The organism is Nocardioides aquiterrae (assembly GCF_039526625.1).
GTDB lineage: Bacteria > Actinomycetota > Actinomycetes > Propionibacteriales > Nocardioidaceae > Nocardioides > Nocardioides aquiterrae.
The window spans coordinates 1-46,179 of sequence record NZ_BAAAJE010000029.1 but is presented as its reverse complement, the minus strand read 5'-3'; the positions used below and the strand labels follow the sequence as shown (position 1 = coordinate 46,179).

Annotated in this window: 48 protein-coding genes; 27 read left to right on the top strand and 21 right to left on the bottom strand. The window is 73.4% G+C overall.

Annotated features, from left to right (window positions below):
* Positions 1 to 82: 82 nt before the first annotated feature.
* Positions 83 to 472, top strand: coding sequence for a DUF3054 domain-containing protein (locus ABD086_RS22365; protein WP_343910350.1), 390 nt, complete (start codon positions 83 to 85; stop codon positions 470 to 472).
* A 15-nt stretch (positions 473 to 487) separates the two neighbouring features.
* Here the strand turns inward: ABD086_RS22365 and ABD086_RS22360 are convergent, their stop codons facing one another.
* Both ABD086_RS22360 and ABD086_RS22355 read right to left on the bottom strand, forming a co-directional pair.
* Positions 488 to 1,318, bottom strand: coding sequence for an EamA family transporter (locus tag ABD086_RS22360; RefSeq protein WP_343910348.1), 831 nt, complete (start codon positions 1,316 to 1,318; stop codon positions 488 to 490).
* Positions 1,319 to 1,321: 3 nt separating this feature from the next.
* On the bottom strand, positions 1,322 to 1,702 hold the full coding sequence (locus tag ABD086_RS22355; protein ID WP_343910346.1) for a RidA family protein: 381 nt from the start codon (positions 1,700 to 1,702) through the stop codon (positions 1,322 to 1,324).
* Between the two features lie 54 nt (positions 1,703 to 1,756).
* Between ABD086_RS22355 and ABD086_RS22350 the strand changes: the two genes are divergently transcribed.
* From ABD086_RS22350 to ABD086_RS22285, 14 genes are all read left to right on the top strand, one after another.
* Positions 1,757 to 2,701 carry an ABC transporter ATP-binding protein gene (locus tag ABD086_RS22350; RefSeq protein WP_343910344.1) on the top strand — a complete coding sequence of 315 codons (945 nt, stop codon included), beginning with the start codon at positions 1,757 to 1,759 and terminating at the stop codon, positions 2,699 to 2,701.
* A complete protein-coding gene (locus tag ABD086_RS22345; RefSeq protein WP_343910342.1) occupies positions 2,701 to 3,504 on the top strand; it encodes an ABC transporter permease in 804 nt (267 codons plus the stop codon). The genes ABD086_RS22350 and ABD086_RS22345 overlap by 1 nt, the downstream gene beginning before the upstream one ends.
* A complete protein-coding gene (locus ABD086_RS22340) occupies positions 3,504 to 4,316 on the top strand; it encodes an ABC transporter permease (RefSeq protein ID WP_343910340.1) in 813 nt (270 codons plus the stop codon). The genes ABD086_RS22345 and ABD086_RS22340 overlap by 1 nt, the downstream gene beginning before the upstream one ends.
* A 52-nt stretch (positions 4,317 to 4,368) precedes the next feature.
* Complete coding sequence (locus ABD086_RS22335; protein ID WP_343910338.1) at positions 4,369 to 5,412, top strand: hypothetical protein; 1,044 nt, start codon at positions 4,369 to 4,371, stop codon at positions 5,410 to 5,412.
* A gap of 84 nt (positions 5,413 to 5,496) precedes the next feature.
* Entirely contained in the window at positions 5,497 to 6,645 is a 1,149-nt protein-coding gene (locus ABD086_RS22330; RefSeq protein WP_343910336.1) for a class I SAM-dependent methyltransferase, read from the top strand.
* Between the two features lie 7 nt (positions 6,646 to 6,652).
* Positions 6,653 to 6,847 carry a DUF3046 domain-containing protein gene (locus ABD086_RS22325; RefSeq protein WP_343910335.1) on the top strand — a complete coding sequence of 65 codons (195 nt, stop codon included), beginning with the start codon at positions 6,653 to 6,655 and terminating at the stop codon, positions 6,845 to 6,847.
* A 100-nt stretch (positions 6,848 to 6,947) separates the two neighbouring features.
* On the top strand, positions 6,948 to 8,516 hold the full coding sequence (locus tag ABD086_RS22320) for a sensor histidine kinase (RefSeq protein WP_343910334.1): 1,569 nt from the start codon (positions 6,948 to 6,950) through the stop codon (positions 8,514 to 8,516).
* Between the two features lie 16 nt (positions 8,517 to 8,532).
* Positions 8,533 to 9,324, top strand: a complete 792-nt coding sequence (locus ABD086_RS22315) for an S-methyl-5'-thioadenosine phosphorylase (RefSeq protein WP_343910332.1) — start codon at positions 8,533 to 8,535, stop codon at positions 9,322 to 9,324.
* Positions 9,325 to 9,523: 199 nt separating this feature from the next.
* A complete protein-coding gene (locus tag ABD086_RS22310; RefSeq protein ID WP_343910330.1) occupies positions 9,524 to 10,783 on the top strand; it encodes a hypothetical protein in 1,260 nt (419 codons plus the stop codon).
* Positions 10,784 to 10,986: 203 nt separating this feature from the next.
* Positions 10,987 to 12,042: a recombinase RecA gene (gene recA / locus ABD086_RS22305; protein ID WP_343910328.1), complete on the top strand. Its 1,056-nt coding sequence runs from the start codon at positions 10,987 to 10,989 to the stop codon at positions 12,040 to 12,042.
* 43 nt (positions 12,043 to 12,085) lie between these two features.
* Entirely contained in the window at positions 12,086 to 12,694 is a 609-nt protein-coding gene (locus ABD086_RS22300; RefSeq protein ID WP_343910326.1) for a regulatory protein RecX, read from the top strand.
* A gap of 223 nt (positions 12,695 to 12,917) precedes the next feature.
* Positions 12,918 to 13,403, top strand: a complete 486-nt coding sequence (locus ABD086_RS22295) for a phosphoribosyltransferase (protein ID WP_343910324.1) — start codon at positions 12,918 to 12,920, stop codon at positions 13,401 to 13,403.
* Positions 13,400 to 14,101, top strand: coding sequence for a GNAT family N-acetyltransferase (locus ABD086_RS22290; protein WP_343910322.1), 702 nt, complete (start codon positions 13,400 to 13,402; stop codon positions 14,099 to 14,101). Before ABD086_RS22295 ends, ABD086_RS22290 begins: the two co-directional genes overlap by 4 nt.
* Positions 14,102 to 14,131: 30 nt before the next feature.
* Positions 14,132 to 14,971: a polyphosphate kinase 2 family protein gene (locus ABD086_RS22285; protein ID WP_343910320.1), complete on the top strand. Its 840-nt coding sequence runs from the start codon at positions 14,132 to 14,134 to the stop codon at positions 14,969 to 14,971.
* A 53-nt stretch (positions 14,972 to 15,024) separates the two neighbouring features.
* On the opposite strand, the gene ABD086_RS22280 is transcribed toward ABD086_RS22285, so the two are convergent.
* Positions 15,025 to 15,711, bottom strand: coding sequence for a hypothetical protein (locus ABD086_RS22280; RefSeq protein ID WP_343910318.1), 687 nt, complete (start codon positions 15,709 to 15,711; stop codon positions 15,025 to 15,027).
* Positions 15,712 to 15,827: 116 nt separating this feature from the next.
* On the opposite strand from ABD086_RS22280, the gene ABD086_RS22275 reads away from it, so the two are divergent.
* Together ABD086_RS22275 and ABD086_RS22270 are read left to right on the top strand one after the other, a co-directional pair.
* On the top strand, positions 15,828 to 16,613 hold the full coding sequence (locus ABD086_RS22275; protein WP_343910316.1) for a HipA family kinase: 786 nt from the start codon (positions 15,828 to 15,830) through the stop codon (positions 16,611 to 16,613).
* On the top strand, positions 16,610 to 16,990 hold the full coding sequence (locus tag ABD086_RS22270) for a DUF3037 domain-containing protein (RefSeq protein ID WP_343910314.1): 381 nt from the start codon (positions 16,610 to 16,612) through the stop codon (positions 16,988 to 16,990). The genes ABD086_RS22275 and ABD086_RS22270 overlap by 4 nt, the downstream gene beginning before the upstream one ends.
* On the opposite strand, the gene ABD086_RS22265 is transcribed toward ABD086_RS22270, so the two are convergent.
* From ABD086_RS22265 to ABD086_RS22230, 8 genes are all read right to left on the bottom strand, one after another.
* Entirely contained in the window at positions 16,987 to 17,640 is a 654-nt protein-coding gene (locus ABD086_RS22265; RefSeq protein WP_343910312.1) for a response regulator, read from the bottom strand. The two genes, ABD086_RS22270 and ABD086_RS22265, sit on opposite strands and share 4 nt — an antisense overlap.
* Complete coding sequence (locus ABD086_RS22260) at positions 17,637 to 18,851, bottom strand: sensor histidine kinase (protein WP_343910310.1); 1,215 nt, start codon at positions 18,849 to 18,851, stop codon at positions 17,637 to 17,639. The genes ABD086_RS22265 and ABD086_RS22260 overlap by 4 nt, the downstream gene beginning before the upstream one ends.
* 29 nt (positions 18,852 to 18,880) lie before the next feature.
* Positions 18,881 to 19,819 (bottom strand): D-alanine--D-alanine ligase family protein, encoded by a 939-nt coding sequence (locus tag ABD086_RS22255; protein WP_343910308.1) that lies wholly within the window; start codon positions 19,817 to 19,819, stop codon positions 18,881 to 18,883.
* On the bottom strand, positions 19,816 to 20,964 hold the full coding sequence (gene alr, locus ABD086_RS22250; protein WP_343910306.1) for an alanine racemase: 1,149 nt from the start codon (positions 20,962 to 20,964) through the stop codon (positions 19,816 to 19,818). The genes ABD086_RS22255 and alr overlap by 4 nt, the downstream gene beginning before the upstream one ends.
* A gap of 113 nt (positions 20,965 to 21,077) precedes the next feature.
* Positions 21,078 to 21,821, bottom strand: a complete 744-nt coding sequence (locus tag ABD086_RS22245) for a sirohydrochlorin chelatase (RefSeq protein WP_343910304.1) — start codon at positions 21,819 to 21,821, stop codon at positions 21,078 to 21,080.
* Between the two features lie 82 nt (positions 21,822 to 21,903).
* On the bottom strand, positions 21,904 to 22,650 hold the full coding sequence (locus tag ABD086_RS22240) for a phosphoadenylyl-sulfate reductase (RefSeq protein WP_343910302.1): 747 nt from the start codon (positions 22,648 to 22,650) through the stop codon (positions 21,904 to 21,906).
* Positions 22,647 to 22,802, bottom strand: a complete 156-nt coding sequence (locus ABD086_RS22235; RefSeq protein WP_343910300.1) for a hypothetical protein — start codon at positions 22,800 to 22,802, stop codon at positions 22,647 to 22,649. The genes ABD086_RS22240 and ABD086_RS22235 overlap by 4 nt, the downstream gene beginning before the upstream one ends.
* Positions 22,799 to 24,520 (bottom strand): nitrite/sulfite reductase, encoded by a 1,722-nt coding sequence (locus tag ABD086_RS22230; RefSeq protein WP_343910298.1) that lies wholly within the window; start codon positions 24,518 to 24,520, stop codon positions 22,799 to 22,801. Before ABD086_RS22230 ends, ABD086_RS22235 begins: the two co-directional genes overlap by 4 nt.
* Positions 24,521 to 24,865: 345 nt before the next feature.
* Here ABD086_RS22230 and ABD086_RS22225 point away from each other — a divergent pair, with 345 nt between their 5' ends.
* Positions 24,866 to 26,314: a glycine hydroxymethyltransferase gene (locus tag ABD086_RS22225; protein WP_343910296.1), complete on the top strand. Its 1,449-nt coding sequence runs from the start codon at positions 24,866 to 24,868 to the stop codon at positions 26,312 to 26,314.
* Between the two features lies 1 nt (position 26,315).
* On the opposite strand, the gene ABD086_RS22220 is transcribed toward ABD086_RS22225, so the two are convergent.
* On the bottom strand, positions 26,316 to 26,990 hold the full coding sequence (locus ABD086_RS22220; RefSeq protein WP_343910294.1) for a response regulator: 675 nt from the start codon (positions 26,988 to 26,990) through the stop codon (positions 26,316 to 26,318).
* On the bottom strand, positions 26,987 to 28,591 hold the full coding sequence (locus ABD086_RS22215) for a sensor histidine kinase (protein WP_343910293.1): 1,605 nt from the start codon (positions 28,589 to 28,591) through the stop codon (positions 26,987 to 26,989). Before ABD086_RS22215 ends, ABD086_RS22220 begins: the two co-directional genes overlap by 4 nt.
* 110 nt (positions 28,592 to 28,701) lie before the next feature.
* Here ABD086_RS22215 and ABD086_RS22210 point away from each other — a divergent pair, with 110 nt between their 5' ends.
* Positions 28,702 to 30,054, top strand: a complete 1,353-nt coding sequence (locus ABD086_RS22210; RefSeq protein WP_343910291.1) for a cation:dicarboxylate symporter family transporter — start codon at positions 28,702 to 28,704, stop codon at positions 30,052 to 30,054.
* 89 nt (positions 30,055 to 30,143) lie between these two features.
* Here ABD086_RS22210 and ABD086_RS22205 read toward each other — a convergent pair whose 3' ends face one another.
* The gene (locus ABD086_RS22205; RefSeq protein ID WP_343910290.1) at positions 30,144 to 31,796 is read right to left on the bottom strand and encodes an acyl-CoA dehydrogenase family protein; all 1,653 of its coding nucleotides are present in this window, start codon (positions 31,794 to 31,796) and stop codon (positions 30,144 to 30,146) included.
* A 17-nt stretch (positions 31,797 to 31,813) separates the two neighbouring features.
* Here ABD086_RS22205 and ABD086_RS22200 point away from each other — a divergent pair, with 17 nt between their 5' ends.
* The 3 genes from ABD086_RS22200 to ABD086_RS22190 all read left to right on the top strand — a co-directional run bounded on the left by ABD086_RS22200 (position 31,814) and on the right by ABD086_RS22190 (position 35,968).
* A complete protein-coding gene (locus tag ABD086_RS22200) occupies positions 31,814 to 32,773 on the top strand; it encodes a YihY/virulence factor BrkB family protein (protein ID WP_343910288.1) in 960 nt (319 codons plus the stop codon).
* 10 nt (positions 32,774 to 32,783) lie between these two features.
* Entirely contained in the window at positions 32,784 to 33,887 is a 1,104-nt protein-coding gene (locus tag ABD086_RS22195) for a potassium channel family protein (RefSeq protein WP_343910286.1), read from the top strand.
* Positions 33,888 to 33,964: 77 nt separating this feature from the next.
* Complete coding sequence (locus tag ABD086_RS22190) at positions 33,965 to 35,968, top strand: ATP-binding protein (RefSeq protein ID WP_343910352.1); 2,004 nt, start codon at positions 33,965 to 33,967, stop codon at positions 35,966 to 35,968.
* Between the two features lie 162 nt (positions 35,969 to 36,130).
* Here the strand turns inward: ABD086_RS22190 and ABD086_RS22185 are convergent, their stop codons facing one another.
* From ABD086_RS22185 to ppdK, 5 genes are all read right to left on the bottom strand, one after another.
* Complete coding sequence (locus ABD086_RS22185; RefSeq protein WP_343910284.1) at positions 36,131 to 36,439, bottom strand: STAS domain-containing protein; 309 nt, start codon at positions 36,437 to 36,439, stop codon at positions 36,131 to 36,133.
* Between the two features lie 315 nt (positions 36,440 to 36,754).
* Entirely contained in the window at positions 36,755 to 37,390 is a 636-nt protein-coding gene (locus tag ABD086_RS22180) for a hypothetical protein (protein ID WP_343910282.1), read from the bottom strand.
* Positions 37,391 to 37,398: 8 nt separating this feature from the next.
* Positions 37,399 to 38,415: an alcohol dehydrogenase AdhP gene (gene adhP, locus ABD086_RS22175; protein ID WP_343910280.1), complete on the bottom strand. Its 1,017-nt coding sequence runs from the start codon at positions 38,413 to 38,415 to the stop codon at positions 37,399 to 37,401.
* Positions 38,412 to 38,834 (bottom strand): CBS domain-containing protein, encoded by a 423-nt coding sequence (locus tag ABD086_RS22170; protein WP_343910278.1) that lies wholly within the window; start codon positions 38,832 to 38,834, stop codon positions 38,412 to 38,414. Before ABD086_RS22170 ends, adhP begins: the two co-directional genes overlap by 4 nt.
* A gap of 89 nt (positions 38,835 to 38,923) precedes the next feature.
* Entirely contained in the window at positions 38,924 to 41,563 is a 2,640-nt protein-coding gene (gene ppdK / locus ABD086_RS22165) for a pyruvate, phosphate dikinase (RefSeq protein ID WP_343910276.1), read from the bottom strand.
* A gap of 140 nt (positions 41,564 to 41,703) precedes the next feature.
* Here ppdK and ABD086_RS22160 point away from each other — a divergent pair, with 140 nt between their 5' ends.
* The gene (locus ABD086_RS22160) at positions 41,704 to 42,567 is read left to right on the top strand and encodes a universal stress protein (RefSeq protein ID WP_343910274.1); all 864 of its coding nucleotides are present in this window, start codon (positions 41,704 to 41,706) and stop codon (positions 42,565 to 42,567) included.
* Positions 42,568 to 42,579: 12 nt separating this feature from the next.
* The gene (gene mmuM / locus ABD086_RS22155) at positions 42,580 to 43,446 is read left to right on the top strand and encodes a homocysteine S-methyltransferase (protein WP_343910272.1); all 867 of its coding nucleotides are present in this window, start codon (positions 42,580 to 42,582) and stop codon (positions 43,444 to 43,446) included.
* Here mmuM and ABD086_RS22150 read toward each other — a convergent pair.
* On the bottom strand, positions 43,418 to 43,816 hold the full coding sequence (locus ABD086_RS22150) for a pyridoxamine 5'-phosphate oxidase family protein (protein ID WP_343910271.1): 399 nt from the start codon (positions 43,814 to 43,816) through the stop codon (positions 43,418 to 43,420). The two genes, mmuM and ABD086_RS22150, sit on opposite strands and share 29 nt — an antisense overlap.
* Positions 43,817 to 43,924: 108 nt before the next feature.
* Between ABD086_RS22150 and ABD086_RS22145 the strand changes: the two genes are divergently transcribed.
* Both ABD086_RS22145 and ABD086_RS22140 read left to right on the top strand, forming a co-directional pair.
* Positions 43,925 to 44,803, top strand: coding sequence for a universal stress protein (locus tag ABD086_RS22145; RefSeq protein ID WP_343910269.1), 879 nt, complete (start codon positions 43,925 to 43,927; stop codon positions 44,801 to 44,803).
* Between the two features lie 13 nt (positions 44,804 to 44,816).
* Positions 44,817 to 45,206, top strand: a complete 390-nt coding sequence (locus ABD086_RS22140; RefSeq protein ID WP_343910267.1) for a pyridoxamine 5'-phosphate oxidase family protein — start codon at positions 44,817 to 44,819, stop codon at positions 45,204 to 45,206.
* Here ABD086_RS22140 and ABD086_RS22135 read toward each other — a convergent pair.
* On the bottom strand, positions 45,145 to 45,624 hold the full coding sequence (locus tag ABD086_RS22135; protein ID WP_343910265.1) for a hypothetical protein: 480 nt from the start codon (positions 45,622 to 45,624) through the stop codon (positions 45,145 to 45,147). The two genes, ABD086_RS22140 and ABD086_RS22135, sit on opposite strands and share 62 nt — an antisense overlap.
* 324 nt (positions 45,625 to 45,948) lie before the next feature.
* Between ABD086_RS22135 and ABD086_RS22130 the strand changes: the two genes are divergently transcribed.
* On the top strand, positions 45,949 to 46,179 hold a 231-nt coding region (locus tag ABD086_RS22130), incomplete at its 3' end, for a hypothetical protein (RefSeq protein ID WP_343910263.1).

The window sequence follows — 46,179 nt, the reverse complement described above, 5'->3', positions numbered from 1 at the left end:
ACCACTAGTGTCACCGATGTCCTGAGACATATGTGTTACCGATGTCCCCGGACTCGACAGTGCAAGGGGACACACTGTCCGTATGACGTCCCGGGCCGACGGATCGGCATCGACCACGCGCCGGCTCTGGCCGCTCCTCGCCGACCTGGTCTGCGTGGTCGCGCTCGCCCTCGGCGGCAAGAGCTCGCACGAGGCGAGTGCCTCCGAGTGGATCGTGCTGACCATCGCCTGGCCGTTCGCGGCCGCCGCCCTCCTCGCCCACGTGGGCCTCGCGGTGGCGCGGCGGCCGGCCCGCCCGGTCTGGCCCGAGGGCGCGGTGGTGGTCGCGGTGACCTACGCGCTCGGCATGGTGCTGCGCGCCGCCTCGGGCCGCGGCCTGGCCCCCGGCTTCCTCGTCGTCGCGGCCCTCTTCCTGGTGCTGACCATGCTGGGCTGGCGGGTCGTCGCCCGGCTCGTCAGCGCCCGGCGGTGAGGTGCGCGCGGCTCCTCACACGACCACCAGCGCGACCCCGGCGGCCACGACGGCGGCGCCGAGCACGGTACGGCGGCGCACCGGCTCCTGGCCGGTCAGGCCGAGCATCAGCACGGCGATGACCACGCTCGTCTCGCGGACCGCGGCGACGAGCCCGGCGGGCGCCGTACGCAGCGCGACGAGCACCAGCCCGTACGAGAGGAAGAACCCCAGCCCGGCGAGGACCGTGCGCCACCACTCGTCCCGGCCGAGGGCGGCGCCCACGAGCGAGGCGACGCCCCGGCCCCGGGCGGCGAGGGACACCTGGGCGACCGCGGTCAGGCCCATGACGACCAGCAGGTACGCCGCCACCGACGCGTGGTCGATGCCGTGGGCGTCGACGAGCGTGTAGCCGGCGATGCAGGCGCCGATCGCCAGCGCCATCAGCACGCCCGACGACGACGCGTGCTCCGGGCCGCGCACGAGGAGGATGCCGGCGACCACGAGCACGACCCCGATCGCCGGCACCCAGCCGACCGCCACGCCGAGCAGCGCGCCCACGACCAGCACGAGCACCGGCGCGCTGCCGCGCGCGACCGGGTAGACGGTCGACATCGGGGCGACGCGGTACGCCGCCGCTAGCAGCACGACGTAAGCGAGCTCGAACGCCACGGAGAGCCCCACGTACGGCCAGGCCGAGGCGTCCCAGCGGAAGCCGACGAGCGCGACCGGCGCGGTGGCGACCGCCCCCACCAGCATCGCGACCCCGATCCGCGCCGGTGGGTCGGCGGAGCCGGCGAGCAGCTGGTTCCAGCCGGCGTGGACGACCGCGGCCAGCAGCGTGAGGGAGAGGGCGGCGGCGTCCACCGGTCAGTCGAGGACGGCGTCCAGCTCGACCTCGACCTTCCAGCGCGGGTCCAGGAGCCCGGCGACCACCACCATCGTGCTCGCCGGCTGCACGCCGCGGAAGAACTCGCCGTGCACCTGGCCGATCGCGTGGCCGTCGGCCGCGTCCACCACGAACTGCCGGGTGCGGATCACGTCCTCGACGCTGCCGCCGAGCTCCTCGAGCGCGGTGACGGCGATCTCCCAGCAGCGGCGGGCCTGGACGGCGGGGTCGGGGTCGACGCTGCCGTCCGGCCAGACCGGCGCCGTACCGCTGACGGCGACGGTGCTGCCGATGCGGACCGCGCGGCTGAAGCCGATGGCGGCCTCGAAGGGAGAGCCCGATCGGGCGGAGGTGCGAGACATGGGAGGAGCAAACCAGATGAGATCTGTCGGTGGGGCGATCTAGGGTTCCGTCACGTGACGGATGCCGACTCCATGATCTTCGCCTCGGGACTGCGCAAGTCGTTCGGGAGCTTCGAGGCCGTGCGCGGCATCGACGTCGACGTACGCCGCGGGGAGGCGTTCGGATTCCTGGGCCCGAACGGCGCCGGGAAGTCGAGCACGATGCGGATGGTCGCCGCGGTGTCGCCGGTCAGCGGCGGGACGCTGCGCATCCTCGGCCTCGACCCGGCGACCGACGGACCGGAGATCCGCGCGCGGATCGGTGTGTGCCCGCAGGAGGACACGCTCGACACCGAGCTGACCGTCCGCGACAACCTCTTCGTCTACGGCCGCTACTTCGGCCTGCCGCGCAAGGAGGTGCGCGAGCGGGTCGACGAGCTGCTCGAGTTCGTGCAGCTCACCGAGAAGGCCAACGCCATGGTCGAGGACCTCTCGGGCGGCATGAAGCGCCGGCTCACGATCGCGCGCAGCCTGATCAACCGGCCCGAGGTGCTGCTGCTCGACGAGCCCACCACCGGCCTCGACCCGCAGGCGCGGCACGTGGTCTGGGACCGGCTGTTCCGGCTCAAGCAGCGGGGCGTGACGATCGTGCTGACCACCCACTACATGGACGAGGCCGAGCAGCTCTCCGACCGGCTGGTCGTCATGGACAAGGGCGTGATCGTGGCCGAGGGCTCGCCGCTCGCGCTGATCGCCGAGCACTCCACGCGCGAGGTGGCGGAGCTGCGGTTCGGGGTGGCCCCCGAGGAGCAGAGCCACGAGGCGCTGGCCAGCAAGGTCGAGGACCTCGCCGACCGGGTCGAGGTGCTGCCCGACCGGCTGCTGCTCTACACCGCCGACGGCGAGCAGACGATCGCCAAGGTCCACGAGCGCGGGCTCCAGCCGGTGGCGACGCTGGTCCGCCGGTCCACGCTCGAGGACGTCTTCCTCCGCCTCACCGGCCGGACGCTGGTGGACTGATGACGGAATCGACCGCTCCGGCCAACCCCGTCTCGGGCGCCGCCCGCCTCCTCGACTACTGGACGATCGTCTACCGCCGCACCTGGAAGGGCTCGGCGATCTCGTCGTTCGTCAATCCGCTCCTCTACGTGCTCGCGATGGGCGTCCTGCTCGGCGACTACATCTCCGGCGACCCGGCCCAGCTCGAGGGCGCCTCGTCGTACCTCGCCTTCATCGCGCCCGGGCTGCTCGCCGCGCAGGCGATGCAGACCGTGTTCGGCGAGGTGACCTACCCGGTCATGGGCGCGATCAAGTGGCAGCGCACCTACTTCGGCATGACGGCGTCGCCGCTGTCGGTGCGCGAGGTGATCCTCGGCCACCTGGGCTTCGTGATGTTCCGCGTCGCCCTGACCTGCGCGGTGTTCATCGCGGTGATGGCGCCGTTCGGCGTCTTCGCGACGGTCTGGGGCGCGCTGCTCGCGCTGCCGGTGCAGCTGCTCGTGGGACTGGCCTTCGCCACGCCGATCTACGCGTTCACCGCGGGGCTGAAGGACGAGAGCGCGTTCGCGCTCGTGTTCCGGCTCGGGATGATCCCGCTGTTCCTGTTCTCCGGCGCGTTCTTCCCGGTCTCCAACCTGGACCGCTGGATGGAGGTCCTCGCGAAGGCCACGCCGCTGTGGCACGGCGTCGACCTGACCCGGATGCTGACGCTCGACACCGTGGACGCCGGTACGGCGCTCGTCCACGTGGCGTACCTGGCCGTGCTCGCCGCGCTCGGCTGGTTCTGGGCCGTGCGGCGCCTGACGAGGAGGATGACCAGCTGATGTCCTTCGCCACGACGTCCCTCGCCCGCGCCCAGGCGCGGCCGCTCGCCGCCGGCGAGGCCACCCGGCTGCTCGTCTACCGCAACTACCTGGCCTACCGCCGGGCCTGGTACATCTTCGTCAGCGGCTTCCTGGAGCCCGTCTTCTACCTGTTCTCGATCGGTGTCGGCGTCGGCCAGCTGGTGACCGGGTTCGAGTTCAACGGCCAGACGATCCCGTACGCCGAGTTCGTCGCGCCCGGCATGCTGGCGGCCTCGGCGATGAACGGCTCGCTGCTGGACGCGACGTTCAACTTCTTCTTCAAGCTCAAGTACAACAAGCTCTTCGACCAGATGCTCGCCACGCCACTGACCACGATGGACATCGCCCGGGGCGAGCTCAGCTGGTCGCTGCTGCGCGGCGGCATCTACTCCGCGGCGTTCCTGCTCGTGATGGTCGCGATGGACCTGGTGTCCTCGTGGTGGGCGGTGCTCGTCGTCCCCGCCGCGCTGCTGATCGGCCTGGCCTTCGGCGGCATCTGCATGGCGCTGACCACGTGGATGCGCTCGTGGCAGGACTTCGAGTGGGTCAACCTCGCCGTGATCCCGATGTTCCTGTTCTCGGCGACGTTCTTCCCGGTCGAGGCGTATCCGGCCGCGGTCCGCTGGGTCGTCGAGATCACCCCGCTCTACCGCGGGGTGGTGCTCTGCCGCGAGCTCACCACGGGCGCGGTGACCTGGGCGTCGGCGGTGAGCGTGGCCTACCTCGTAGCGATGGGTGTGGTGGGGCTGCTGGTCGTGCGCCGCCGGCTGGACAAGCTGCTGCTCACGTAAAGGTTCGGGCGTTCCGAGGACGGGCCCGGCACGACGCGGTCATCCTCGTCGCATGCCGTGGCGCAGGCTCGCCGTACTCGGGGTGTCCCTCTGCTGCCTGCTGGCCGTCCTGGCACCGCCCGCCGCGGTGGCCGAGCCGCAGCGGGCGGAGCCGGACTGGGCCAACCTGCCGTACTACGGGTACGACAGCACCGGCTACTACTTCGCGGTCCCGACCAACGCCGAGCTGTGGGGCGCCCGGAGGATCATCAACGTGCCGACCGGGTTCGCGCCGGCGTACGCCACGCCCGAGACCTACGCCGGGAAGCAGGTCGAGGCGATCTGGTCCCCGACCTGCTCGCCGACCAAGCCGCAGACGGTGAAGCTGACCCGCGACGTCTACCTGCCGGGCACGCCCGGCGAGCTGTTGCTCAACGTGCAGCGCACCCTGCTCAACGGCACCCAGCACCAGGGCAAGAACCCGATCTCGTCGGTCGAGGTGCAGCTCAACGGCGCCCGGATCGCGCGGCTGACCGGGAAGAAGGACGGCGTCAACGCGTGGAAGTCGGTCGACGTGTCCGACGCGGTGGGCAAGGTCGCCTACGGCTCGAACCGGCTCACGATCGTCGCCCAGAAGGCGCGGACCAAGAAGGCCAGCGGCTTCTGCGCCGGCGGCCAGCCGGACTTCGGCGTCGCGATCGAGCTGGTCGGCCGGCCCGCCGCCGACGTCGCCTCGTCGGTCCCGCCGACGTCCGGCGCCGCCGGGGCCATCCAGTTCACGGCCACGATCACGAACTACGGCCCGAGCTACGTCGTGCCGAACGACGGGTCGTTCAGCGTCCGGACCGGACAGGAGCTCGGCGGCGCCAACGTCACCTACCTGGGCATGTCCTGGACCTATGCCGACTGCCCGACCCAGAGCACGGGCGAGGGCTGGCAGGGCACCTGCATGCTGCCGGCGCTCGCGCCGGGCGCCACGATGACCGTGACGGTCCTGGTCGGCTACACGGGCCCCTGCCCGGGGTCGAGCATCGCCATCTACTTCTGGACGTTCAGCCGCTGGTGGGACACCAACCCGGCCAACAACGGCGAGAGCACCCGCACCATCCACTGCTGAGCCGCGGCTCATCGGCCGCATCTTCCCGGACGCTGACGGGATCTCGCGCGCGGGCCGTCGGGCCCGGCTGGGAGGATGGGTGCCATGAGCGAGTCGGTCGTGCCGGACACCAAGGATTGGACGTGGGTGCTCCACCGGCCGTGCCCCGAGTGCGGGTACGACGCCACGGTCGTCACGGTCGACCGGATCCCCGGCATCATCCGCGACGACGCGACCATGTGGGAGGCGGTGCTCACCCTCGCCGACGCGGCGGCCCGCCCGGACCCTGCCACCTGGTCGCCGCTGGAGTACGCCTGCCACGTCCGGGACGTGAACCGGATCTTCGACGAGCGGGTCCGGCTGATGGTCGAGGAGGACGAGCCGACCTTCCCGAACTGGGACCAGGACGAGACCGCGCTCGAGGAGCGGTATGCCGAGCAGGACCCGGCCACCGTGGCGGCCGAGCTGCTGGACGCCGCGGCGGCGGTCGCCGAGCGCTACGAGTCGGTGCCGCCCGGCGCGTGGAGCCGGCGCGGGTTCCGCAGCAACGGCAGCGAGTTCTCCGTCGAGAGCCTGGGCCTCTACCACCTGCACGACCTGGTCCACCACGCCTGGGACGTCCGCGCCGCGGCGGCCCGCGCGACCGTCGAGTCGTACGACGCTTCGGCGGCTGCGTTCCGCGACGGCACCGCCCGGGAGACCGTCGACGAGCGGATCGTGGAGTTCGCCGCGGCGGTCGGTCCCGGCGCTCGGATCCTGGAGGTCGGCAGCGGCGGCGGCCGCGACGCCCGGGCCCTCGAGGTCGCCGGGCTGAGCGTGCGGCGCACCGACGTCTCGCCGGGGTTCGTCGAGCTGATGCGCGCCGACGGCGACGACGCCGACGTGCTCGACCCGCTGACCGACGACCTGACGGACCCGCACCGCCCGGGCACGCCGTACGACGGGGTCTGGGCCAACGCCAGCCTGCTGCACGTCGACCGCCGCGACCTGCCGGTCGTGCTGCGCCGGCTGGCCGACGCGACCAGGCCCGGCGGCGTGCTGCGCGCCAGCCTCAAGGAGGGTGACGGCGAGCGGTGGTCGACCCACGGCCACGTCGCCGGCCCGCGGCGGTTCACGTTCTGGCGCGCTGGGCCGCTGGCCACCATCGTCCAGGAGGCCGGCTGGGAGGTGGAGTCCGTCGAGCAGTATCTGGGCACCGGGGGTGAGCAGACCTGGCTGGACGTCACCGCGAGGAAGGGCACGAGGCACCCGTGAGGCACCCATGAGGCACACCGAGTTCTGGTCCCGGATGGACGACGCGCTCGGGCCGTCGTACGCGCGCTCGTGGGCCGACATGTACGTGATCGGCGACCTCGGGGGTCGCACCGCGTCGGAGGCGCTGGCCGCCGGCGTGCCCCCGAAGGAGGTCTGGGAGTCGGTGTGGCGGGTCCTCGAGCTTCCGGCCACCAAGCGCTGAGCGACGCGGGCCGGCGCGCGGGCGACCCTCACGTCTGACCTGCGCCTTCGTGGGTAGAGTCCGCGCCGGGAGGCCCCCTACTCGGAAGGAGGACCCGACCGTGGGCACCGCTCCGGCGTACGACCCCGCACTCGCCCGAGCGCGGGCAGCGGTCCAGCACGTGTTCCTCGCCGCCACGCTCATCGTCGCCCCGGTCGTGCTGCTCGGGATGCCGGAGGCGCGGAGCAGCACGCCGTTCTGGGCGGGTTGCGTGGTGGTCGTCGCCGCCACCGGCGCCGCCGTGGCCCTGCGCCGCTCCCGGCCGCCGCACCCGTGGTGGCTCGCGGTCCCGGCCCTCGACCTGGTCGGCGTCGCGCTGATGCGCGCGGACCTCATGCCGACGATGGCGGCGGTCGCCGTGCTGGCGGCGCTCCCCGCCATGTGGTTGGGCGCCGACTTCGGCCGCACCGGCGTGGTCGTCGCGGCCGCCGGCGGCCTGCTGGTCTTCCTCGTGCCCGCCCTGGGACCGGACGACGCCGTGAGCGCGGAGACCGGCCTGAGCCGGCTGCTGCTCTGGCAGGGCCAGACGGCCGGCCTCGCGCTGCTCGCCCACACGGTGGTGGTGGAGCTGCGGCGGCGCGACGTGCTGGGCCGGACGATCCTCAACGCGGTCGGCTCCGGGGTCGTCGTGTACGACGAGCGCCACCGGCTGCTGCTCGCCAACGGCCCGGCTCGTGCGGTCGCCGAGCTGGGCGGCTACGACCTGGCGCACCCGGAGCGTGCGGGCGACCGGGTGTGGCGCGACGGCGCCGCGACCGCGGTGCCCGCCGAGGAGCAGGCGCTGGCGCGGGCCTGCCGGTCCGAGCACCTGCCCGACGCGCTGGAGTGGCTCGGGCCCCCGCGCGACCCGAGTGCCGTGGCGTGGAACGCGCGCCGGATGCGTGACGACCACGGCCGCGTGCTCGGGACCGTCGTGGTCTGCCACGACGTCACGGGGCTCCTCTCGGCCCGGCGCAGCCAGGAGCGGTTCCTCGGCACCGTGTCCCACGAGCTGCGCACCCCGCTGACCTCGATCCTCGGGTACGTCGACGTCGCGGAGTCGCTGGTGTCCGAGGACGACCGACTGCTGCGCCGGTCGCTCACCGCGATCCGCGCGAACTCCGACCGGCTCGCCGCGCTGGTCGGTCAGCTGCTGGACGGGACCCGGGAGCACGTGGAGCCGGAGCCCGAGCGGGTCGACCTGAGCGCGCTGCTCACGGCGGTGCTGGACCGCTGGCGGGGGCAGTGCGCGGACCTCGGACTCCGGCTACAGGCCGACGTCGGGCAGCACGTGGTCGCGGACGTGGACCCGCACCAGATCTCGCGCGTCGCCGACGCGCTGATGTCCAACGCGGCGAAGTTCACGCCGTCCGGCGGGGACGTGCGGGTCCGGCTGAGCAACGGCGGCCGGCACGTGCTCCTCCAGGTGGCCGACACCGGTGTCGGCATGAGCACCACCGACCGCGAGCGCGCGTTCGACCGGTTCCACCGCGGGGACGCCGCCCGCGTCGAGGCCGTCCAGGGCGTCGGGCTCGGCCTGCTGACGGTCAAGAAGATCGTCGAGGCGCACCACGGGACCGTCGACGTCGACAGCGCTCCGGGTGCCGGCACCACCGTGACGGTCCGGGTCCCCGCCGCCCGGAGGAGCTGACTGGCAGGCTGTGCCCATGAGCACTGCGGAGGTCGCGGTCATCGGCGGGACCGGGTTCTACACCTTCCTCGACGACGCGGAGGAGCACCCCGTCGAGACGCCGTACGGCGCTCCCTCGGCCCCGGTCTCCGTCGGCACCGTCGCCGGCCGGCGGGTCGCGTTCCTGCCCCGGCACGGGCCCCACCACGAGCACCCGCCGCACGCGATCCCGTACCGCGCCAACCTCTGGGCGCTGCGCTCGCTCGGCGTCCGCCAGGTGATCGCGCCGTGCGCGGTCGGCGGCCTGAGCCGGGAGGTGGCGCCGGGCGACGTCGTCGTCCCGGACCAGCTGGTCGACCGCACCTGGCGCCGGGCGTCGACGTACGTCGAGAGCGGCGCGGTGCACCTGCCGTTCGCCGACCCGTACTGCCCCCGGGTCTCCCGAGCCCTGGTCGCCGCCGCGCCGGACGTGAAGGCCGGGGGAGCGATGGTCGTGATCGAGGGGCCGCGGTTCTCGACCCGGGCGGAGTCGCAGCAGCACACCGCCGCCGGCGGCACGCTGATCAACATGACCGGGGCGCCCGAGGCGGCGCTCGCCCGGGAGCTGCGCATGTGCTACGCCGCGCTGGCGTTGGTGACCGACATGGACGCCGGCGTCGAGCAGGGCTCCGGCGTGGGCCAAGAGGAGGTGTTCTCCCTCTTCCGCGCGAACCTCGACCGGCTCAAGGACCTGCTCACCACCGCGGTGGCCGGGCTGCCCGACCCCGACGGCTGCACCTGCTCGACCTGGGCCGACGGCATCGACGTCACCTACGACATCCCCGGCTGATCGGGCGCGCGCACGCCCGCCGCCCTCCCGCCGCCCTCCCGTGCGCAATTGAACGGCCAGCCTGCCGCTACCGCTGAGTAACGGAGGCTGAGCGTTCAATTGCGAGCGCTCCCGCCGCTCCGAATCCTCACCTTCCCGCGCCGCGTGCCGATAGCACTGGCGTGCGCCCCACGGACGGGGCGCTTCGGGAAGGATCGCCGTGAAGTCGCCAAGGATGGCGCGGCTGGGATCCGGTGCCACGGACGGCGCCGCCCGCCGCACGAAGGAACGTGCCCGCCTCGTGGCCGTGGCCGTGACCTGCTCGCTGCTGCTGGGCCCGCTGCTCGCGCTGCTGCAGCCGCCGCCGGCGTCGGCCCGGTACCCCGAGCCCGCGGGGCCGCGGGGGCAGGCCGCCGCCGACCCGTACGCGAGGTTCCGCCTGCCGGCCAGTGCCCGGCGCGGCAGCGTCGCGCCCCCGCTCTGGTACGAGCGGTCGAACGGTGCCCCGGGATGGACCGAGCGCTGGGTCTACCCGGACCTCCCGGTCGCCTGCTACCAGCCGGCGGCGGCGGGCGGCACGTCCGCCTCGGCGTGGCAGGTGCTGTGGGTGCGGCCGTCCGGCGAGCGGTCGACCCTGGCGCCCAAGCTGGCCAACGCCCGGATGGCGCTGCGGGCCGCGGGGTCGGTGTTCCCGGCGTCGGCCGGCCGGTTCTTCGGCTCCGACGCCGACCTGTACCGCGACTCGCTCTCGCCGCGGTGGGTGACCACGGACGACTGCCGGATCAGCGTCCGGGAGGTCCCCGCGCCGGCGGACGTCTACGACCGGGGCCCGTGGGCGACCAGCGACGGCGGACTGCGCGACTGGCTGGTGGCGCAGGGCTTCTCCGAGCCCAACCGCAAGTACGTCGTGCTGCTCCAGCGCACGCCGCGCTACGCGACCGGCGACAACCCCGAGAGCGGCTGGCAGCCGCACGCGGAGGACTACGCCGCCTCGCTCGGCGACAGCGACCCGAGCCTGGACAACGCCGCCAACTACAACTCCTTCCTCTTCGTCGCCGTCGGCGGGCTCCCGAAGCGGCCCGACCCGGCGATGGCCGACTGGTACGGCCCGACCATCGCCCACGAGATGGCGCACGCGCTGGGCGCGCTGGCGCCCGGCGCCCCCCACGCCAACCCCTCGAACCCCGGCCACCCCTCGGACTGCAACGACATCCTGTGCTACGGCGACGGCTACCCGGGGGAGCGGTACGACGTGGGCTGCGGGGGAGTGCGGGCCGGGAGCGGGCTGGCCGCCTCGCGGCTGGACTGCAACCAGGACGACTACTTCTCCGCCGCGGGCGGCCCGCCGTGGGCGCCGGTCGCCGAGGGCGCCTGGACGGCTCAGCGGTGGTCGATCTCGCACAGCTCGTTCCTGTACGGCAACCCGCAGCCCACGGCGGCGCAGCTCGCGGCCCACCCGACGCCGGTGCACAGCCCCTGACCCCGGAAGCCGGCTGCCGCCGGCCTGACGACACGCCGCCCGGCCTCCCGAACATCTGTTCGATCTCGGCTAGTTTCGGTCCACAGGCATGACGCGGGGCGAGGTTGTCCACAGCAGTCGAGGGCGCTGACCAGGCGCTGTCGGTGGCTCGCTCTAGCGTCGTCGACGTGCCTGGACCACGACGAGAGACAAGGAAGCAGACCATGGCTGGTGGAGGAGACCGCGACAAGGCGTTGGACGCCGCGCTCGCGAACATCGAGCGACAGTTCGGCAAGGGGTCCGTGATGCGGCTCGGCGACGAGACCCGCGCCCCCCTCGAGATCATCCCGACCGGATCGATCGCCCTCGACGTCGCGCTCGGCCTCGGTGGCCTGCCCCGCGGCCGCGTCGTGGAGATCTACGGGCCGGAGTCCTCCGGCAAGACGACGGTCGCCCTGCACGCGGTGGCCAACGCCCAGGCGGCCGGCGGCATCGTCGCGTTCATCGACGCCGAGCACGCGCTCGACCCGGAGTACGCGAAGGCCCTCGGCGTCGACACCGACGCGCTGCTGGTCTCCCAGCCCGACTCCGGCGAGCAGGCGCTGGAGATCGCGGACATGCTGGTCCGCTCCGGCGCGCTCTCGCTGATCGTCATCGACTCGGTGGCCGCGCTCGTGCCGCGCGCCGAGATCGAGGGCGAGATGGGCGACAGCCACGTCGGCCTCCAGGCCCGCCTGATGAGCCAGGCGCTGCGGAAGATGACCGGTGCCCTCAACAACTCCGGCACCACCGCGATCTTCATCAACCAGCTGCGCGAGAAGATCGGCGTGATGTTCGGCTCGCCCGAGACCACGACCGGTGGCCGGGCGCTGAAGTTCTACTCGTCGGTCCGTCTCGACGTGCGCCGCATCGAGACGCTCAAGGACGGCCAGGACATGGTCGGCAACCGGACCCGCGTGAAGGTCGTGAAGAACAAGGTCGCCCCGCCGTTCAAGCAGGCGGAGTTCGACATCATGTACGGCAAGGGCATCAGCCGTGAGGGCGGCCTGATCGACGTCGGCGTCGAGGCGGGCCTGGTCCGCAAGGCCGGTGCCTGGTACACCTACGAGGGCGACCAGCTCGGCCAGGGCAAGGAGAACGCCCGCACGTTCCTCCGCGACAACCCCGACCTCGCCAACGAGCTCGAGAAGAAGATCCTCGAGAAGCTCGGCGTCGGCCCGACCGTCGACAACGACGTCGCCGCGCTGCCTGCCGAGCCGATCGGCGTCGACAGCTTCTGAGGTGACTCTCGTGTCTCGACAGGCTCGACAACCGGCGAGCCCTGTGCCACCGCCGGACTGGCTCGGGGACGTCTCGGCCGGGGTCGACGCGTGGACCCGCCGCGCGTCGGCCCCGCCGGCACCCCCGCCCGAGGACGCCGCCGTCCGGGTGCCCGAGGCCGACCCGGAGTCGGTGGCCCGCAAGATCCTGCTCGACCAGCTGACCGGTCAGGCGCGCAGCCGCAAGGAGCTCGGCGACAAGCTCGCGGCCAAGAACGTCCCGGACGACGTCGCCGCCCGCCTCCTCGACCGGTTCGAGGAGGTCGGGCTGGTCGACGACGAGGCGTTCGCCCGCTCCTGGATCGCGTCCCGCCAGCCGGGCAAGGGCCTGGCGAAGCGCGCGCTGGCCCAGGAGCTGCGCCGCAAGGGCGTCGACGACGAGGTGGCCCGGGAGGCGCTCGACGAGATCGACCCCGCCGCCGAGGAGGCCGCCGCCCGGGCGCTGGTGCGCAAGAAGCTGCGCTCGCTCAGCCGGGTCGACGACGCCACCGCCACCCGGCGGCTGGTCGGCATGCTGGCCCGCAAGGGCTACGGCTCCGGGATCTCGTTCGCGGTCGTGCGGGACGAGCTGGCGGCCGCCGGCCGCGACGAGCCGGAGGGCCCGGGGCTCTAGGAGGGTCCGGCCAGGTGCGGGCGACGGCCTGGCCTAGGGTGTGACGGTGTTCGGCATCGGTCTCCCGGAGCTCGTGGTCTTCCTCGCGCTGCTCGCCGTCGTGGCGTGGCTGCTCACGCGACGCAATTCGCGCTGACCGGACCGGTCGCGCAGCCGGCGCGGTGCGCCCCGGTCCGGGCCCGGGTCTGGACGAGCAGCGGCGCCGACACGACAGAATGCCCAGGTGACGACTGAGCACGAGGTCCTGACCTACGAGATGTTCGGCACCGCGGTGCGGGAGATCGCCCAGCAGGTGGTCGACAGCGGCTACGAGCCGGACCTGATCCTCTCCATCGCCCGCGGCGGGCTGGGGCTCGGCATGGGGCTCGGGTACGCGCTGGACGTCAAGAACCTCTCGGCGGTCAACGTCGAGTTCTACACCGGCGTCGACGAGCGCCTCGACGTGCCGATGATGCTGCCGCCGACCCCGGACGTCGTGGACCTGGCGGGGCTGCGGATCCTGATCGCCGACGACGTCGCGGACACCGGCAAGACGCTGGAGATCGTCCGGGCGTTCTGCGCCGACCACGTCGCGGAGGCGCGCAGCGCGGTCATCTACGAGAAGCCCGCCACCGTGGTGCTGCCCGACTACGTGTGGCGCCGTACCGACCGCTGGATCGACTTCCCGTGGTCGGCGGACCCGCCGCTGGTGGACCGGAGCGGCGGGTGAGCGTGCGGCTGGTCGTCCACGACCGGGGGCGCGACCTCGCCGGGGTCGTCCACGAGGGCGAGTCGTGGGCCGCGGCGGCGCGGCGCACCGTCGCCAGCCTGCACGCCGAGCCGGTGCCGGTCGACCTCTCGGGCGAGGTCAAGCAGTTCCTCGTCGACCACGACAACCGGTTCACGCTCCGCGCGATGACCCGCGGCGACCTGCCGGTGGTGACGCGCTGGCGCCAGTCCGAGCACCTGCACCGCTGGTGGGCCTCCGACGGCGACCCGACCGAGGAGCGGGTCGCCGAGCAGTACGGCGCGAGCATCGACGGCATGACCCCGACCCGGATGTGGATCGCCGAGGTGAACGGCCGCTCGGTGGGGTTCCTGCAGGACTACCGGATCGGCGACTACCCCGAGTACGCCGTGCTCGGGCCCGACCCGGACGCGATCGGGGTCGACTACGCGCTGAGCGAGGAGTGGAGCGGCCGCGGGCTCGGCGCCCGGGTCCTGTGGGCGTGGATGTGCCGGGCCCGGAACCGGTTCCCGCACGCGACGGCGTTCTTCGCGGCGCCCGACCACCGCAACGCCGCCTCGCTGCGGATGCTGGCCAAGGCGGGCTTCACCGAGGGCCTGTGGTTCGACGAGCCGCAGGAGGACGGCACGGTCGACACGGTGGTGGGCTGCGCCCTCGACGTGCGCCGGGTGCTGGGTTGATCCCCGCTCGAAGCCTGCGATGATCCGGAGATGAGCGACCCGCGCGTCTTCCGCGTCCCGTCCGGGCCCGTCGACCTCGCCGCGATCCCGACCGACGCCACGCCCGGCTTCAAGGGCGGCAAGCGCGACGGCAAGGCGGCGCTGTTCGCGATGGGCGACGAGCTGGCCGACCTCCAGGAGCGGCTCTTCGCGGAGGGACGGGCCACGGGGTCGCGGCGCCGGGTGCTGCTGGTGCTGCAGGGCATGGACACGTCGGGGAAGGGCGGGACGCTCAAGCACACGGTGGGTCTGGTCGACCCTCAGGGCGTGCGCATCACGTCGTTCAAGGCGCCGACCGACGAGGAGCGCGCCCACCACTTCCTGTGGCGGATCCGCCGCGCGGTGCCGGAGCCCGGATACCTCGGCGTCTTCGACCGGTCCCACTACGAGGACGTGCTGGTCGCCCGCGTGGACCGGCTGGCCGAGCCGGACGAGATCGAGCGCCGGTACGACGAGATCAACGCGTTCGAGCGCGAGCTGGTCGACGACGGCACGGTCGTGGTCAAGTGCATGCTGCACATCTCGAAGTCGACGCAGAAGGAGCGCCTGCTGCGCCGGCTCGACCGCCCGGACAAGCACTGGAAGTACAACCCGGGCGACCTCAGCGCCCGGGCGAAGTGGGACGCCTACCAGGCGGCGTACGCGCGGATGCTCGAGCGCACCGACACGCACGACGCGCCCTGGTACGTGGTGCCGAGTGACCGGAAGTGGTTCCGCAACCTGGCGGTCGGCCAGCTGCTGCTCGAGACCCTGCGTGAGATGGACCCGCAGTGGCCGCCCGCCGACTTCGACGTCGACGCGGAGCGGGCCAGGCTGCTCGCGGAGTCCTAGGAGCCTGCTGACCGGTCTCCTCGAGCGCCTGACCCGTCTCCGGGCGGCGGGTGTCAGTAGCCGCGCTTGGTGTAGTAGACCCGGCTCTTCGTGGTCGCGAACGCCTTGCTGGACGGGATCTGGAGCTGCCAGAAGAACTTGCCCTTGCGCGGGGTCGGCAGGTACACGGCGAACCGGCTCTTCTTGTTGGTGCGGACGGTCTTGAACTTCTTCCACTTCTTGCCGTGCTTCTTCAGCACCACGACCTTGCCGTGGAAGGTGGGGACGACCTTGCCCTTGAGGCCGGCCCGCTTGCCGCTGACGGACTGCAGGTCGAGCTTGCGCTGCACCTTGCCGGTGACGCCCGCGGAGGACGGGGCGTAGTCGCCGCTACCGCTGTAGAGCACCCGGTAGCTCGCGTTGCCGACCGCCTTGGTGCTCTCGTATAGGTACGCCGAGGACGACGTCGCGATGGTCTTCCAGTCCTTCCCGGGCAGCATGCGCTGGACGGTGAGGGTGCCGTCGTAGACCGCGGCCCCGGACTCGGTCTCGACGTTGATGGACAGGGAGAGGGTGTCGCCGTACACGGGGGCGCCGGGCTGCGTGCGGTAGGAGCTGGGGTAGATCCAGCCCTTGCCGTCGGTCCCGCCGACGATCCGGGTCGCGGTGGCGGCCGAGGCGGGGGCGGTGGTCGTGAGGAGGGCGGCCGGTGCGGCGAGCGAGGTGACGACGGCAGCGGCGAGGATGCGACGAAGGCGCATGGACGGTCCTGTCTTCTGGTTCCGAGTGGATGGCCCCCGAGTGGCCACCCGGCGACTACCCGACACGGTCGGTCGGTAAACCGAGGGCGTCCGCGCCGTGCCCTAGGGTTTGCCGGGTGATCCCCACCGTGGCCGTGACCCGCTACGTCACCCCGCTGCGCGAGGGCGGCAGCCTGCCCGGCATCGTCGAGGGCGACGACCTGGGCACCTACGTCTGCAAGTTCCGCGGCGCCGGGCAGGGCGTGCGGGTGCTCGTCGCGGAGGTGATCGTGGGCGAGCTGGCCCGCCGGATCGGGCTCCGGACGCCGATGCTGGTGGCCCTCGACCTGGACCCGGAGATCGCCCGGTACGAGGCCGACGAGGAGGTCCAGGACCTGCTCAACGCCAGCCCGGGCCTCAACCTCGGCGTCGACTTCCTGCCCGGCGCCTTCGGCTTCGACGGCGAGCTTCCGACCGGCGCGGGGGTCGCCGCCAAGGTGCTCTGGCTGGACGCGTTCACCGCGAACGTCGACCGGTCCTGGCGCAACCCGAACCTGCTGTTCTGGCACGGCGAGCTGTGGGTGATCGACCACGGCGCCTGCCTGTACTTCCACCACGCCTGGTCCGGCGGGGCCCTGCTGAAAGAGGGCGCCGCGGCGCGCTTCGCGAACCAGCCGTGGAGTCCCGAGGACCACGTCTTCGCGTCCTCGGTGGGGCAGCTGGCGGCCGTGGACGAGGAGGTCGGCGGGCTGCTCTCCGAGGAGGTCTTCGCCGAGGTCCTCGCGCAGGTGCCGGACGCGTGGCTCGACGTCGCCGCGACTCCCGGCGTCACCGACGTCGACCAGCTCCGGTCCGCGTACGTGCGCTTCCTGACCGCGCGGCTCGCGACGCGGCAGTGGCTGCCCGAGGGGGCCGTGCGATGAGCCGGCTCGCCTACCAGTACGTCGTGCTCCGCTGCGTGCCCCGCGTCGACCGCGAGGAGTTCGTCAACGTCGGCGTGGTCCTCTACTGCCAGGCCACCGACTTCCTCGACGTCGCGTGGCAGGTCGACCGGGAGCGGCTCCGCGCGTTCGACCCGACGCTCGACCTCGACCAGGTGTGCGAGGCGCTCGGGTTCGTGGAGGGCGTCTGCGCCGGCGACCGGCGCGGGGGAGCGGCGGCGGAGAAGCCGCTCGGCCAGCGGTTCGGCTTCCTCAAGGCGCCGCGCAGCACCGTGCTCCAGCCGGGGCCCGTGCACGGTGGCGTCACCCACGACCCCGCCCGCCAGCTCGAGCACCTGATGGAGAAGCTGGTCGGTTAGACCAGACCGTGCTCGTGGGCGAAGACCACGATCTGCACGCGGTCGCGCAGCCCGAGCTTGCGCAGGATCGCGCCGACGTGCGTCTTCACCGTCGACTCGCTGGCGAAGACCCGGGCACCGATCTCGGCGTTCGAGAGCCCGCGGGCGACGGCGTCGAAGACCTCCCGCTCCTTGTCGGTGAGGGACTGGTACGCCGTGGGCGCCGGCGTGCGGCTGCGGAACTGCCCCTCGAGCAGCGTCGAGAGGTCGCTCGGCGCCAGCACCGCGTTGCCCGCGTGCACCGTGCGGATCGCGTCGCGCAGCATGACCGGGGTCGTGCCCTTGAGCAGGAACCCGCTGGCGCCGTACCGGATCGCGGTGGCCGCGCGGTCGTCGAGGTTGAACGTCGTCAGCACGATCACCCGCACCGGCTTCGCACGCCGCGCAGCGCGGTCGGGGAGGAAGATCTGGCGGGTCGCCTCGACGCCGTCCATCTCCGGCATCCGGATGTCCATGAGCACGACGTCCGGCGCGAGCTCGTCGACGAGCCGGACCGCCTCGAGGCCGTCCGCCGCGGCACCGACCACCTCCATGCCGTCCTGGGCGTCGACGATGACCCGGACCCCCTCGCGGAACAGGTCCTGGTCGTCGACCAGGAGCACCGAGATCACGGCGTCCTCCGCAGCGGGATCCAGGCCGTCGCGGTGAACCGCGGCGGGTCGGAGCGCCGGCGGACGTCGAGCCGCCCGCCGACGGCCTCGAGCCGGCCGCGCATGCCCTCCAGCCCCTGGCCGCCGGGCACGCTCCGGATCGGTTGGGTCTCCTCCGACGCCCGGTCGACGGCGTTCTCGACCTCGATGCGCAGGTCGCCCTCCCAGTGCCGCTCGACGTGCACCGGCTGGTCCCGCCGGCCGTGCTTGATCGCGTTGGTGAGCATTTCCTGGAGCACGCGGAACGCGACGACCTCCAGCTCCGGCGGCATCGGCTGCGGCGCGCCGACCTCGGTCGAGCGGACCTCGTGGCCGCTCGCGCGCACGCCCTCGACCAGGCTGTCCAGGTCGGCGTGGCGGACGGGTGCCGCGGCGGCCCCGGACGTCGAGGCCAGCACCTGACGCACGTCGTCGAGCGAGGTGCGTGCGGACGTCGCGATGTTCTCCATCGTGCGCTTCAGGCCCTTCGTGTCCACCTCGTCCAGGTACTGCGCCGACTCCGCCTGCGCCAGGATCACCGCCAGCGAGTGGCCGACGACGTCGTGCACGTCGCGGGCGAGCTGCGCCTGCTCCTCGCGCAGCCGGGCGATCTCCTCGGCCTGGTCGCGCTCGGCCTCGGCGGCCTGCTGGAAGGAGCGCGACTGCCGGGCGCGGGATGAGAAGCGCAGCGCCAGCCCCGCGAGCCACGGCACGCCGAGCACGGACATCCCGAGCAGGGCTGCCGTCAGCTGCCACTGGTCGCTCCAGCTCGACGGCCGCACGAGGGACGCGAACCCGGCGGTGGAGAGCGCGTCGTAGAACACGCTCGGCTGGATCCAGACCACGGCGATCGCCGCGGAGACGGGGATCGACAGCGCGCTCGCGAGCACGGTCGCCGTGCCGCCCCAGCGGGCGGTGCCGAAGGCGACGACGCCGAACGCCAGCTCGATCATCAGCAGCTGGGTGCCGGTGAGCACCTGCAGGACGCAGAGCGCCCAGACCAGCGCCAGCGCGACGGCAGGCAGCCGGCGCGACAGCGCAGCCGCCGCGGCGATCCCGAGGACGAAGGCCACGAGCGCCGGGCGCGGGTCGTCCGGGTACCGGTACGGGTCGATGTCGAGGACCTCGACCAGGCCCAGGAGGAGCACCGCGAGGCCGACGGCCGCGTCCGGCGCCCACGCCCGCCACGTCATGCCCTGATCACCGGGCAAGCGAACCACACTCACCGGTGGGCGCCGCGGACCAGCTCGTCGAGCAGGTCCGGGTAGGACCACCCCGCGGCCGCGAACATCCGCGGCACCTGGGAGTGCTCGGTCATGCCGGGCACGGTGTTCACCTCGTTGAGCACCGGGCCGTCCTCGGTCAGGAAGAAGTCGATCCGGGCGACGCCGCAGCAGCCGAGCGCGTCGTAGACGGCCCGCGCCGCGTCCTCGAGCGCCTTGGCCGCCACCTCGTCGACGTCGGCCGGGACCCGGAAGTCGGCGTGCCCGCCGTACTTGCTCTCGTGGTCGAACAGCCCGTCGGCCACGATCTCGAGGGCCGGCGCGGCCAGCAGGGTGCCGTCGGCGCGCCGCAGCACGGCGACGTCGATCTCCCGGCCGGCGACGACGTCCTCGACCAGCACGCGGTCGTCCAGCGCGAGCGCGGCGTCCAGCGCCGGGCCCAGGCGGTCCGGGCGGTCGACGAGCGCGACGCCCAGGCTGGAGCCCGCCGCCACGGGCTTGACCACGACGGGGTGCGTCCAGCGCAGGGTCCCGGCGGTCGCCGCCGTGACGAGGACGCCGGGGGCCGTGGCGATGCCGAGCGCGTTCGCCACCAGCTTGGTGGCCCACTTGTCCATGGCGATCGCCCCGGGCCGGACGCCCGAGCCCACGTACGGCAACCCGGCCAGCTCGCACAGCGCCGCGAGGGCGCCGTCCTCGCCGCGTGGTCCGTGCACGACCGGGAAGACCACGTCGCAGCTGCGGAGCACCTGGGCCGCGCCGCTGAGCCCGATCGGGCGCAACCCGCGGTCGCGCCAGGTCCCGTCCCGGCCGACGGTCAGGGGCACGGCGTCGTACGTCGCCGGGTCCAGCGCGGCCGCGACCGAGGCCGCCGAGGCGAGCGAGACGTCGTGCTCGCCGTTCTGCCCGCCGCCGATCACCGCGACGCGGGTCCTCACGACAGGCTCCGCAGGTGCGGCACGCCGCGGACCCGCCGGGCGATCCGCGCGCCGATGCCGGTGACGACGTCGTGCTCGATGGTGCCGGCCCAGGCCGCCCACTCCGCGACCGTCGGCTCGCCCTGGTCGCCGGGCCCGAACACCGTCACGGTCTCGCCGAGGTCGACGCCGCGGTCGGCGAGGTCCACGACGAGCTGGTCCATCGAGAGCAGGCCGACGACCGGACGACGGACGCCGTGCACGAGCACCTCGGCGCAGCCCGCGGCCGCCCGGGGCAGGCCGTCGGCGTAGCCCAGCGGCACGAGCGCGAGGTGGGTCGCACGGCTCGTCCGGTGCGCGTGGCCGTACCCGACCGGGGTGCCGGCACGGACCCGGCGCACCGAGACCACGGGCGCGGTGAGCGTCATCGCCGGGCGCAGGGACGTGGTCCCGGACGGGTCGATCCCGACCAGCCCGGCCCCGACCCGGCTCATCGTGTGGTGGCTGCGCGGGTCGGTGAGGGTGGCCGCCGTCGCCGCGAGGTGCCGGTCCCGCGGACGCAGTCCTGCGGCGCGGGCGTGCTCGAGCGCCCAGACGAAGCGGGTGCGCGCCAGCGCGTTGCAGTCGTCGGCCGGATCGGCGGCGCAGCCGAGGTGGCCCATCACGCCGACGACCTCGACCTCGCCGCGCTGCTCGGCGCGGCGCGCCGTCCGGCACAGCAGCGCCCAGCTCGCCGGCTCGGCCCCGTCGCGGGCCATGCCGGCGTCCACGTGCAGGTGGATCCGGGTGCGCCCCGGCGCCGCGGCGACCGCGGCCAGGTGCGGCAGCGAGGGCACCGCCACCTCGACCCCGCGGGCGGTCGCGGTCGCGAAGTCCGCGTCGACCGGGTTCAGCCAGCTCAGCACCGGGACGCCGAGGTCGGCGTCGACCAGCGCCCACGCCTCCTCGAGGCTGGTCACGCCGAGCCGGGTCGCGCCGTGCGCGAGGGCCGTACGGGCGACGTCCAGCGCCCCGTGGCCGAAGCCGTCGGCCTTGACGACCGCCATCAGCTCGCCGCTCGCGCGGGACGCGAGCAGCCGGGTGTTGTGCGCGACCGCGCCCAGGTCGATGTCGAGCCGCGGCGCGCGGCCGGCCGAGCCCCGGGTCTGGGGCAGGAGGATCGTCATGCCGTCTACGCTAGGGACGGCGGCGCCTCCGCGACCTCCACCTCAGGTGCCGGCCGGCTGTCCCCAAGTGCCGGGTCGGCGCAGCCTCGGGCCGAGACTGCGCCGACTCGGCGTCAGACGGGGACCAGCTCGACCGCGCCGACGGCGTACCGGGCGAGGATCGAGCGGGCCAGCTCGGGGTGGGCGCCGAGCGGCTCCGAGACGGTGATCGCCCCGGCCTCGAGCGCGAGCTCCGCGGCCCGGTCCGGCAGGAAGCCCGGCGCCAGGAACAGCGACGCGACCGCGATGTGGCGGCGGCCCTCCGCACGGAACGCGCGGACCGCCTCGCCGGTCGCCGGCGGCGACGAGGACGCGAACGCCGCGGTCACCGGCAGCTTGTGCCGCGCGCCCCAGACCCGCGCGAGCCGGGCGACCGCCTGGTTGGCGAGCGGGTCGCTGGAGCCGGCCGCGGCCAGCACCAGCGCGTCCAGCTCGCGCACCCGCGCGGCCCGGAGCGCCTCGCGCATCCGGACGTCCAGCACCTCGAGGAACTGCGGCTCGAGGCCGAGGATGCGCGTGGCCCGGACGCGCAGGCCCGCGTGCCGCGCCTGCGCCTCGGCGACGGCGGACGGGACGTCCACCTTGGCGTGGTAGGCCTCGGTGAGCAGCAGCGGGACGACGACGATCTCGTCGTGACCCTGCTTGACGAGCCGGTCGACGACCGTCTGGAACGACGGCTTCGACAGCTCGAGGAAGGCGGCCTCGATCTTGAGGTCGGGGCGCATCGCCTTGACCTCGCCGACGAGTGCCTTGATGGTCGCGGCGGACCGGGGGTCACGACTGCCGTGAGCCAGGGCCACCAGAGCAGGAGCAGTCATCACACTGCCTCCTTCGCGGTGCGTGTTCCTTCGTGGGGTCGGGCACGGCCGGCCACGCTGCCGGTCTGCGGGGAGTGCGGGGTCATGAGTGGATCCCGCACTCGGTCTTGGTGGTGCCGGCCCAGCGGCCGCTGCGCGGGTCCTCGCCGGGAGCCACGCGGCGCGTGCAGGGCCAGCAGCCGATGGAGGGGTAGCCGTCGTACACGAGCGGGTTGACCAGGATGCCGTTCTCCGCGACGTACCGCTCGACCTGCTCGTCGGACCAGCGGGCGAGCGGGGAGACCTTGACCTTGCCCTTCCGGGCGTCCCAGCCGATCACCGGCGCGATCACGCGGTTGTGCGTCTCGGCGCGCCGCAGCCCGGTCGCCCAGGCGTCGTACTCGTCGAGTGCGTCGGCGAGCGGCTCAACCTTGCGCAGCTTGCAGCACAGGTCCGGGTCGGTCTTGTAGAGGTCCTTGCCGTACGTCTCGTCCTGCTCGGCCACCGACTGCACCGGGGTGATCGTCAGCAGGTTCACCGGCATCGTCGCCTCGACGGCGTCGCGGGTGCCGATGGTCTCGGCGAAGTGGTAGCCGGTGTCGAGGAAGACCACGTCGATCCCGGGTGCCACCTTCGACGCGACGTCGGCCAGCACGGCGTCGCCCATCGACGACGTCACGCAGAACCGCTCGCCGAACGTCGCGACCGCCCACTCGATGATGTCCTCGGCCGGTGCGAGCTCGAGCTCCGCGCCCCAGTGGGACACCAGCTCGCGCAGCTCCTCGGGGGAGCGGCCGGCGGTCTCGGTGGCCCGGTTGTTGCGGGCGTTGAGCGTGGTCGCGGCGGTCATGACGCGCCTCCGGGCCGGAGCAGGCCGATCAGCTTCAGGCTGAACGCGCGCTGGCAGGACCGGCACTCCCAGGAGCCGTGGGCGCCCTCGTGCGGGCGCAGGTCCTCGTCGCCGCAGTAGGGGCAGTGGAAGGGCACGGCGCGCTCGCTCATGAGGACACCGCCTCCAGGAGCTTGTCGCCGCGCACGAGCTCCTCGTCGGCGCGCAGCACCCAGGTCGTGAAGCTCTCGCCGTCCTCGCGGTCGGCCAGGTAGTTGGTCACCAGCGCGGTGACGTAGTCGTCCAGCCCGGCGCTGGTGACCTTGTGGGCGCGCAGCTTGCGGCCGAAGTTGGCCTGCAGCCCGGTCGCCCCGCCCAGGTGCACCTGGAAGCCCTCGACCTGCTGGCCCTCGTGCATGACCAGCTGGCCCTTGAGGCCGATGTCGGCGACCTGGGTGCGGGCGCAGGCGTTCGGGCAGCCGTTCACGTTCACGGTGATCGGGGAGTCCAGGTCGGGGAAGCGCTTCTCCAGCTCGGCGACCAGGTCGCGGGCCCGGTTCTTGGTGTCGACGATCGCGAGCTTGCAGAACTCGATGCCGGTGCAGGCCATCGTGTTGCGGCGCCAGTTCGAGGGCCGCCCCGACAGGCCGATCTCGTCCAGCCGGTCGAGCAGCGGCTCGACGACGTCGGGCTGGACGCCGATCAGCACGATCTTCTGGTACGGCGTCAGCCGGGCGCCCTGCACGCCGTACTCGTCCATCAGGTCGGCGAGCTGCACCAGCAGCGTGCCGGACACGCGGCCGGCGGTCGGGGCGATGCCGACGTACTTGCGGCCGTCCTTCTGGTCGTGCACGCCGATGTGGTCACGGTGGCCGACCGGCGACTCGGGGGAGGGGTTCGAGACCAGCGCGCGGCCGAGGTACTCGTTCTCCATCACCTCGCGGAACTTCTCCACGCCCCAGTCGGCGACCAGGAACTTCAGGCGCGCCCGGGAGCGCAGCCGCCGGTAGCCGTAGTCGCGGAAGATGGAGGCGACCGCCTCCCAGGCGTCCGGGACCTCGTCGAGGGGAATCCAGACGCCGAGCTTCTGCGCGAGCATCGGGTTGGTGGAGAGGCCGCCGCCGACCCAGAGGTCGAAGCCGGGACCGTGCTCGGGGTGGACCGTGCCGACGAAGGCCACGTCGTTGATCTCCGGCGCGACGTCGTGGGACGGGTGGCCGGTCAGCGCGGTCTTGAACTTGCGCGGGAAGTTCGAGAAGTCCGGGTTGCCGATGTAGCGGCGCTCGATCTCGGCCAGGGCCGAGGAGCCGTCGATGATCTCGTCGACGGCAACGCCGGCGACGGGCGAGCCGAGGAACGGCCGCGGGGAGTCGCCGCACGCCTCCATGCTGTGCAGGCCGGCCGCGTCCAGGCGGTCCCAGATCGCCGGCACGTCCTCGATCCGGATCCAGTGGTACTGGATGTTCTCCCGGTCGGTCACGTCCGCGGTGTCCCGCGCGAAGTCGACGCCGATGGTGCCGAGCGCGCGGACGGCGGCGGGGGAGAGCAGCTTGCCGTCGGAGCGGACCCGCAGCATGAAGTAGCGGTCGTCCAGCTCCTCCTCGTCGAGGATGGCCGTCTTGCCGCCGTCGATGCCGGGCTTGCGCTGGGTGTAGAGGCCCATCCAGCGGAACCGGCCGCGCAGGTCCGCGGGGTCGATCGAGTCGAAGCCGCGCTGGGAGTAGACGTGGAGGATGCGGTCCCGCACGTTGAGCGGGTTGTCGTCCTTCTTGGACTGCTCGTTCTTGTTCAGCGGCTCGGTGTAGCCCAACGCCCACTGACCCTCGCCGCGCTTGGGGCGGGGAATCTCGGTGCGCTCGGGACGCTTGGCGGTGTAGCGGAGGTCGGACATCGGTGTCGGTTCCTTGACGAGGCGGGCGACGCGATGCTCGACCGGCGACGGTGCCGGGAGCATGGCGGCCGGGACGGGCGGCTGGTCAGGCTCGGTCAGTCAGGAAAGCCAACACATCATGCTGCGCGTACGACCGAAGTCCACGTGGCGTCGGGCCACGAGGTACGTGTGGGTCGCAGCGGAGATCATGTCAAGGAGTCTCAGGGACCGGACGGGCTTGCCACAAGGTGAAATCCCACACCGTGAGACAGAGGTCTGAATAGTGAGACGCCGGGTTCCCGCCGCCGCCTGAGGGGCCGCGGGCTGCGGTCCAGGTCACACCGGGGGTGCTACTACGCTGCCCTCATGAGCGACGCCTCCCTCGACTCCCTCACCAGCAGCGCGTACCGCCAGGCCCTCGAGGTGATCGCCTCGGTCGAACCGCGGGTCGCCGAGGCGACCCGCCAGGAGCTGGTCGACCAGCGCGGTTCGCTCAAGCTGATCGCGAGCGAGAACTACGCCTCGCCGGCCGTGCTGCTGACGATGGGCACCTGGTTCAGCGACAAATACGCCGAGGGCACGGTCGGGCACCGCTTCTACGCCGGCTGCCAGAACGTCGACACCGTGGAGGCGCTCGCGGCCGAGCACGCCCGTGAGCTCTTCGGCGCGCCGTACGCCTACGCCCAGCCGCACTCCGGGATCGACGCCAACCTCGTGGCCTACTGGGCGATCCTCGCGCACCGCGTCGAGACGCCGGGGCTGGCGAAGCTGGGCGCGAAGAACGTCAACGAGCTCTCCGAGCAGGACTGGGAGACGCTGCGCGGCGAGCTCGGCAACCAGCGGCTGCTCGGCATGTCCCTCGACGCGGGCGGCCACCTGACCCACGGCTTCCGGCCGAACATCAGCGGCAAGATGTTCCACCAGCAGCAGTACGGCACCGACCCGGAGACCGGGCTGCTCGACTACGACGCGGTCGCCGCGAAGGCCCGCGAGTTCAAGCCGCTGGTGCTCGTGGCCGGCTACTCGGCGTACCCCCGGCGGGTGAACTTCGCGAAGATGCGCGAGATCGCCGACGAGGTCGGCGCGACGCTGATGGTCGACATGGCGCACTTCGCCGGCCTGGTGGCCGGCAAGGTGTTCACCGGCGACGAGGACCCGGTGCCCTTCGCCCACGTCACCACCACGACGACCCACAAGTCGCTGCGTGGCCCGCGCGGCGGCCTGGTGCTCGCGCAGGAGGAGTACGCCCCCGAGGTCGACCGTGGGTGCCCGATGGTGCTCGGCGGCCCGCTCTCGCACGTGATGGCCGCGAAGGCGGTCGCGCTCGCCGAGGCCCGGCAGCCCGGGTTCCGCGCGTACGCCCAGCGCATCGCCGACAACGCCCAGTCCCTCGCCGACGGCTTCCTCTCGCGCGGGGCGACCCTGGTCACCGGCGGCACCGACAACCACCTGGTGCTGCTCGACGTCTCGTCGTTCGGCCTGACCGGCCGGCAGGCCGAGTCGGCGCTGCTCGAGGCGGGCGTGGTCACCAACCGCAACTCGGTGCCGCGCGACCCGAACGGCGCCTGGTACACGTCGGGCATCCGGCTCGGCACCCCGGCGCTGACCACCCGCGGCTTCGGCCACGACGAGTTCGACCGGGTGGCGGAGCTGATCGTGCACGTCCTGCAGAACACCCAGCCCGGCACCACGAAGGACGGCAAGCCGTCCAAGGCGTCGTACACGCTGGGCGAGGGCGTGGCCGACAAGGTCAGGGACGCCTCGGCCGAGATGCTCGACAAGCACCCGCTCTACCCGGGCATCGACCTGTCCTGAGTCAGCGCCACCGGTACTCCACCTCGGGCCGGCCGCTGCCCCCGTAGCGGGGGCGGCGCTCGGCCTGTCCGGAGTCGGCGAGGTGCTCGAGGTAGCGCCGCGCGGTGACCCGGGACGTGCCGGTGGCGGCGCCGACCTCGCTCGCCGACCGGGGCCCGTCCGCGTCGCGCAGCGCGGCCCGCACCACGCGCAGCGTCTCGTCGCTCATGCCCTTCGGCAGCGGCGCGGTCGCCGTCGACCGGAGGCTGCCGACCAGCCGGTCGACGTCGTCCTGGGCGACCTCGGCGTCGGCGGCGTCCAGACCGGCGCGGTACGCGGCGTACTGCTCGAGCTTGGCGCGGAAGGTCGCGTAGGTGAACGGCTTGAGGAGGTAGAGCACGACGCCCTGGGCGAGCGCACGGCGCACCACGTCGAGGTCGCGGGCCGAGGTCACCGCGATCACGTCGCACAGCTGGCCGCCGGCGCGGAGCCGCTGGAGGAGCCCCAGGCCGTGCCCGTCCGGCAGGTGCATGTCGAGCAGCAGCAGGTCCACGTCGTGGTCCTGGAGGAACCGGACCGCCTCGGCGGCCGACCGGGCCACCCCCGTCACCTCGAACCCCTCGACCCGGTTCGTGTACGCCGCGTGCGCCTCCGCGGCGACCGCCTCGTCCTCGACGACGAGCACCCGGACGCTCACGGCGCCACCCGCCGCTCCACCCGGTGCGCCGCGCGCAGCGTGACGACGAACTCCGCGCCGCCGTACGCCGATCGCCCGATCGTCACGTCGCCGTCGTGGGTCCGCGCCACCTGGCCCACGAGCGCCAGCCCGAGGCCGCGCTCGCCGCCGCTCGCCTTGGTGGTCCAACCGCGCTCGAGCACGCGCGCCGCCTCGTCGTCGCCGAGCCCCGGTCCGCTGTCGCCGACGCGCACCACGACCGCGTCCGCGTCGCCGCCGACGACCACCGCCACTCGGCGCTCGTCCCTGCCGGCGACCGCGTCGAAGGCGTTGTCGACGAGGTTGCCGATCACGGTCACGAGGTCGCGGGGCGCGAGGCCGGCCGTGGCCGGCACCTCGCCCTCGATGGTCAGCTCGATGCCGCGCTCGGCCGCCTCGGTGCTCTTGCCGACCAGGAGCGCCGCGACGACGGGGTCGCCGACCGCGCCCAGCAGCCGGTCGGTCAGGGCCTGGGCGACCGCCAGCTCGTCGGTCGCGAAGTCGACCGCCTCCTGGGGTCGGCCCATCTCGATGAGCGACACGATCGTGTGCAGCCGGTTGGCGGCCTCGTGGTTCTGCGAGCGCAGCGACTCGGTCAGCCCGCGGACGACGTCGAGCTCGCCGGTCACCGAGCGCAGCTCGGTGTGGTCGCGCAGCGTGACCACCGCGCCGACGTCGCGCCCCTGCCAGGTCGCGGGTGCCGAGCTCACCACGAGCACCCGGTCGCCCCGCACGTAGATGTCGTCGGCCTCCGCCTCGCGCCCGAGCGCCGCGGCCACCAGGCCGGGCGGCAGGTCGAGGTCGTGGACCGAGCGGCCGACGGCGTCCGGCGGCAGGTCGAGCAGTCGGACGGCCTCGTCGTTGACCAGCTGCACCCGGCCCTCGTCGTCGAGGAGCAGCAGGCCCTCGCGCACCGCGTGCAGCACCGCGCTGTAGTACTCGTACATCCGGGCGATCTCCCGCTCGCCGAGCCCATGGGTCTGGCGGCGCACCCGGCGCGCGAGCAGCCAGGTGCCGAGCAGGCCGACCGCGAGGACCAGGGCGGCCGCCACGAGGATCAGCACGACGTCCTGGCGCAGCTGCCGGTCGATGGCGGACACGGAGATGCCGACCGAGACCAGCGCGACGACCTCGCCGCTCCGCTCGACCGGCACGACGGCGCGGATCGAGGGGCCGAGCGTGCCGGTGTACTCCTGGGTGAACACCGCTCCCTCGGGCGCGCCGCCGAGGTCCCCGACGAACGGCCGGCCGATCTGGGTGGGGTCGGGGTGGGTGTAGCGGATCCGGTCGAGCGACATCACCACGACGAAGTCGACCCCGGTGTCGTGGCGCACCTGCTCGGCGTACGGCTGCAGCCGGCGGCTGGGGTCGGGGGTGCTCAGCGCGGCCCGGACCGCGGGGGAGTCGGCCACCGTCTCGGCGACGGCCACGGCCTGCTCGGCGGCCGTCGCCCGCGCATCGCGCCGGGCGTCGTACGCCGCCAGGCCGGCCGACACGGCGACCAGCACGAGCACGACGAGGACCTGGAGCAGCAGCACCTGGCGTGCGACGGACGGTTCCTGCCTCCGAGCCCGCACGCGCATGAGGCGCATTGTGCCGCAGCGGACGCGAACTCAATGACCACAACGGTGACCGGCATCACAACGGGGTACAGCATCGAGCGGAACCCGCCCGCGGCCCCTTGGAGGAACCCATGAGCACGGCCAGCACCCCGCAACGATCGGCAACCCGCACCCGCACGCACTGGCTGTACGTCGCCGTGCTCCTCGCGGTCGGACTCGGCATCCTGGTCGGCCTGGTGTTCCCCGACTTCGCGGTCGAGCTGAAGCCGCTCGGCGACGCGTTCGTCGGCCTGATCAAGATGATGATCCAGCCGATCATCTTCTGCACGATCGTGCTCGGCGTCGGCTCCGTGGCCAGCGCCGCCCGGGTGGGCAAGGTCGGCCTGCTGGCGATCGGCTACTTCCTGGTGATGTCGACGTTCGCGCTCACCATCGGCCTGGTCGTCGGCAACCTGCTGCACCCCGGTGAGGGCCTGAACCTCACCGACGAGGTCGCCTCGGCGGGAGCGGCCCAGGCCGAGGAGGGGCACGCGAGCACGACGGACTTCCTGCTCGGGATCATCCCCGACTCGCTGTTCTCCTCGCTGACGTCGGGCGACGTGCTGCAGACCCTCCTGGTCGCGCTGCTGATCGGGTTCGCGCTCCAGCAGATGGGGTCCGCCGGGCGCCCGATCCTCACCGTCGTGGAGTACGCCCAGAAGCTGGTCTTCCGGGTGCTCGCGATGATCATGTGGGCCGCGCCGGTCGGCGCCTTCGGCGCGATGGCGGCGGTCGTCGGACAGACCGGGTTCGACGCGCTCAAGAGCCTCGCCGTCCTGATGGCGGGCTTCTACGTGACCTGCCTGCTGTTCGTGTTCGTCGTGCTCGGCACCGTGCTGCGGGTGGTGGCCGGCATCAACATCTTCTCCCTGTTCCGCTACCTGGCCCGGGAGTTCCTGCTGATCCTCGCGACCTCGTCCTCGGAGTCGGCGCTGCCGCGGCTGATCGCGAAGATGGAGCACGCCGGCGTCGAGCGGACCACCGTCGGAATCGTCGTGCCGACCGGCTACTCGTTCAACCTGGACGGCACCGCGATCTACCTCACCATGGCCACCCTGTTCATCGCCGACGCGATGGGCGACCCGCTGAGCATCGGCGAGCAGATCGGGCTGCTGGTGTTCATGATCATCGCGTCCAAGGGCGCCGCCGGCGTCACCGGCGCCGGCCTGGCCACGCTCGCGGGCGGCCTGCAGTCGCACCGGCCGGACCTGGTCGGCGGCGTCGGCCTGATCGTCGGCATCGACCGCTTCATGTCCGAGGCCCGCGCGCTGACCAACTTCGCCGGCAACTCGGTCGCCACGGTTCTCATCGGCACCTGGACCGACGGCATCGACCGGGACCGCCTCGACCGGGTGCTCGCCGGCGAGCTGCCGTTCGACGAGCGCACCATGGTCGACGACGCCCCGGAGCGGGAGCCGGAGCCCGCAGTGGTGGGCCGGAGCTGAACCTGGCAGCCGGAACCCGCACGACACGCCGCAGGGGCTCGGCGTGTCGTGCGGGTTTCGGCTGCTGACAGCCGAACCCCGCAAGCCGCCTACGCCACCGGCGTCGCCCGCGCCACGATCGCCCGCAGGTCCCCGCCGTCCAGGGCGCCGAAGGTGCCGTCGTACGCCGAACCCAGCCGCGAGGCGCAGAAGACGTCGGCGACCTCGGGCGGGGCGAAGCGGACCAGCAGCGAACCCTGGAGGACCGCGGCCATCCGGCCGGCGAGCCGGCGGGCGTTGACCTCGAGCCGGTCCGGCTCGCCCATCAGCGAGCCGAGCAGCGCGAGGGTGTCGTCGATCGCGCGGTCCAGGCGCGGGTCGCCGCCGCGGGCGCGGCCGACCTCGGTGATCCAGGCGTCGAGCACCTCCGGCTCGCGGCCCAGCGCCCGCAGCACGTCGAGGGCGTTGACGTTGCCCGAGCCCTCCCACACCGAGTTCAGCGGCGCCTCCCGGTAGAGCAGCGGCAGCCCGGACTCCTCGACGTACCCGTTGCCGCCGAGGCACTCCAGCGCCTCCGCGACCAGGTACGGGGTCCGCTTGCAGACCCAGAACTTCGCCAGCGGCAGCCCGATCCGGCGCAGCGCGGTCTCGTGCGGGTCGGCGATGTTGTCCACCGCCGACGCCAGCCGCATCGCGACGGCCGTCGCGGCCTCCGCCTCGACGGCGAGGTCGGCGAGCACGTTCTGCATCAGCGGCTTGTCCGCCAGCAGGGACCCGAACGCCGAGCGGTGCGCGGCGTGCCAGGACGCCTCGTTGACCGCGCGCCGCATCAGCGACGTCGAGCCGAGCACGCAGTCGAGCCGGGTCGCGGCCACCATCTCGATGATCGTGCGCACGCCGCGGCCCTCGTCGCCGAGCCGGTGGGCGACGGTGCCGTCGAACTCCAGCTCCGACGAGGCGTTCGACCGGTTGCCGAGCTTGTCCTTGAGCCGGACCACGTCCAGCTGGTTGCGGCTGCCGTCGGGCAGCACCCGCGGCACCACGAAGCAGGTCACCCCGCCGGCCGCCTGGGCGAGCACCAGGAACACGTCGTTCATCGGCGCCGACGTGAACCACTTGTGCCCGTGCAGGGTGTACTCGCCGTCCACCGCCGTCGGGCGCGCCTCGGTGACGTTGGCCCGCACGTCGGACCCGCCCTGCTTCTCGGTCATGCCCATGCCGGCGAGCGCCCCGCGCTTCGCCGACGGCTGCCGGACGCCCGGGTCGTACTTCGTGGAGGCCAGCAGCGGCGTCCACTCCTTCGCGAGCGCCTCGTCGGCGCGCAGGGCCGGCACCGCGGCGTACGTCATCGAGATCGGGCAGCCGTGGCCGGGCTCGGTGTGCGACCAGGCCATGAACCCGGCCGCCCGGCGCACGTGGGCGTACGGCGAGCCGGCCTCCTGCTGCTCCCACGGGGTGGCCGCCAGGCCGTGCCCGACCGCCCGCTCCATCAGCCAGTGCCAGGACGGGTGGAACCGCACCTCGTCGACCCGGTTGCCCCAGCGGTCGTAGGGGACGAGCTCGGGGTGGTGCTGGTTGGCCAGCATGCCGTGCTCGCGGGCCTCCGCCGTGCCCGCCTCGGCGCCGATGCCGGCGAGGTCCTCGACGACCTCGGCCGAGGCGTGGCGGGTGACCGCCTCCACGAGCGCGGCGTCGCCCGTGACGATGTTGTGACCAGCCAGCAGGGGTGCCTGGTTCGTGGCTACCCGGATCTCCGAACGCATGCCCTTACGTTAGATCCATGTCCGGGGTCGAGAGCGTGGAGCGTGCCGTCGTGGCCTGGTTCCACCGGTCCCGCGAGCTGGTCTGGCGCCTGGTCGTCACGACCGTCGGCTCCTGCCTGCGGTACCGGGTCACCGGGCTGGCGGCCGAGGCGGCGTTCTTCGCGGTGCTGTCGGTCCCGCCCCTGGTCTTCGCCCTCGCCGGCGCGATCGGCTTCGTGTCCGACCAGTTCAGCGCCGCGCAGATCAACGACGTCCGGGACGCGGTCATCCACCTGTCCGAGCGGGCGCTGACCGAGAACGCCGTCAACCGGATCATCACCCCGACCATCGACGACGTGCTGCAGGGCGGCCGCCTGGACGTGATCTCGCTGGGCTTCGTGCTGGCCCTGTGGTCGGGCTCCCGCGCGCTGCACGTGTTCGTGGACACCATCACGATCATGCACGGGCTCGGCGGGTCCCGCGGGATCATCAAGGCGCGCGCCCTCTCGTTCGCGCTGTACCTGCTGGCGATCGTCACCGGCGTCGTCTCGATCCCGCTGGTCGTCGCCGGCCCGAGCCTGGTCGAGGACTGGCTGCCGGAGCGCGCGGACGTCCTGGTGGCGTTCTACTGGCCGGCCGTCATCGTGATCTGCATCTGCTTCCTCGCGACCCTCTACCACGTCTCCGTCCCGGTGAAGACGAACTGGAGCTTCAACCTCCCGGGCGCGACGTTCTCGCTGTGCTGCTGGGTGGTCGGCTCCTACCTGCTGCGCTGGTTCCTCACCGCGACCGCCGCCGACTCGCGGTCGATCTACGGGCCGCTCGCCGCGCCGATCGCCGTGCTGCTCTGGCTCTACCTGGTGTCGATCGCGGTGCTGATCGGCGCCGCCGTGAACGCGGCGTTCGACGAGGTCTTCCCGCAGAAGACCACCACCCGGGCCCGGCTCGAGCTGGTGCAGCGGCTGCGCCGCCTCGGGTCGCGCGACGAGACCGGATAGATTGCCGCCCGTGCCGGACGACTCCAGCGACATCACGCAGGGCCGGGCCCGCGGCAAGGTCTCGCTGCCCGACCCCGGCCGGTCGCCCTGGTGGGAGCTCGGCCGCCGGCTGCTGCTCGCCGTCGTGATCCTCGTCGGCACCGTCATGCTGGTCTACCTGGACCGGCACGCGTACCGCGACGGCAACGACCCGCCGTACTTCCGCGTCGACCTCGTCGACTCGATCTACTACACGACGGTCACGCTGAGCACGACCGGGTACGGCGACATCGCCCCGGTGGCGGAGCACGCCCGGATGATCAACGCGTTCGTCATCACCCCGCTCCGCATCGCCTTCCTGGTGCTGCTGATCGGGACCACCCTGGAGGTGCTCGCCTCGCAGGGCCGCGAGATGTTCCGAGTCGCCCGCTGGAGGAAGAAGATGTCAGCCCACGTCGTCGTGATCGGCTACGGCACCAAGGGGCGGGCCGCGGTCGACACGCTCGTCAACAACGGCACCGACCGCGAGTCGATCGTCGTGGTCGACCCCGGCCCCGAGGCCCTGCAGGAGGCGCACGCGGACGGCCTCGCGGTCGTCACCGGCGACGCCACCCGCCGCGACGTGCTCCGGCGGGCGGGCGTCGAGAACGCCGGCCAGGTGATCATCACGACGAACCGGGACGACTCCAACGTGCTCGCCACGCTCACCGTCCGCCAGCTCAACCCCGACGTCTGGATCGTCGCCGCCGTCCGCGAGCAGGAGAACGTCGCCCTGATGCGCCAGTCGGGGGCAAACTCGGTGATCACCTCCTCCGATGCCGTCGGCCGGTTGCTCGGTCTCTCGTCCCTCTCGCCGACCCTCGGCTCGGTGATGGAGGACCTGCTGACGTACGGCGAGGGTCTCGAGGTCGCCGAGCGCGACCTGCTCGTCTCGGAGGTCGGCCAGCAGCCGCAGTCGCTGCCCGACCAGGTGATCGCCGTGGTGCGCGACGAGAAGGTCTACCGCTACTTCGACCCGGTGGTCACCCTCCTCGCTCGCGGCGACCGGCTGATCGTGGTCCGCCCCGCCAAGGAGCTGCCCTGGGCGCCCCGGCCGGGCACCCACGACGAGGACCTCGCCACCGACGACGCGTAGCGGCGAGTTCCCCACACCGGAGGCCTCCGAGGGCTAGCCTGCTGGCACGGGTGGGGGCCTGAGGTTGGGGAGTGGGGATGCCGGGCGACCGGGAGAAGCCGCGCGCAATCGTCGGACCCGGCGGAGCGTTCGCCTTCGCCGGGCTGCTGGCGACCATCGCGCTGGGCACGCGCGCGAGTGACTACCACGCGCCCGGGTTCGGCACCGCGCTGCCGGCCGGCGGTCTCGCCGTGCTCTGGCTGCTGGTCCGCGGCGCCCGGGTGCTCAGCTGGGACAGCGGCCTGCTGCTGGTCCTGGTCTTCGGCCTGAACCTGGCGCTCGGCTCCGAGCCCGAGGTCGCCGCGGCGCTCGCGGTCGCGGTGCTGGTGCAGTCCCTGCTCGCCGTCGTGCTGCTGCGCCGGTGGTGTCCGGGCCTGTGGGGCTGTGGCGGCGACCGGCCGCTCGACCGGCCCCGCGTGCTCGCCCGTCTCGGCGCGACCCTGCTGCTCAGCTCTGCGGTCGGGGCGGTGCTGGCGACGATCGCCTGGACCGCGCTCACCCACGAGGACCTCGACCTCGGCGGGCTGCTGTGGTTCGGGCGCAACGCCTGCAGCGCGTTCATCGTCGTGACCTTCGGGCTGCTGGTGGGGGAGCGGCTCACCGGCGAGCCACCGCGCCCGCGGCTGTTGAGCAACGCGAGCTGGGCCGAGCTGTTCGCCACGGCCGTCTTCACGGCCGGGATGTACGCGCTGGCGTTCTCCTTCGACGAGCTGCCGCTCGCGTTCCCGCTGCTCGCCGCCACCGTGTGGGTGGGCCTGCGGTTCTCGACGCTGCTGAGCGCGGCGCACTCCTTCGTCGCCGGCGTCGCGACGATCTTCCTCACCATGGCCGGCATCGGCCCGTTCGCGGCCGTCGACCGCGCCGACCTCGGGTACCTGCTCGCGGAGTTCTACGTCGCGACCATCTGCATCACCGGCCTCGGCCTCTCGACCGGCAGGGACGAGCGCGAGGCGCTCGCCGCCGAGCTGCGGCGTACCAAGGAGGAGGCCGACTACCAGGCCAGCGTCCGGCAGGCCGTGATCGGCTCGATGAACGAGGGCCTCTTCGTGGTCGACGACGCGGGCGAGGTGCTGCTGCACAACGCCGCGGCGGCGGAGATCTTCGGGGTCTCGGAGGCGGAGATGACCCGCGAGCTGCTGGCGGCGCGGTCCGACCGGTGGGCGGACGGCACCCCGATGCGCGACGAGGACCGGCCCTCCAGCCGGGCGCTCGCGGGGGAGACCCCCCGCGAGGTGGAGATCCTGGTGCGCACCGGCGACCAACCGGACCGGGTGGTCGCGGTGTCCGCGATCCCGCTGCCGCGCGACGGCCTGCGGGGGCGCGCCCGGGCCCTGGTGCTGTTCCGGGACACGACGCTCGACCATGCCCGCCGCGAGGAGCTCGCGGCGTTCGCGGGCGTCGTGGCGCACGACCTGCGCAACCCCCTCGCCGCGATCGACGGCTGGACCGAGATGATCGCCGACGAGCTCGACGCGGGCTCGCTGGACGACGAGCTCGCCCGCGAGTTCGTCTCCCGGGTCCGCTCGTCGGCGCGCCGGATGCGCGAGCTGATCCGCGACCTGCTCGCGCACGCCACCAGCAGTGCCCGCGACCTGGAGGTCTCGCGGGTCGAGGTCGGCGCGCTCGTCGCCGAGGTCGCCGCCGCTCGGCACGCGGAGGACAAGATCTTCTGCGGGCCGGTCCCGCCCGTGCTCGCCGACCCGGTCCTGGTCCGGCAGGTGCTCGACAACCTGGTCGGCAACGCCCTCAAGTACGTCGCACCCGGCGTGGAGCCCCGGATCGCGGTGTGCGGCGCCGCCGGGGCGCTCGGGTTCGTGACGGTCCGGGTCATCGACAACGGCATCGGCATCCCCGCCGACGAGCGCGAGCTGATCTTCGACGAGTTCCACCGGGCGCACTACCGCGACTACGAGGGCAGCGGCCTGGGCCTGTCGATCGTCCGCCGCATCGTCACCCGCCACGACGGCACGATCGTGGCCCTCCCGAACCCCGACGGACCCGGCTCGGTCTTCGAGTTCACGCTGCCGGCGTACGACGGCTGACGGTCAGCCGCCCATCGTCAGATCACCCCGAGGGGTGAGCCCTGGGGGTGGGATCGTCGCGGATCCTTGCAGCCGAGTGAGCCGCCCGCAGGCCTCATCACGGGGGATCGGGTCAGCGGGCGGCCACTGCCACTCCGGCCCGGCGGGGCGTCTACTCCGCCGTCAGTTCAGGTCGAAGACCGTGTCCAGACCGGTGAGCCGGCACACCCGCCGGAACGGCGGGCTGGCCGCCAGGAACCCGATGCTGCCCTGCCGGGCCACCAGCTCGGCGCGCGCCCGGGCGAACACCCCGAGCGCGGACGCGTCGGCGAACGTGACGCCGCCGAGGTCCACCAGGACGCGGGTGCACCCGGCGGTGATCAGCTCCCCGAGTCGACGGGAGACCTCCTGCGCGGTGAAGATGTCGAGCTCGCCGTTCGCGACCAGGGTCGCGGTGGGCGGGTCGAGGGCGATGCTGAGCGAGAAGTCCATCCGGGTCCCGTCTGTTGCGCTCACCGTACGCCGCGCCCGACCGCCCGGCCCCACCCCTATGGGCTGACCCGGAGGGGTGGACCCGGATGACGAACTTCCTCCAGATTCGCGCAAACCGCCCCCGCGGACGACCCCGGTCTGCCTACTCTCTTCATGGACCGCGCCGGTGACCCGAGACGTCGGCGCGGCCCACCTCCCGGGGACGGAACCCGGGACGCATCGTCGACAGGGAGGTGGCCCGAGGTCGTCGCTGCCCTCGGGCCACTCCCTGTCCTCGGCGGCCCTCCGTGTCGACCGCGGCGTTCACCGCGGCGTTCACCGCGGCGGGAGCATGACCACGGGACAGCCGCTGCCGTGCAGCACGGTGCGGGCGGTGCGGCCCAGCCGGGTGCCACCGCGCTCGTCCGCGGCGTTGCGCCCGAGCAGCACCAGGCGCGAGCGCGCCGAGAGGGCCACGAGCTCGGCGCCGGCCCGGGCGTGGGCCAGGTGCACCGTCCGCACGGTCACCGCGCCGCACACCACCTCGGCGCTCGCGACGAGACGCTCGCAGTCCTCGTCGTGCTCGATCCCCAGCGTCGCCGGGAGCTCCTCGGCCGGCGGCTCCCAGTCCGGCGGCACACACGCCACGGGCGGGTCCGACCAGCCGGTGGGGAGGACGTCGTTGTCCGCGGTGAGCGCCCGGATCAGGTGCAGCAGGTCGCGCCGCCGGACGACCACCAGCCGCGCGTCGGCGCTGGCGTCGAGGACGGCGCGGACCGGCGTGCCCTGCACGATCCGGCCTTCGGCCGGGACGCCCCGGACCCGGGCGAGCGTGCGATCGAGCACCGCGGCGTCGTACGCCACCAGCCGCAGCCCGGACCCGTGGTCGGCCGCCTCGGCGACGGCGAACCGCAGCGCGGCGTCGATGTCGTCGTCGGGGACGGCCAGCACGACGGGCCCGGTGGCGTCCATCGCCGCTCCTACATCTCGAACACCAGCCGGGCCGGGGCACGGCCGGCGAGCACGTCGTCGATCGCGGCGTTCACGTCGTCCAGCTTGCGACTCTCGGCGACCACCCGGGTGCGGCCGAGCGCATGCAGCTCGAAGACCTCGGTGAGGTCCTGCCGGGTGCCGACGATCGAGCCGATGACCGAGATGCCCTTGAGGACCGTCGGGAAGATCGGCAGGCTCATCGGCCCGTCGGTCTCCGGCGGCAGACCGACGCACACCAGCCGGCCACCGCGCCGCAGCGCCGCGAACGCCTGCTCGAATACCGACGGCAGCACGGCCAGCACCACGGCGACGTCCGCGCCGCCGAGCGCCTCGATCGCCGCGACCGGGTCGGTCTCGGCGGCGTTCACCACGTGGTCCGCGCCGAGCTCGGTGGCCAGGCGCAGCTTCGCGTCCTCGACGTCGACGGCGATCACGGTGCCGCCGACCAGTCGGGCGTACTGCAGGGCCAGGTGGCCGAGCCCGCCGACACCGAAGATCGCGACCTTCTCGGACGGACGGACGTGGGCGACCTTGATCGCCTTGTACGTCGTCACGCCGGCACACGTCAGCGGCGCGGCGTCGTAGGACGACACCCCGTCGGGGACCGGGACGGCGTACGTCGCGTCGGCCACGGCGTACTCGGCGAAGCCGCCGTCGATCGAGTAGCCGGTGTTCTGCTGCTGCTCGCAGAGCGTCTCCCAGCCCGTCACGCAGTAGTCGCAGTGCCCGCACGCGTGGCCCAGCCACGGGAGCGCGACCCGGTCGCCGACCGCGCGCTGCGTCACGCCGGGCCCGACCTGTTCGACGATCCCGACGCCCTCGTGCCCGGGGACGAACGGCGGGGTCGGCTTGACCGGCCAGTCGCCGTGCGCGGCGTGGATGTCGGTGTGGCACAGGCCGCTGGCCTCGATGCGGACCAGCACCTGGCCGGGGCCGGGCTCGGGCACCGGGCGCTCCTGGATCTCCAAGGGCTCGGTGAAGCTGGTGACGACGGCTGCCTTCATGGTTTCTCCTCTTCGGGTGGCGCGAGGACGGTCACCAGGTCGCGGCGGGTCAGGATGCCGACGACCACGCCGTCCTCGACGACGGGCAGGCTGGTGAGCTGGCTGGTGACGAGGAGGTCCGCGGCGACGGGCAGCTCGACGTCCGGCAGCAGCGCGACCGGGTGGAAGCTCATGACGTCGCCCACGGTGGCGGGGTGGGGCCCCTCCGCCGACGGGTGCAGGTCCCGGGCCCAGGGGTCGCGCGGCACGGCGTCGCGGACGACGTCGGTGTCGGTCACCATGCCGAGCACGTGCCCGGCGTCGTCGACCACGGGGAGCGCGCGCACCCGGTGCTTCCGCAGCAGCCGCGCCGCGACGTCCAGGCCGTCGCCGACGTGGACGGTCACGACCGGCGAGGTCATCACGTCTCGCACTCGCACGGGCCACCTCCTTGTCCGTCCCAGCCTCCCGTCGGCGCTCCGGGCCGGGGCAGGGCCCAACGGCCCGGAGACGGGGGACCTCGGGCAGATCAGGTCGCGCCGAGCACCGCCCGCGCGGCCTCCCACCGGGCGACCGGCACCCGGAACGGCGAGCAGGACACGTAGTCGAGCCCGACCTCGTCGAAGAAGTGGATGGAGGCCGGGTCGCCGCCGTGCTCGCCGCACACGCCCATGTGCAGGTCGGGCTTGGTCGAGCGGCCGAGCCGCACCGCGGTCCGCACCAGGTCGCCGACGCCCTCGACGTCCAGCGACTCGAACGGCGACACCGGGAACACGCCCTGGTCGCGGTACGCCGGGAAGAACGCCGCCTCGACGTCGTCGCGGGAGAACCCCCACACCGTCTGGGTCAGGTCGTTGGTGCCGAACGAGAAGAAGTCGGCGACCGTGGCGATCCGGTCCGCGGTCACGGCGGCCCGGGGGAGCTCGATCATGGTGCCGATCGGGATGTCCAGGGCCACGCCCTGCTCCTCGGCCACCGTCGCGACGACCGCCTCGAGCTGGGCCCGGATCAGCGCCAGCTCCCGCTCGCTGGCCACCAGCGGCACCATGATCTCCGGCCGCGGGTCGCCGCCCGCGGCGATCCGCTCGGCGGTCGCCTCCGCGATCGCGCGGGCCTGCAGGTCGAACAGGCCGGGGATGACCAGCCCGATCCGCACGCCCCGCAGGCCGAGCATCGGGTTGTGCTCGTGGAGGCGGCGGACCGCGGCCAGCATCAGGTGGTCGCGCTCGTCCTCGTCGTGCCGCTCGTCCTCCAGCGCGACGCGCACCGCGAGGTCGGTCAGGTCGGGCAGGAACTCGTGCAGCGGCGGGTCGATGAGCCGCACGGTCACCGGCAGCCCGTCCATCGCGGTCAGGATCTCGATGAAGTCGCTGCGCTGCAGGGGCTCCAGCCCGGTCAACGCGTGCTCCTTCTGGGCGTCGTCCTCGGCCACGATCAGGTCCTCGACCAGGCCGCGGCGCTCGCCGAGGAACATGTGCTCGGTGCGGCACAGGCCGATGCCGGCCGCCCCGAACCGGCGGGCGCGGATCGCGTCCTCGGGGGTGTCGGCGTTGGCGCGGACCGCGAGGCGGCGGACGGCGTCGGCCCGCTCGAGGAGCCGCTCGACCGCGTCGGCGACCGGGTCGTCGACGTCCTCGCCCTCGAGCCGCCGCACCACGTCGGGGTCGCTGACCGGCACCTCGCCGACGAACACCTCGCCGGTGCCGCCGTCGATCGAGATGACGTCGCCCTCCTCGACGGTGGGGCCGCCGCGGACCTCGAACCTCCGGTTCACCAGGTCGATCCGGATCGCCTCCGCGCCGCAGACGCACGTGCGCCCCATGCCCCGCGCGACGACGGCCGCGTGGGACGTCTTGCCGCCGCGGCTGGTCAGCACGCCGCGGGCGGCGACCATCCCGTGCAGGTCGTCGGGGGTGGTCTCCTTGCGGACCAGGATCACGTCGTCGCCGCGCTCCGCCCACGCGACCGCGGTGTCCGAGTCCAGCGCGACCTTGCCCACGGCGGCGCCGGGGGAGGCGTTCATGCCCGTGGTGACCGGCTGCCGGGACGGGTCGGGGGCGAAGCGCGGGAACATCAGGGCCACCAGCTGGTCCCCGGTCACCCGCCGCAGCGCCTCGTCCTCGTCGATCAGCCCCTCGTCGACCATGTCCGCGGCGATCCGGACGGCGGCCTCGGCGGTGCGCTTGCCGACCCGGGTCTGCAGCATCCACAGGTGCCCGTCCTCGATCGTGAACTCCAGGTCGCACATGTCGCGGTAGTGCTTCTCGAGCGTCGCCATGATCCGCAGCAGCTCCTCGTACGACGTCCGGTCCAGCTCGGCCAGGTCTGCGATCGCGATCGTGTTGCGGATGCCCGCCACGACGTCCTCGCCCTGGGCGTCGGTCAGGTAGTCGCCGTACAGGCCCTGGTCGCCGGTCGCCGGGTCCCGGGTGAACGCGACGCCCGAGCCCGACGTCTGCCCGCGGTTGCCGAACACCATCGCCTGGATGTTGACGGCCGTGCCGAGGTCGTCGGGGATCTGCTCCTGGCGCCGGTAGAGCGCGGCGCGCGGGGTGTTCCACGACGAGAACACCGCCCGGATCGCCAGCCGCAGCTGCTCGCGCGGGTCCTGCGGGAAGTCGTGGCCGGTGTGCTCGCGGATGATGGCCTTGAAGTCCTCGACGACCATGCGCAGCTGCTCGGTGTCGAGCTCGTCGGCCGCGTCCATCCGGTCCGAGAACGCCTCGCCGTCGATGCCGAGCACGGTGGTACCGAACATCTGGAGCAGCCGCCGGTACGAGTCGGCCGCGAACCGGTCGTCACCGCTCTGCTCCGCCAGCCCGACGACCGACCGGTCGTTCAGGCCGACGTCCAGGACCGTCTCCATCATGCCGGGCATCGAGAACTTCGCGCCGGACCGCACCGACACCAGGAGCGGGTCGTCGGGGTCGCCGAGCCGGCGGCCCATCCGCTCCTCCAGGGTGTGGAGGTGCTCGTCGACCTCGGCCTCCAGGCCGGCCGGCTCGGCGCCCTCCGCCAGGTACGCGCGGCAGGCGTCGGTCGAGATCGTGAAGCCGGGCGGGACCGGCAGTCCGAGGTTCGTCATCTCGGCGAGCCCGGCGCCCTTGCCGCCGAGGAGGTCCTTCTGGTCCTTGTTGCCCTGGTCGAAGTCGTAGACGTAGGTCGGCATGCTCCGAGACTGCACCCGGGCCACCCCCGGAGGCGAGAGCGGGGGTCCGGTGCGGGACGCCCGGCCCCCGCATCCGGGCCGATGGTCCCTACGCGATGCGGCGTGCCGGCCGGAGGGTGGGGGTGAGCCCAGGAGGAGCCATGGACACCCGACCTTCTGCCGTGGTCGTCGCCGTCGGCGGACGCGGTTCGAGCGCGGCGATCGAGTACGCCGCGAACGAGGCGCTGCGTCGGCACGCAGCGCTGCACCTGGTGCACGCGCTCCCCGAGGGTGACGAGGGGATCGACCAGGGCACGGAGATCCTGGCCGCCGCCGTCCGGCTCGCCACCGCCCTCCTCGACGGGCTGGCACCCGTCACGGCCAGCCTGGTTCCGGGGCGGGCCGTCGAGGTGGTCGCGGAGGCCGCCGGGCGCGCGGACCTGGTGGTCGTGGGGCGGTGCGCGGAGTCGCAGCGCACCCATCCCTACGTCCGGTCGGTGACCGGCGGCGTGGGCGCCCGGGTCGAGGTCCCGGTGGTCTCCGTCCCGGACGGCTGGCAGCCGCGCGTCGGCCCGCCGACCGTCGTGGTCGGCATCGACGACCCGGGGGAGTCCACCGACGTCCTCGCCGCGGCCCTGCGGGCCGCGAAGGAGCGGCGGGCCCGGCTGGTCGTGGTGTCCACGTGGTGGCGCCCGCCGGTGACCAAGGTCTCGGAGACGGGCTGGCAGGCGGTCCTGGAGGAGGGGCTCGACCTGGCCCTGGACGCGGTCGGGGCGCGGGCGTCCGGCGTACCCGTCGAGGTGCAGGTCCGCCAGGCCCGACCGGCCGAGACGCTGATCGCCGCCTCCTGGAACGCCGACCTCGTGGTGCTCGGCCGGCACGCCACGGTCGTCCCCGCGGGCTCGCACCTGGGACCGGTCGCGCGCTCGGTGCTGCGCGAGTCCTGCTGCCCGGTGCTGCTGACGACCCCGCGCGACCCGCACCTCCACGAGGCCGCGCGGCGGAAGCTCTTCATCGTCTCCTGAGACGATGGCGCCGTGCTGGTGCTGGACGGCGGGCTCTCGACCGCGCTCGAGGAGCAGGGTGCGGATCTCTCGGGCGCGCTGTGGACCGCCCGGCTGCTCGCCGAGGAGCCGGAGCGCATCGCGGCGGCCCACCGCGCGTTCTACCGAGCCGGTGCGCAGGTCGCCACCACCGCCAGCTACCAGGCCAGCCTGGCGGGCTTCCGGGCCGCCGGGTACGACGACGCGGCGGGGCTGGTGACGCGGAGCGTCACGATCGCGCGCGCCGTCCGCGACTCCCTCGGCGACCCGGGTCTGCTGGTCGCGGCCTCCGTCGGGCCGTACGGCGCGTTCCTGGCCGACGGCTCGGAGTACCGCGGCCGGTACGGCGTGCCCGTCGCGCGGCTGCGCGACTTCCACGGGTCCCGGCTCGAGCTGCTCGCGGCCGCGGGGCCGGACCTGCTGGCGGTGGAGACGATCCCGGACGCCGACGAGGCCGCGGTGCTGGCCGACCTGCTCGACGAGCTCGGCGTGCCCGCGTGGTTCAGCTACTCCGTCCGGGGCGACCTCACCAGCGCGGGCCAGCCGCTTCCCGAGGCGTACGCCGTGCTGGCGGGCCGGCCGTGGCTGCGCGCCGCGGGGGTGAACTGCACGGACCAGCACGACGTGCTCGGCGCGGTCCGCGCTGCGGTGGCGGCGACCGGTGTCCCGGCGGTCGCCTACCCGAACCGCGGCGGCAGCTGGGATCCGGCGGCGAAGCGGTGGGTGTACGGCGGGCCGCTCGACCTCGGCCTCGTGGACGCCTGGGTCGCGGCCGGAGCGGAGCTGGTCGGGGGCTGCTGCGGCACCGGCCCCGCCGACATCGCGGCGCTGGTCAGGCGCTCAGCAGCCGGCGGCCGGTGAGCCGGTCCGGCTCGACGCGCACGAAGCGCCGCCGCGGTCCGCCGGGCCAGACCCGCATCTCGATCAGGGTGTCGGGGACGTCGAGCTCGTCGACCAGGTGGGCGATCCCGACCACGACCACGCTCCAGGCGGTCCGGGTCTCGGAGTCGACACGGTCGACCTCGACGACGACCTGCTGACCGTCGCACTCCCGCGCGAGCTTCGACTCCGGCTCGACGCGGAACCAGATCGCCGCCTCGCCCACCGCGTAGTTCACCGGGACCAGCGCGATGCCGTCGGCGCCCTGCCACGCGACCCGGGCGATCTCGGCCTCGCCGAGCAGGCTCCAGCAGTCGTAGGCGAGCAGGGTCGCGACGTTGTGGGTGGTCATGCCCCCACCGTGGCGGATGACCCCCCGCCGGAGCCAGTGACCAAGGTCCCGCGGGCCGCGGGCGGCCGACCCTGACCCGGCGCCGCGCCGGCAGCCCAGCATGAGGGCGTGAGCGAGACGACCCGCAGCGAGTACGACGTGGTGGTCGCCGTCGGTCCCGAAGGCGTCCACGACGGGGTGCTCGACCTCGCCGTCGCCGAGGCCGAGCGGCGGCAGGCCGGTCTGGAGCTGCTGCACGTCGTCCACTCGCTCGTCAGCGTCCCCGTCGGCGTGGAGGCGGTCCAGTCCCTGGACGCGGCTTTCACCGAGGTCGGCCGGAGGGTGCTGACCTCCGCGGCCGACCGGGTGCGCTCGCGAGGCGGTGGCCGGGTGCCGTACACGACGCACCTGCTCGTCGGCCGGGTGTCGACGACGATCGCGGACCGTGTCCCGCCCGACGGCATCGTCTTCCTCGAGCGCCACGACTCCGCCGACCGGCTGCTCACCATGTCGGTCTCGACGAGGGTCGCGGCGCGGGCGCACGCAGCCGTGGTCGTCGTGCCCGCCGCCTGGCGGCGCGGCCCCTACGAGCCGCGGCCGGTGACCGTCGGCGTCGACCATCCCGACGAGGCGCTCGCGCAGGTCGAGACCGCGCTGGCGTTCGCGCGGGAGACCGGGCGTCCCTTGGTGGTCGTGCACGCGGCGTGGCTGGCGGAGCCGTACCAGGACCTGGTCTTCGGCAACACGACGCGCGACGAGTGGGTGCACGACGCCGAGGAGCGGCTCGACCGCGCGCTCGCCAAGCTGCCCGACCACGCGGACGTCGACGTCTCGACCGCGGTGGACTGGCGGCGGCCGGCGGACGCGCTCGTCGGGGCGTCGCTGGTGTCGGCGTTCGTCGTGCTGAACCGGCGGCGGGAGCGGGCGATCGGCCCGCACCTGGGCGCGGTGACCCGGACCGTCCTGCGGCACGCGGCCGGTCCGGTGATGGTGGTGGACCGGACCTGAGGGGAGCGCGACGATGACCACGTTGACCGTCGAGGAGTGCTGGGCGCTGCTGCAGCAGGAGAGCGTCGGCCGGCTCGGGTACCGGCTCGTCGACGAGCTGCACGTCGTACCCGTCAACTACGTCGTCCGGGACGACGTGGTGCTGGTCGCGACCGGCGAGGGCAACAAGCTGCTGGCGTCCGAGCTGCACGCCGAGGCCGCCCTCGAGATCGACGACCTGCGCGGGGAGGAGGCCTGGTCGGTGCTGGTGCGGGGTCGGCTCCAGCACGTCGAGGAGGGTCCCGCCGAGGCGTTCGCGGACGTGGCGACCGTGTCCTGGCTGCCCACCTTCAAGTACGACGTCATCCAGCTCGTGCCGGCCGCCGTGACGGGACGCCGTTTCGAGGTCCACCGCCCGCGCTGACCGGAGCGAGCTGGTCGGAGGTCAGCCAGCCCTGGTGGGCCTCGATCTCGTGGTGGCCGCCGCCGGAGGCCCAGACGACCCAGGCGAGCCACTGGGCGCCGCCGACGGCCGGCAGGCCCCACCAGAACAGCAGCAGCCCCGGGTGGACGTCGAGCGAGTCCGGTCCGAGGCGCACCAGCACGTGCCGGGGGGCGCGCGGCGCCGGGGGAGGGCCGTGCTCCGCGAGGTGCTCCCCGCGGGTCCAGCCCTGGCGCACCCGGAGCGTGCCACTCGGCCGCTCGACCACGGCGCTCACCGTCCAGGACTCGGTGCGCGTCCCGACCTCGCGGGTGCTGAGCGCGAGCCCCGGCCGCGACCACTGCGGGTCGCCGGTGACGTTCACCCACACGTGCCGCGGCGTCCCCGGAGTCCTCCTCACCGGCTCAAGGTAGAACATGTGTTCGAATGATCTGGACCAGCCCGGGGTGGTCCTTGCCCGGCGACCCCGGGCGCGATCTAGTGGAGGTACCCCCCGGAGGTGAACCGTGCTGACCTGGAACCTGGTCTTCCTGTGCGGGGTCTTCCTCGCATTCCTCATCGGCTTCCTGGCGTGAGACCTGACGTACGCCGATCTCCAGGTTCCCTCAAGGCGCGCGCCGGCCTTTCGGTGCGGGAGGCTCCGCGGCTACACTTGGAGTCGACCCCGGTGGTGACCCGAGACGCCACCGGGGTCACCCATGTCCGGCGGAGTTACGCTGGCGAGATGGTGCGGCAGGACGCATCCGACCGGGACGACGAGGCGGACGCCCGCGACGCCGCCGCGAGGGAGCGCGACGCCGAGGGGTCGGCCCGCGACGCCGCCGCCGCGGCACGCGACGCCGATGCAGGGGACCGGGACCGGCTGGCCGCGCTGCGGGACCGGCTGGCGCGCGACGCCATCTGGGCCGACGAGGTGCGGGCGGCCGCCGCGGACCGCGCGCGGCGCGCCGAGGGG

Excerpts from the sequence above, each read along its gene's own strand:
- ABD086_RS22365 (WP_343910350.1), top strand. The coding sequence starts at position 83 with ATGACGTCCCGGGCCGACGGATCGGCATCGACCACGCGCCGGCTCTGG.
- ABD086_RS22355 (WP_343910346.1), bottom strand. The coding sequence starts at position 1,702 with ATGTCTCGCACCTCCGCCCGATCGGGCTCTCCCTTCGAGGCCGCCATC.
- ABD086_RS22345 (WP_343910342.1), top strand. The coding sequence starts at position 2,701 with ATGACGGAATCGACCGCTCCGGCCAACCCCGTCTCGGGCGCCGCCCGC.
- ABD086_RS22340 (WP_343910340.1), top strand. The coding sequence starts at position 3,504 with ATGTCCTTCGCCACGACGTCCCTCGCCCGCGCCCAGGCGCGGCCGCTC.
- ABD086_RS22335 (WP_343910338.1), top strand. The coding sequence starts at position 4,369 with ATGCCGTGGCGCAGGCTCGCCGTACTCGGGGTGTCCCTCTGCTGCCTG.
- ABD086_RS22330 (WP_343910336.1), top strand. The coding sequence starts at position 5,497 with ATGAGCGAGTCGGTCGTGCCGGACACCAAGGATTGGACGTGGGTGCTC.
- ABD086_RS22325 (WP_343910335.1), top strand. The coding sequence starts at position 6,653 with ATGAGGCACACCGAGTTCTGGTCCCGGATGGACGACGCGCTCGGGCCG.
- ABD086_RS22315 (WP_343910332.1), top strand. The coding sequence starts at position 8,533 with ATGAGCACTGCGGAGGTCGCGGTCATCGGCGGGACCGGGTTCTACACC.
- recA (WP_343910328.1), top strand. The coding sequence starts at position 10,987 with ATGGCTGGTGGAGGAGACCGCGACAAGGCGTTGGACGCCGCGCTCGCG.
- ABD086_RS22285 (WP_343910320.1), top strand. The coding sequence starts at position 14,132 with ATGAGCGACCCGCGCGTCTTCCGCGTCCCGTCCGGGCCCGTCGACCTC.
- ABD086_RS22280 (WP_343910318.1), bottom strand. The coding sequence starts at position 15,711 with ATGCGCCTTCGTCGCATCCTCGCCGCTGCCGTCGTCACCTCGCTCGCC.
- ABD086_RS22270 (WP_343910314.1), top strand. The coding sequence starts at position 16,610 with ATGAGCCGGCTCGCCTACCAGTACGTCGTGCTCCGCTGCGTGCCCCGC.
- ABD086_RS22260 (WP_343910310.1), bottom strand. The coding sequence starts at position 18,851 with ATGACGTGGCGGGCGTGGGCGCCGGACGCGGCCGTCGGCCTCGCGGTG.
- alr (WP_343910306.1), bottom strand. The coding sequence starts at position 20,964 with ATGACGATCCTCCTGCCCCAGACCCGGGGCTCGGCCGGCCGCGCGCCG.
- ABD086_RS22245 (WP_343910304.1), bottom strand. The coding sequence starts at position 21,821 with ATGACTGCTCCTGCTCTGGTGGCCCTGGCTCACGGCAGTCGTGACCCC.
- ABD086_RS22240 (WP_343910302.1), bottom strand. The coding sequence starts at position 22,650 with ATGACCGCCGCGACCACGCTCAACGCCCGCAACAACCGGGCCACCGAG.
- ABD086_RS22235 (WP_343910300.1), bottom strand. The coding sequence starts at position 22,802 with ATGAGCGAGCGCGCCGTGCCCTTCCACTGCCCCTACTGCGGCGACGAG.
- ABD086_RS22230 (WP_343910298.1), bottom strand. The coding sequence starts at position 24,520 with ATGTCCGACCTCCGCTACACCGCCAAGCGTCCCGAGCGCACCGAGATT.
- ABD086_RS22225 (WP_343910296.1), top strand. The coding sequence starts at position 24,866 with ATGAGCGACGCCTCCCTCGACTCCCTCACCAGCAGCGCGTACCGCCAG.
- ABD086_RS22215 (WP_343910293.1), bottom strand. The coding sequence starts at position 28,591 with ATGCGCGTGCGGGCTCGGAGGCAGGAACCGTCCGTCGCACGCCAGGTG.
- ABD086_RS22210 (WP_343910291.1), top strand. The coding sequence starts at position 28,702 with ATGAGCACGGCCAGCACCCCGCAACGATCGGCAACCCGCACCCGCACG.
- ABD086_RS22205 (WP_343910290.1), bottom strand. The coding sequence starts at position 31,796 with ATGCGTTCGGAGATCCGGGTAGCCACGAACCAGGCACCCCTGCTGGCT.
- ABD086_RS22200 (WP_343910288.1), top strand. The coding sequence starts at position 31,814 with ATGTCCGGGGTCGAGAGCGTGGAGCGTGCCGTCGTGGCCTGGTTCCAC.
- ABD086_RS22190 (WP_343910352.1), top strand. The coding sequence starts at position 33,965 with ATGCCGGGCGACCGGGAGAAGCCGCGCGCAATCGTCGGACCCGGCGGA.
- ABD086_RS22185 (WP_343910284.1), bottom strand. The coding sequence starts at position 36,439 with ATGGACTTCTCGCTCAGCATCGCCCTCGACCCGCCCACCGCGACCCTG.
- ABD086_RS22180 (WP_343910282.1), bottom strand. The coding sequence starts at position 37,390 with ATGGACGCCACCGGGCCCGTCGTGCTGGCCGTCCCCGACGACGACATC.
- adhP (WP_343910280.1), bottom strand. The coding sequence starts at position 38,415 with ATGAAGGCAGCCGTCGTCACCAGCTTCACCGAGCCCTTGGAGATCCAG.
- ppdK (WP_343910276.1), bottom strand. The coding sequence starts at position 41,563 with ATGCCGACCTACGTCTACGACTTCGACCAGGGCAACAAGGACCAGAAG.
- ABD086_RS22160 (WP_343910274.1), top strand. The coding sequence starts at position 41,704 with ATGGACACCCGACCTTCTGCCGTGGTCGTCGCCGTCGGCGGACGCGGT.
- ABD086_RS22150 (WP_343910271.1), bottom strand. The coding sequence starts at position 43,816 with ATGACCACCCACAACGTCGCGACCCTGCTCGCCTACGACTGCTGGAGC.
- ABD086_RS22140 (WP_343910267.1), top strand. The coding sequence starts at position 44,817 with ATGACCACGTTGACCGTCGAGGAGTGCTGGGCGCTGCTGCAGCAGGAG.